This window comes from Alphaproteobacteria bacterium, assembly GCA_024244705.1.
Lineage (GTDB): Bacteria > Pseudomonadota > Alphaproteobacteria > JAAEOK01 > JAAEOK01 > JAAEOK01.
Genome location: JAAEOK010000085.1, coordinates 1 through 57,671, shown reverse-complemented (window position 1 = coordinate 57,671; position 57,671 = coordinate 1). Strand labels below are relative to the sequence as shown.

52 protein-coding genes (1 of these 52 running past the window's edge) are annotated in these 57,671 nt (G+C 61.7%); 22 read left to right on the top strand and 30 right to left on the bottom strand.

Annotated elements, in window-relative coordinates; translation table 11 throughout:
* The 9 genes from GY791_16145 to GY791_16105 form a co-directional block, all read right to left on the bottom strand.
* A protein-coding gene (locus GY791_16145; GenBank protein ID MCP4329959.1) for a c-type cytochrome crosses the window boundary here: on the bottom strand, positions 1-436 show its beginning. Its footprint begins 899 nt before the window's first position; the window shows 436 of its 1,335 coding nt (coding positions 1-436); the start codon lies at positions 434-436; its stop codon lies beyond the left edge, outside the window.
* Positions 437-478: 42 nt separating this feature from the next.
* Positions 479-1,567 (bottom strand): formate dehydrogenase subunit gamma, encoded by a 1,089-nt coding sequence (locus GY791_16140; protein ID MCP4329958.1) that lies wholly within the window; start codon positions 1,565-1,567, stop codon positions 479-481.
* Between the two features lie 67 nt (positions 1,568-1,634).
* On the bottom strand, positions 1,635-1,838 hold the full coding sequence (locus GY791_16135) for a hypothetical protein (protein ID MCP4329957.1): 204 nt from the start codon (positions 1,836-1,838) through the stop codon (positions 1,635-1,637).
* Between the two features lie 135 nt (positions 1,839-1,973).
* On the bottom strand, positions 1,974-2,570 hold the full coding sequence (locus GY791_16130; protein ID MCP4329956.1) for a 4Fe-4S dicluster domain-containing protein: 597 nt from the start codon (positions 2,568-2,570) through the stop codon (positions 1,974-1,976).
* An 11-nt stretch (positions 2,571-2,581) separates the two neighbouring features.
* Positions 2,582-5,455 (bottom strand): formate dehydrogenase subunit alpha, encoded by a 2,874-nt coding sequence (locus GY791_16125; protein ID MCP4329955.1) that lies wholly within the window; start codon positions 5,453-5,455, stop codon positions 2,582-2,584.
* 28 nt (positions 5,456-5,483) lie between these two features.
* Entirely contained in the window at positions 5,484-5,681 is a 198-nt protein-coding gene (locus GY791_16120; GenBank protein ID MCP4329954.1) for a twin-arginine translocation signal domain-containing protein, read from the bottom strand.
* A gap of 75 nt (positions 5,682-5,756) precedes the next feature.
* Positions 5,757-6,368 (bottom strand): molecular chaperone TorD family protein, encoded by a 612-nt coding sequence (locus GY791_16115; protein ID MCP4329953.1) that lies wholly within the window; start codon positions 6,366-6,368, stop codon positions 5,757-5,759.
* Between the two features lie 248 nt (positions 6,369-6,616).
* Positions 6,617-7,204: a DUF3306 domain-containing protein gene (locus tag GY791_16110; protein ID MCP4329952.1), complete on the bottom strand. Its 588-nt coding sequence runs from the start codon at positions 7,202-7,204 to the stop codon at positions 6,617-6,619.
* A complete protein-coding gene (locus GY791_16105) occupies positions 7,197-7,742 on the bottom strand; it encodes a DUF3305 domain-containing protein (GenBank protein MCP4329951.1) in 546 nt (181 codons plus the stop codon). Before GY791_16105 ends, GY791_16110 begins: the two co-directional genes overlap by 8 nt.
* Positions 7,743-7,910: 168 nt before the next feature.
* Here GY791_16105 and GY791_16100 point away from each other — a divergent pair, with 168 nt between their 5' ends.
* Both GY791_16100 and GY791_16095 read left to right on the top strand, forming a co-directional pair.
* A complete protein-coding gene (locus GY791_16100) occupies positions 7,911-9,983 on the top strand; it encodes a 4Fe-4S dicluster domain-containing protein (GenBank protein ID MCP4329950.1) in 2,073 nt (690 codons plus the stop codon).
* Positions 9,984-10,013: 30 nt separating this feature from the next.
* Positions 10,014-10,661 (top strand): alanyl-tRNA editing protein, encoded by a 648-nt coding sequence (locus GY791_16095; protein MCP4329949.1) that lies wholly within the window; start codon positions 10,014-10,016, stop codon positions 10,659-10,661.
* Between the two features lie 9 nt (positions 10,662-10,670).
* On the opposite strand, the gene GY791_16090 is transcribed toward GY791_16095, so the two are convergent.
* Positions 10,671-10,979, bottom strand: a complete 309-nt coding sequence (locus GY791_16090) for a hypothetical protein (GenBank protein ID MCP4329948.1) — start codon at positions 10,977-10,979, stop codon at positions 10,671-10,673.
* 119 nt (positions 10,980-11,098) lie between these two features.
* On the opposite strand from GY791_16090, the gene moaA reads away from it, so the two are divergent.
* A complete protein-coding gene (moaA, locus tag GY791_16085) occupies positions 11,099-12,109 on the top strand; it encodes a GTP 3',8-cyclase MoaA (protein MCP4329947.1) in 1,011 nt (336 codons plus the stop codon).
* Positions 12,110-12,129: 20 nt separating this feature from the next.
* On the opposite strand, the gene GY791_16080 is transcribed toward moaA, so the two are convergent.
* From GY791_16080 to GY791_16070, 3 genes are all read right to left on the bottom strand, one after another.
* Positions 12,130-12,555 (bottom strand): hypothetical protein, encoded by a 426-nt coding sequence (locus tag GY791_16080; GenBank protein ID MCP4329946.1) that lies wholly within the window; start codon positions 12,553-12,555, stop codon positions 12,130-12,132.
* 99 nt (positions 12,556-12,654) lie between these two features.
* Positions 12,655-13,629, bottom strand: coding sequence for an NAD(+) diphosphatase (gene nudC / locus GY791_16075; protein ID MCP4329945.1), 975 nt, complete (start codon positions 13,627-13,629; stop codon positions 12,655-12,657).
* Entirely contained in the window at positions 13,626-14,570 is a 945-nt protein-coding gene (locus GY791_16070) for a DMT family transporter (protein MCP4329944.1), read from the bottom strand. Before GY791_16070 ends, nudC begins: the two co-directional genes overlap by 4 nt.
* A gap of 170 nt (positions 14,571-14,740) precedes the next feature.
* Here GY791_16070 and GY791_16065 point away from each other — a divergent pair, with 170 nt between their 5' ends.
* On the top strand, positions 14,741-15,202 hold the full coding sequence (locus GY791_16065) for an Lrp/AsnC family transcriptional regulator (GenBank protein ID MCP4329943.1): 462 nt from the start codon (positions 14,741-14,743) through the stop codon (positions 15,200-15,202).
* Between the two features lie 26 nt (positions 15,203-15,228).
* Here GY791_16065 and GY791_16060 read toward each other — a convergent pair whose 3' ends face one another.
* Positions 15,229-15,720: a molybdopterin-guanine dinucleotide biosynthesis protein A gene (locus GY791_16060; protein MCP4329942.1), complete on the bottom strand. Its 492-nt coding sequence runs from the start codon at positions 15,718-15,720 to the stop codon at positions 15,229-15,231.
* 154 nt (positions 15,721-15,874) lie between these two features.
* Between GY791_16060 and GY791_16055 the strand changes: the two genes are divergently transcribed.
* From GY791_16055 to GY791_16040, 4 genes are all read left to right on the top strand, one after another.
* Positions 15,875-16,642 carry an NAD kinase gene (locus GY791_16055; GenBank protein ID MCP4329941.1) on the top strand — a complete coding sequence of 256 codons (768 nt, stop codon included), beginning with the start codon at positions 15,875-15,877 and terminating at the stop codon, positions 16,640-16,642.
* Positions 16,643-16,655: 13 nt separating this feature from the next.
* Positions 16,656-17,822 (top strand): acetylornithine deacetylase, encoded by a 1,167-nt coding sequence (gene argE / locus GY791_16050; GenBank protein MCP4329940.1) that lies wholly within the window; start codon positions 16,656-16,658, stop codon positions 17,820-17,822.
* Positions 17,823-17,960: 138 nt separating this feature from the next.
* A complete protein-coding gene (locus tag GY791_16045) occupies positions 17,961-18,893 on the top strand; it encodes an SPFH/Band 7/PHB domain protein (GenBank protein ID MCP4329939.1) in 933 nt (310 codons plus the stop codon).
* Complete coding sequence (locus GY791_16040) at positions 18,893-19,345, top strand: NfeD family protein (protein MCP4329938.1); 453 nt, start codon at positions 18,893-18,895, stop codon at positions 19,343-19,345. Before GY791_16045 ends, GY791_16040 begins: the two co-directional genes overlap by 1 nt.
* Positions 19,346-19,358: 13 nt before the next feature.
* Here GY791_16040 and GY791_16035 read toward each other — a convergent pair whose 3' ends face one another.
* From GY791_16035 to GY791_16010, 6 genes are all read right to left on the bottom strand, one after another.
* Complete coding sequence (locus GY791_16035) at positions 19,359-20,138, bottom strand: hypothetical protein (GenBank protein MCP4329937.1); 780 nt, start codon at positions 20,136-20,138, stop codon at positions 19,359-19,361.
* A gap of 46 nt (positions 20,139-20,184) precedes the next feature.
* Positions 20,185-20,982, bottom strand: coding sequence for an SDR family oxidoreductase (locus GY791_16030; protein MCP4329936.1), 798 nt, complete (start codon positions 20,980-20,982; stop codon positions 20,185-20,187).
* A 109-nt stretch (positions 20,983-21,091) separates the two neighbouring features.
* Positions 21,092-21,577 (bottom strand): hypothetical protein, encoded by a 486-nt coding sequence (locus GY791_16025; GenBank protein ID MCP4329935.1) that lies wholly within the window; start codon positions 21,575-21,577, stop codon positions 21,092-21,094.
* 130 nt (positions 21,578-21,707) lie between these two features.
* A complete protein-coding gene (locus tag GY791_16020; GenBank protein ID MCP4329934.1) occupies positions 21,708-22,814 on the bottom strand; it encodes a hypothetical protein in 1,107 nt (368 codons plus the stop codon).
* A 104-nt stretch (positions 22,815-22,918) separates the two neighbouring features.
* Complete coding sequence (locus tag GY791_16015) at positions 22,919-24,871, bottom strand: TRAP transporter fused permease subunit (GenBank protein ID MCP4329933.1); 1,953 nt, start codon at positions 24,869-24,871, stop codon at positions 22,919-22,921.
* A complete protein-coding gene (locus tag GY791_16010) occupies positions 24,853-25,812 on the bottom strand; it encodes a TAXI family TRAP transporter solute-binding subunit (GenBank protein MCP4329932.1) in 960 nt (319 codons plus the stop codon). Before GY791_16010 ends, GY791_16015 begins: the two co-directional genes overlap by 19 nt.
* A 184-nt stretch (positions 25,813-25,996) precedes the next feature.
* On the opposite strand from GY791_16010, the gene GY791_16005 reads away from it, so the two are divergent.
* The 3 genes from GY791_16005 to GY791_15995 all read left to right on the top strand — a co-directional run bounded on the left by GY791_16005 (position 25,997) and on the right by GY791_15995 (position 28,542).
* Positions 25,997-27,481 (top strand): acyl--CoA ligase, encoded by a 1,485-nt coding sequence (locus GY791_16005; protein ID MCP4329931.1) that lies wholly within the window; start codon positions 25,997-25,999, stop codon positions 27,479-27,481.
* A gap of 74 nt (positions 27,482-27,555) precedes the next feature.
* The gene (locus tag GY791_16000; protein ID MCP4329930.1) at positions 27,556-28,383 is read left to right on the top strand and encodes an LOG family protein; all 828 of its coding nucleotides are present in this window, start codon (positions 27,556-27,558) and stop codon (positions 28,381-28,383) included.
* A gap of 21 nt (positions 28,384-28,404) precedes the next feature.
* On the top strand, positions 28,405-28,542 hold the full coding sequence (locus tag GY791_15995; GenBank protein MCP4329929.1) for a hypothetical protein: 138 nt from the start codon (positions 28,405-28,407) through the stop codon (positions 28,540-28,542).
* Positions 28,543-28,608: 66 nt separating this feature from the next.
* Here the strand turns inward: GY791_15995 and GY791_15990 are convergent, their stop codons facing one another.
* The gene (locus GY791_15990; GenBank protein MCP4329928.1) at positions 28,609-29,187 is read right to left on the bottom strand and encodes a thioredoxin family protein; all 579 of its coding nucleotides are present in this window, start codon (positions 29,185-29,187) and stop codon (positions 28,609-28,611) included.
* A gap of 213 nt (positions 29,188-29,400) precedes the next feature.
* Between GY791_15990 and GY791_15985 the strand changes: the two genes are divergently transcribed.
* Positions 29,401-30,810, top strand: a complete 1,410-nt coding sequence (locus GY791_15985) for a cytochrome-c peroxidase (GenBank protein ID MCP4329927.1) — start codon at positions 29,401-29,403, stop codon at positions 30,808-30,810.
* 137 nt (positions 30,811-30,947) lie between these two features.
* Positions 30,948-31,205 (top strand): hypothetical protein, encoded by a 258-nt coding sequence (locus tag GY791_15980; protein ID MCP4329926.1) that lies wholly within the window; start codon positions 30,948-30,950, stop codon positions 31,203-31,205.
* A gap of 28 nt (positions 31,206-31,233) precedes the next feature.
* Here the strand turns inward: GY791_15980 and GY791_15975 are convergent, their stop codons facing one another.
* Both GY791_15975 and GY791_15970 read right to left on the bottom strand, forming a co-directional pair.
* Positions 31,234-32,799, bottom strand: coding sequence for a trimethylamine methyltransferase family protein (locus tag GY791_15975; GenBank protein ID MCP4329925.1), 1,566 nt, complete (start codon positions 32,797-32,799; stop codon positions 31,234-31,236).
* A 3-nt stretch (positions 32,800-32,802) separates the two neighbouring features.
* A complete protein-coding gene (locus GY791_15970; GenBank protein MCP4329924.1) occupies positions 32,803-33,510 on the bottom strand; it encodes a TetR/AcrR family transcriptional regulator in 708 nt (235 codons plus the stop codon).
* Positions 33,511-33,698: 188 nt separating this feature from the next.
* Between GY791_15970 and GY791_15965 the strand changes: the two genes are divergently transcribed.
* The 5 genes from GY791_15965 (at position 33,699) to GY791_15945 (ending at position 40,336) form a co-directional block, all read left to right on the top strand.
* Entirely contained in the window at positions 33,699-35,018 is a 1,320-nt protein-coding gene (locus GY791_15965; GenBank protein ID MCP4329923.1) for an FAD-binding oxidoreductase, read from the top strand.
* 124 nt (positions 35,019-35,142) lie between these two features.
* On the top strand, positions 35,143-35,544 hold the full coding sequence (locus tag GY791_15960; protein MCP4329922.1) for a VOC family protein: 402 nt from the start codon (positions 35,143-35,145) through the stop codon (positions 35,542-35,544).
* Between the two features lie 295 nt (positions 35,545-35,839).
* Positions 35,840-37,456, top strand: a complete 1,617-nt coding sequence (locus GY791_15955; protein ID MCP4329921.1) for a glycosyltransferase family 39 protein — start codon at positions 35,840-35,842, stop codon at positions 37,454-37,456.
* Complete coding sequence (locus GY791_15950) at positions 37,440-38,951, top strand: DUF2868 domain-containing protein (protein ID MCP4329920.1); 1,512 nt, start codon at positions 37,440-37,442, stop codon at positions 38,949-38,951. Before GY791_15955 ends, GY791_15950 begins: the two co-directional genes overlap by 17 nt.
* Complete coding sequence (locus tag GY791_15945; GenBank protein MCP4329919.1) at positions 38,948-40,336, top strand: GTPase/DUF3482 domain-containing protein; 1,389 nt, start codon at positions 38,948-38,950, stop codon at positions 40,334-40,336. The genes GY791_15950 and GY791_15945 overlap by 4 nt, the downstream gene beginning before the upstream one ends.
* Positions 40,337-40,568: 232 nt before the next feature.
* On the opposite strand, the gene GY791_15940 is transcribed toward GY791_15945, so the two are convergent.
* Entirely contained in the window at positions 40,569-41,729 is a 1,161-nt protein-coding gene (locus tag GY791_15940) for a PLP-dependent transferase (protein MCP4329918.1), read from the bottom strand.
* Between the two features lie 106 nt (positions 41,730-41,835).
* Here GY791_15940 and GY791_15935 point away from each other — a divergent pair, with 106 nt between their 5' ends.
* The gene (locus GY791_15935; GenBank protein MCP4329917.1) at positions 41,836-42,333 is read left to right on the top strand and encodes a GNAT family N-acetyltransferase; all 498 of its coding nucleotides are present in this window, start codon (positions 41,836-41,838) and stop codon (positions 42,331-42,333) included.
* 10 nt (positions 42,334-42,343) lie between these two features.
* Here GY791_15935 and GY791_15930 read toward each other — a convergent pair whose 3' ends face one another.
* On the bottom strand, positions 42,344-44,920 hold the full coding sequence (locus tag GY791_15930; GenBank protein MCP4329916.1) for a hypothetical protein: 2,577 nt from the start codon (positions 44,918-44,920) through the stop codon (positions 42,344-42,346).
* Positions 44,921-45,297: 377 nt separating this feature from the next.
* Between GY791_15930 and GY791_15925 the strand changes: the two genes are divergently transcribed.
* The gene (locus tag GY791_15925; protein ID MCP4329915.1) at positions 45,298-47,163 is read left to right on the top strand and encodes a hypothetical protein; all 1,866 of its coding nucleotides are present in this window, start codon (positions 45,298-45,300) and stop codon (positions 47,161-47,163) included.
* 41 nt (positions 47,164-47,204) lie between these two features.
* The gene (locus tag GY791_15920; protein ID MCP4329914.1) at positions 47,205-47,762 is read left to right on the top strand and encodes a peroxidase-related enzyme; all 558 of its coding nucleotides are present in this window, start codon (positions 47,205-47,207) and stop codon (positions 47,760-47,762) included.
* 6 nt (positions 47,763-47,768) lie between these two features.
* Here GY791_15920 and GY791_15915 read toward each other — a convergent pair whose 3' ends face one another.
* Positions 47,769-49,181 carry an amidase gene (locus GY791_15915; GenBank protein ID MCP4329913.1) on the bottom strand — a complete coding sequence of 471 codons (1,413 nt, stop codon included), beginning with the start codon at positions 49,179-49,181 and terminating at the stop codon, positions 47,769-47,771.
* Between the two features lie 186 nt (positions 49,182-49,367).
* Between GY791_15915 and GY791_15910 the strand changes: the two genes are divergently transcribed.
* Complete coding sequence (locus GY791_15910) at positions 49,368-50,570, top strand: DUF1343 domain-containing protein (protein MCP4329912.1); 1,203 nt, start codon at positions 49,368-49,370, stop codon at positions 50,568-50,570.
* A gap of 125 nt (positions 50,571-50,695) precedes the next feature.
* Here GY791_15910 and GY791_15905 read toward each other — a convergent pair whose 3' ends face one another.
* The 4 genes from GY791_15905 to GY791_15890 form a co-directional block, all read right to left on the bottom strand.
* Positions 50,696-51,814 carry a hypothetical protein gene (locus GY791_15905; protein ID MCP4329911.1) on the bottom strand — a complete coding sequence of 373 codons (1,119 nt, stop codon included), beginning with the start codon at positions 51,812-51,814 and terminating at the stop codon, positions 50,696-50,698.
* A 634-nt stretch (positions 51,815-52,448) separates the two neighbouring features.
* Positions 52,449-54,812: a formate dehydrogenase subunit alpha gene (gene fdhF, locus GY791_15900; protein ID MCP4329910.1), complete on the bottom strand. Its 2,364-nt coding sequence runs from the start codon at positions 54,810-54,812 to the stop codon at positions 52,449-52,451.
* Positions 54,809-56,749, bottom strand: coding sequence for an FAD-dependent oxidoreductase (locus GY791_15895; GenBank protein MCP4329909.1), 1,941 nt, complete (start codon positions 56,747-56,749; stop codon positions 54,809-54,811). The genes fdhF and GY791_15895 overlap by 4 nt, the downstream gene beginning before the upstream one ends.
* Positions 56,750-56,880: 131 nt before the next feature.
* Positions 56,881-57,123, bottom strand: a complete 243-nt coding sequence (locus GY791_15890; GenBank protein ID MCP4329908.1) for a hypothetical protein — start codon at positions 57,121-57,123, stop codon at positions 56,881-56,883.
* Positions 57,124-57,671 lie beyond the last annotated feature (548 nt).

Genomic DNA, 57,671 nt, shown 5'->3' with positions numbered 1-57,671 from the left:
GCCGGACCATCCGATCCCAGCCCCCCGACGCGGCGAGCGCGCCGTCGGGCGATACCGCGACCGAGGAAACTTTGCCGATGTGGCCTTCGAAGCGCCGCAGAACCGCCCCATCCGAAAGGCGCAGCAACATGAGCGTACCGTCGTCGCTGGCCGATAGGACGCGTGCGCCGTCAGGCGACAGGGCCACCGAATTGACCGCCCCGTCATGCTCGACGAAGGTTTCGATCGGTCGCTCGGAACCGAGGTCCCACAAAATTACAGAGTAATCGAAACTTCCCGAAACCACGCGCTGCCCGTCCGGCATAGCCTGCACGCTTTTGACCGGTCCGCCATGACCGATCATGTCGGCCCCGGTCTCCGCCGACCACGAGAACGCCAGCAGTACCGCCACCAAGAAGCAGCGGTCGACCGTGGCACGACGACGGGAGCCGGTCACGGCCCCAATCGGGCGCGTTCAGCCGGCGTCATGGCGCGGCGCTCAGGCGCTCTGCGGGGCCTTGCCAGGCGATGCCGGGGCATCACCGCGACGGGCTTCTTCGGCAGCGGCCTGCTCGCTTTTGACCTCGGCGACCCAGACGCTGTGATGCTCGCGGGCCCAATTCTCATCGACCTCGCCCGAACCCATGGCATCGAATGCGCCTTGCATGCCGATTGTGCCGATATAAATGTGCCCCAGAATGACTACGATCAGCCCTTGGCTGAACACGCCATGCCAGAGCATGGCCAATTGCTGCTCCTGGAGCAGAGTGAGATCGGTCTGCAACTGAGTTCCAAAGATACTGTTGACGATGGCGAAGGTGTCGGCGAACAGGTGAGTCTGGAATGGGAACATCAAAATGATCCCCGACAAGCTTATCGACAGCCCGCCTAGAACGACGATCCAGAATATCAGTTTCTGCCCGGCATTGAATTTCTTGGCCGGCGGATGGGAATGCTTGGAGAACAAACCGCCAAGCTTCGCCACCCAGATGAGGTCGTACCTGTTGGGGAAATTGTGGACCACCCACAGGACGAAGGCCATGGCGAGACCGGCCATGAATCCGAAGGCGAGATAATTGTGCGCGAGTTTGCCCCATAGCGTGATGGTGGCGAACGAGTCGGGGCCGATCAGCGGTTTCAGTGCATGGCGCCCATAGAGCATGTTGAGACCCGACAGCGCCAAAACGATGAAGGTCGATGCCATCAGCCAATGGGCGAAGCGGTCGAACGCATTGAAACGCAAGATCCGGTTGGGGCTGGCGCCGGCCTCGATCTTGATTCGGCCGCGAAGCGCGAAGAACAACGCCAACACAATCACCATCCCGAGGAGCGCCCAGGCACCATAGGTGGCGATCGGTCCGTTGCGTAGCGCGCGCCAGTTCTCGCCCTCGGACTGGATTAGCACGCCGGCTTTCTTGTCGGGGACGGACACGTTGCCGGCCTTGCCCTGACGCATTTCGCGCCAGAGTTCGGCGTCGCTGGTGATTCCGGAAGATCCACCGGGAACGGCGCCCTGTTGCGCTTGCGCCACCGGATCGAGAAGCAAGGAACCGCCGACACCGACCGCTACCGCATAGGCAACGACCATGATCAGTCCGACGATGCCGAGGGCCCTACGGAAATTATTGCTGCGCCGCATGGTTATGCTTTCCCGTCTAGTTCGCATTTTGGTTCTGCGCGCGATGGCGCAGTTCATTGACCTGCTCGGCGCTGAGCGCCGCCGGCTTGTCATCCGGGTAGGCGCCCTTCTCGAGCGAAATCGTTCGGTTCTGCTCGTCCTCCCGGCAACCGGCAAGCGCGAGCCCGGCCGTCACCAGACATGCAATTACAAAGAGAGTTGATCTTCCGGTCGCCGTCATTTTCCACGCCTCATCTCTCGGACGGCCCTACGTCATGGAGCCCCACCCACGAAACATATCGCCACCCAACGAGCAATGTCACAAGAAAACGGGGAGGCCCTTTCGGGCCTCCCCTTTCTAGCTAAGACGTAGCGATCAACCGCCGGCCTTGAGCTGATAGGCGGTGCCCCAACCCCATGCACCGGACCCGAAGCCGCGGGCCACGACACGTTCGCGATAGATATTGGAAACGATGTCGCCGTCGCCGGCCAAGAGCGCCTTTGTCGAGCACATCTCGGCGCAAAGCGGCAGCTTGCCCTCGGCGAGTCGGTTGCGACCGTATTTCTGGAACTCGGCCGCGCTGTTGTCGGGCTCCGGTCCGCCACCGCAGAAGGTGCATTTGTCCATCTTGCCGCGGCTGCCGTAATTGCCTGCCTGCGGATATTGCGGCGCGCCGAACGGGCACGCGTAGAAGCAATAACCGCAACCGATGCAAAGGTCCTTCGAATGCAGGACCACGCCTTCCTCGGTCTGATAGATGCAATCGACGGGACAGACCGCGATGCACGGCGCGTCGGAGCAGTGCATGCAAGCGACCGAAATCGACCGCTCGCCCGGCTGGCCGTCATTGAGCGTGACGACGCGACGCCGGTTAATGCCCCAAGGCACCTCGTTCTCGTTCTTACAGGCCGTGACACAAGCGTTGCATTCGATGCAGCGCTCGGCATCACAAAGGAATCTCATTCGTGCCATGGTTCAGCTCCCTACGCTTTTTCGATGCGGCACAAGGTCGCCTTGGTTTCTTGCATGTTGGTGACCGAGTCATAGCCGTATGTCTGTACCGTGTTGCTGGCTTCGCCAAGGACATAGGGGTCCGCTCCCGCCGGGTACTTGTCGCGGAGATCGACCCCTTCCATGTGACCGTCCCAGTGGAACGGCATGAAAGCCACGTCACGGGCGACCCGTTCGGTGACCATCGCCATGACCTTGCCCTTTGCACCTTCCGGCCCATGCACCCAGACCATGTCACCGTCCTTGATGCCAAGGCTATTGGCGTTGAACGGATTGATCTCGACATACATGTGCTGCTGCAATTCGGCGAGCCACCGATTGGACCGGGTCTCGTCGCCACCGCCTTCGTATTCGACGATTCGACCCGATGTCAGAATCATCGGGAAGTCGGCGGTGAAGTCCTGCTCCTGGATCGACATATAGCGGGTCGGCAGACGGTACATCTGCCGGTCGGTATAGGTCGGGTAATCGGCAACAAGATCGCGCCGCGGGGTATAGAGCGGCTCGCGATGGGTCGGCACCGGGTCGGGGAAGGTCCAGACCACGCAACGGGCCTTGGCGTTGCCGAACGGGGCACAGCCATGCTTGATCGCAACCCGCTGGATACCTCCCGAGAGGTCGACTTTCCAGTTGGTCTTGTCGCCGGCAATGCCTTCGATCGTGGCCCGCTCGTCATCGGTCAGGTCACCGTCCCAGCCGAGCTGCTTGAGCATCGCCATGGTGAACTCGGGATAACCGTCCTTGATCTCCGAGTCCGCCGAATAGGCGCCCTCGGCGAGCAGGTTCTCGCCGTCCCGTTCGACCCCGAAACGGGCGCGGAAGGTCAGACCACCTTCGGCCACCGGCTTCGACATGTCGTAGAGGTTCGGCGTCCCGGGATGGTTCATCTCCGGTGGTCCCCAAGACGGCCACGGCAGCCCGTAATAGTCGCCGTCGCATGGCCCACCATTCGCCTGCAAGGTCGTGCGGTCGAAGGTATGCTGGTTGGCCATATGCTTCTTGAGGCGCTCCGGCGACTGGCCGGTATAACCGATCGTCCACATGCCGCGGTTGATCTCGCGCAGCACGTCTTCGACCAGCGGCTCGGTGCCGCTGACTTCGATGTTCTTGAACATGTCGTCGGCAAAACCGAGCTTTTGCGCCAGGAGATAGGCGATCTCATGGTCCGGCTTGCACTCGAACATCGGCTCGATGACCTTGTCGCGCCACTGGAACGATCTGTTCGACGCGGTCACCGAGCCATAGGTCTCGAACTGCGTCGCCGCCGGCAGAAGGTAGGTGCCGTCGGTGCGGTTGTGCATGACCGCGGTTGCCGTCGGATAGGGATCGATGACGACCAGGATGTCGAGTTTGTTCATCGCCTCGACCATGTCGAGACCGCGGGTCTGCGAATTCGGCGCATGGCCCCAGAAGACCATGGCCCGGACATTGTCGGGCTGGTCCATGTTCTCCTTGGCCTCGAGAACGCCGTCGACCCAGCGCGACACCGGGATACCCTTGGCGTTCATCAGCTCCTGAGAGGCGAAGCGATTGAACATGTCGTCGTAGTTGACATCCCAGACACGCGACCAGTGCTTCCAGGCCCCTTCGGAAAGACCGTAGTAGCCCGGCAAGGTGTTGCACAGCACGCCGAGGTCGGTCGCGCCCTGAACGTTGTCATGGCCGCGGAAGATGTTACAGCCACCGCCCGAGACGCCCATGTTGCCGAGGGCCAACTGCAGCACACAGTAGGCACGCGTATTGTTGTTGCCGTTGGTGTGCTGGGTCCCACCCATGCACCAGATCACGGTGCCGGGACGGTTGTTGGCCATCGTCCGGGCAACACGTCTGAGCTGCGAGCCCGGCACGCCGGTGACGCGCTCGGTCTCTTCCGGGTTCCAATTGTTCACTTCGTCGCGAATCTGTTCCATGCCCCAGACGCGCGCCTTGATGAACTGCTTGTCCTCCCAACCGTTGTCGAAGACATGCCAGAGGATGCCCCAGATCAACGCCACGTCGGTGCCGGAACGGAAGCGGACGTATTCATCCGAATGTGCCGCCGTCCTGGTGAACCGCGGATCACAGACGATCAGCGGCGCGTTGTTACGCTCCTTGGCTTTCATCAGATGGAGCAGCGACACCGGATGGGCTTCGGCCGGGTTGCCGCCGATGACAAAAATCGCGCGGCTGTTGTGGATATCGTTGTAGCTGTTGGTCATCGCGCCGTAGCCCCAGGTGTTGGCGACACCCGCGACCGTGGTCGAATGACAGATCCGCGCCTGATGGTCGACATTGTTCGAGCCCCAGAAGGCGGCGAACTTGCGGACCAGATAGGCCTGCTCGTTGCTGTGCTTGGCCGAGCCCAGCCAGTAGACCGAATCGGGGCCCGATTCCTCCTTGATCGACAGCATCTTGTCGCCGATCTCGTTGATCGCCTCTTCCCAGGTGATCTTGGTCCATTTGCCGTCGACCTGCTTCATCGGGTATTTCAGGCGACGTTCGCCATGGGCGTGTTCGCGCACCGCGGCGCCCTTACAGCAATGGGCGCCGAGATTGAACGGGCTGTCGAAGCCGGGCTCCTGACCGGTCCAGACGCCATTCTCGACCTCGGCAATGACCGTGCAGCCGACCGAGCAATGCGTGCAAACGCTCTTGATCAGTTCCTTGGGCCGCGCACCGGGACCCGGAATGTCCTGCGCCTTGGCAACCATGCCGCCGGAAAGCGTCGAAGCGGCGGCAATGCCACCGGCCGCCAGGCCGGAGCGCTTGAGGAACGTGCGGCGATCGATGGCACCGCCGGTCAGGCCCGCGAGCGACTTCGTCAACCGCGCGCCGCCTGTTGTTCCGTTGACCTTTTTTGTAAGCATTGGTCTCTCCTAACCGTTCGCGCGGGCGTTAAAATTTCGCCAGTTCATAGTATTTCTTGACGTGCGCGGTCTCTCGATAACCGCCGCCGCCGCTGAGTTCGTCGGGCGTCGCCGCCTCGGCCGAACCAATCCCCGTTGCCACCGCCGCGGCGCCGGCAACGCCGCCGAGTCCGGCGGCTCTCAAGAAGTCGCGTCGCTTGATCGATGTGATCTCTTTCTTGCTCATTTGTTCCACCTTGCTCTCACCTTCGTCTAAACGCGGCTACAGTGAATAAGCCGATGCGATCGCCACGATCTCGCGTCAGCTCACCATCTCAAATGCAGTTGCCTCGATATTCATAAAGACCCGGCCTATGGTTCCAACCGGCATATAGAATCTTGCCATTTCCGCCGCCTCGAGGTCCTCGAAAAAGCGCCCCGCCCATGGCGACAAGTGGGTCACGAAGAAATCTCGCTGCCCATAGAGATCGACCGGCGCACCGAAATCGCCGCCAATCAATCCCGCCATCATTTCGCAGACCGCGGCGATATGGTCCTCCGGCTCTTTAACATTGTTGGCGCGCGCGATCCCGCGCAGGTCCATATCGGCACGCAATTTCGCCAGCGGCTTTTCGTGAAGGAACCCGGTCAGATAGTACGACGCGAAGGGAATCAACTCGCCGCGGCCGAGGCCGATAAACAATGCGTTGTATTCGTCCTTGACGTCGGACGGTGTTACCCCGCGCGCGATCGCCGCCAACGCGCCGAGGGCCTGACCCATATCGGTATCGTCGCCCTCGAGACCGGCGGCCACGGCGAGCACGTCACGATCAGCTGGCATCGCCAAAAGGCGCCCCAGGAACCGATAATAATGAACACGTAGCGCGTCTTCTTCTGTTATGACGTGAGCGACCGAGCTGCCCGATTTGGTCATCGGGGTACCTACCTCCCAGAAATTCATCTTCTCGCCGACGTTTTGTCTTTTTTTCACCGGCGATTCACAAGGTACAGTACGGCTTGGGGCGGGGTCTAGAATTAATTCAAACTTAGGCTATTGCAACGCAACATTATTGCGCAACTGCGAACAACTGAGCGTTATCGGCAGCTCGGAAAAACATCAAACTTACGTATGGTCACATGAAAGATTGAGTGCATTTTGCCCATATTGCATCGCAATATCGTTCACGATTTTTCTATCGCGTCCGAGTCGTCGTTTTCTCCCGTATCGGCATTCTCCGCTACTGTCGCGTTTTCGACTTCGGTCGGTGCTTCCTCATCGGCCTCCGCGGCCTCGGTTGCACCGACATCGGCTTGCTCTATCGTCGGTTCCCGGGGCTCCTCCAGTTCGGCATCCGCAACCGCCGGCGCTTTGTCCTTCGCGTAGCCCTGCCCGACCTTATAGATCGATTTCAGCGACCCCTTGACGGCGAGGGCGGCGTCGGTGAAGTCCTCGCAATATTCATCGAGGCCATCCATTTCGCCGAATATCGGATTGCTCCGCCACAGCTTGCGCAGGGCTCGGGTGCGCAATTCCTCGGGCACCCCCTCTTTCATGAACACCCGGTAGTCGGATTGTTCGTCGAGCGAATCGATGTCGGGCAAGTCTTCGGGCGCGACGTCCGATTGCGAATTCGCGGTGTTCTCATCGATCTCGCCGGCGGCCGGCGCGGTGCCTTCCGGTGACTCGAGCGTTGCCGGGTCGCTTTCCTCGCGCCGGACAGCGTCCTTGCGTCGCGTCCAACGGCGGACAAAGGCATCGTCCTCAACCATCGTCACTCCCGTCGCCGCCCCTCGTCACCGGTGTTGTCGGCGGGCGATCGAAACCCGTCTTACGCGGATCGTAAGGTTTGCGTTTGCGCTTATGAAAGGGTTGGTCGACGTGATGCCGATCGACGAAGGCTTGCACCCAGGCGACCAAGCCACGATCCATCGGCACACCTTCGACGATGTCCTCACCGCTGTCGAGATAATCCTGCGCCTCATAGGGAGACGCCGTGACCAGAAACGGGAAGAAATCGTGCTCGGCCTCTTCCAGCGCCTCGCGCATGACAACATAAACCGACGGCGGGTTGGCAGACAGAGCAACCTTGTAGGCTTCGGTTTCACGGCGATGCAGTTCCAGCGGCAAAGTCGCGGCATGATAATGGGCCCAACCGTCGCCTTTGCGCAGCCTCTTCCAATATTCGGATTCGGGCGCGCCGGGGATGATCGCAACCGGACGCCACGCATATTTTTGCCACCGGTTATTGAGCTCGCGGCGCTCGACGACGATGCCGATTGGCATGCTGATCATGCGTTCAACGGTCATGCAATTCTCCGGCCGCTTCGCTTCGCCATTTCGCCTGGTCGCGGTCGCCGCCGCTGGTGCCGACAATTCTGCTTCGCGGCGATGGACTCCCGGTGCGACCCGCTTTAATTAAGGCGGCGCGTCGCATGACGCAACGGCCAAAGAAAGAAATCGGCCGAAGGGAGGATTATGGAGATCGGCGGCAAGAAGGTTCTCGTCTGCGACTGCGAAGCGACGATGACCCTCGACGGAAACAAGCTGGCCAAGGCCTGTGGTGCCCAATCGGCGGCCACGATCCATACCCAATTGTGCCGCGCACAGATCGAAAATTTCGAGTACGCGCTGGGCGACGGCGGCGGCGTGGTCGTCGCTTGCACCCAGGAATCGCCCCTCTTTCGCGAGACGGCGATGGAGGGCAAAAGCGAAACGCCGATAACCTTCACCAATATCCGCGAAAACGCCGGGTGGTCGGCGGAAGCAAGCGCGGCGACGCCGAAAATCGCGGCGCTGCTGGCCGAGGCGACCATTTCGGTACCGGGCGCGCCGTCGGTATCGATGTCATCCGAGGGTGTTTGCCTGGTCTATGGCCGTGACGAGGTCGCTTTGGCGGCGGCGCGCCAGCTGTCTTCCCGGCTCGACGTCACCCTGCTGCTGTCGAAACCGGGCGCGGTGATTCCACCGGCAATCATGGACATTCCCATCTTTGCCGGCACCATCGCATCCGCCCGCGGCCATCTCGGCGCCTTCGAAATCGTCGTCAATTCGTACGCGCCAATGATCGTTTCTTCGCGTCAGGAATTGGCGTTTCATGATTCGCGCGACGGCGCGGCCTCGAATTGTGATCTGATCCTCGACTTGAGTGGCGGCGATTCACTGTTCCCGGCGCCGGAAAAGCGAGACGGCTATTTCCGGCCGGACCCGAATGACCCGGTCGCTGTGCAACGGGTGCTGTTCGAACTCACCGACATGGTCGGCGAATTCGAGAAGCCGCGTTACGTCACCTACACACCCGAAATCTGCGCCCATTCACGCAGCGAGAAGACCGGCTGTACGCGCTGCCTCGACGTTTGTCCGGCGAGCGCCATTGCGCCAAACGGCGATCATGTCGAAATCGATCCCTATATCTGCGGCGGCTGCGGTGGGTGCCACAGCGTTTGCCCGACGGGAGCCGCTTCCTATGCGTTGCCGCCGCTCGAGATCGTGCTCGAGCGGCTGCGGACTATGCTCTCCGCCTATCATAAGGCAGGCGGCGAGCGCCCGGCTCTTTTGGTCCATGACGGTGAATACGGCAGCGAACTGATTTCGATGATGTCGCGGTTCGGACGCGGTCTGCCCGCGCGCGTTATTCCCTTCGCGGTCAACGAAGTGACTCAGATCGGCTTTGAGTTTCTTTCGGCAGCACTCGCCTATGGTGCCGAGCGGGTGTTCATCCTGGTGCCGCCGCGACGGCGGGACGAACTCAGCGGGCTGGCGGGCCAGATCGGCCTTGCCGAAGCGGCGGCCAGTGGTCTCGGTTACGGCGGCGGGCGGGTCGCCGTTCTCGATGAAACCGACCCCGATGCGGTTGAGGCGGCGCTCTATGCGCAGCCGCAAATGGCGCCCATGACACCGGGCACGTTCCTTGCCATGGGCAACAAGCGCAACGTCATCACGCTGTCGTTGGACCATCTTCACAAGCATGCGCCGGAACCGATCGATCTGCTGCCACTACCCCACGGCGCTCCGTTCGGCCACGTTTCGGTCGACACCCAAGGCTGCACCTTGTGCCTCGCCTGTGTCGGCGCCTGCCCCACCGGGGCGCTTATCGACAACCCGGATAGGCCGCAGCTGAGTTTTCAGGAGGCGGCCTGCATCCAGTGTGGTTTGTGTCAATCGACATGCCCCGAATCGGTAATTTCGCTGCAACCGCGGTTCAACTTCACCGAGGAGGCCCGGCGTGCCCTCGTCGTCAAGGAAGAGGAGCCCTTTAACTGTGTCCGTTGCGGCAAACCCTTCGGCACCAAGAGTTCGATCGAACGCATCGTCGAAGAGCTCGGCGGCCGCCACGCCATGTTCAAGGACGCGCAGGCGACCGAACGGCTTAAAATGTGCGACGATTGCCGGGTCATCGTGCAGTTCGAGGCCGGCGACGACCCGTTCGGCGGGGCGCCGCGGCCGCGCGTGCGTACCACCGAGGATTATCTCCGCGAACCCGAAATCGAGAAGGCGCGTCAAGACCTGCTCTCGCAGCGCAAGGACGAAGCGGGGGAGGACGGGGACTAGGGATCGCGTTTCCGATCGTGCGATCAATCGATGACCGAGGAAATTTTCTGGCAGAACCCCTATCTGACGCGGCTCGAGACGCGGGTCACCGGCGTCGAGGACCTCGACGTGACGGTCGCCGCGACCAATTTCTACGCCGAGTCCGGCGGTCAGGAGAGCGATGCCGGTACCATCGCCGGCCACCGCGTTACCCGCGCCCGCAGGCGTGACCGGGACATCGTCTACACGCTCGACAGCGATCACGGCCTCCGCGTCGGCGACCCGGTCACGATCGAGATCGAGTGGGCGCGGCGCTACCGGCTGATGCGGTTGCACTTCGCGGCTGAAATTGTATTGGAGCTCGCTTACCGGCGATTCGAGGCAATCGAAAAAATTGGCGCCCACATCGCGCCCGATAAGGCACGCATCGATTTCGCTTGGGACGATAACCTGTCCATGGACCTTGCGACGCTCGCCGAACAGGCAGCGGCAATCGTGATGTCCGATCAAGCAATCGTCAGCGCGTTCAGCGATGCGGCGACCGAACGGCGCTATTGGCAGATCCGCGAGTTCCCGCCGGTCGCCTGCGGCGGCACACACCTCAGGCGAACAAGCGAAGTCGGTGAAATATCGCTCAAACGCAAGAACATTGGCCGGGGCAAGGAGCGCATCGAGATCTACGTCAAGGACCCGATCTGAGAGTCTCGATTATTGCCCGGGAGGTGTCTGGTTGTTGCCGCCGGCGAGGTCGCGGCACATCGCTACGGCGCGGGCCTTGAACTGAAGCGCTTGGCGGCCGCTGATCGTCCCTTCGGCGGCCATGGAATCGATGTCCACCGCCCGTTCGGTGAAACATTGGCGATAGGCGACGTCTTCAAGGGCGCCGACGTCTTCCGCCGGCCACAGATCCGCGCGGTGGATATAGGCCAGCGCGCCCGCCGCCGCCACGGCGCACAGCACGGCGGTTCCACGTGCCCATCCGGTATCGAGAAAACCGACCTTATCCGCTTGCCCCATGATGCTGCGCACTATATCTAATCGGAAACCGGGGTGACAGCGCGACCCGCCGGGCACAAGTCAGGTATGGCCGGCCCTTCGAACCGGTAAGAATTGTTGAAGCGCGCCGCGGAGAGGGTATGGCCGACGACGTATCACTTATCGACCCTTGCGAACGCCCAATCACGTATTTGCGTGTATCGGTGACGGACCGGTGCGATTTTCGATGCGTCTACTGCATGGCCGAGGACATGACGTTCTTGCCCAAGGCGGACCTGCTGACATTGGAAGAACTGGACCGGATGTGCACCGCTTTCGTCCATTTGGGCGTTCGCAAGCTGCGCATTACCGGCGGCGAGCCGTTGGTTCGACGCAACGTCACATCCCTATTCCGCAATCTCGGACGCCACCTCGACACGGGTAAACTCGAAGAACTGACGCTGACGACGAACGGCAGCCAATTGTCGAAGTATGCCGGCGATCTTTACGACGCTGGCGTAAGGCGGATCAATGTCTCGCTCGATACATTGGACGACGCCAAGTTTGCCGAAATCACCCGTTGGGGCAAACTCGACAAGGTGCGCGAGGGTCTCGCCGCGGCCCAGGAGGCCGGGCTCGGCGTCAAGATCAATACCGTGGCGCTCAAGGGCGTCAACGACATGGAATTCGACCAACTCATCGAGTGGTGCGGTGCCGAGGGTTTTGACCTCACCTTCATCGAGGTCATGCCGATGGGCGATATCGGCGGCGAATCGCGGCTCGATCAGTACCTGCCGCTGTCGATGGTACGCGCCGAGATCGAGAAGTCGTGGACTCTCACCGACATCGACTACCGCAGCGGCGGGCCGGCGCGTTACGTCACCGTCGGCGAGACCGGCCGCAAGATCGGCTTCATTACGCCGCTTACCCACAACTTCTGCGAATCGTGCAACCGCGTGCGATTGACTTGTACCGGCACTCTATATATGTGCCTCGGACAAGAGGACGCGGCGGATTTGCGGACCCCGCTGCGCGCCAGCGAGGGCGACGATATTCTGGTGTCGGCGATTCACGAGGCAATCGGCCGCAAGCCCAAGGGCCATGATTTCGTCATCGACCGGCGCCACACCGGCCCCGCGGTCGGTCGCCACATGAGCGTGACCGGCGGCTAACCCGTTTTCCGCCTTGACGACTATTCGCCACCTTTGACCTCGATCGCGCAGCGGTCGATATCGAGGCAGCGGAAATAGTCTTGGTTGGTCAGAGCACCCACGCTTTTCGAAAACCCGGTCAGCTTGAGACCATCGATACCGATTTTGAGGTCGTAGGACAGACCGGGGCTGTCATACCGCCCTTCCTCAAGCCGGGCGCACAGCAGGCGGGTTATCGGCGTCTCCAGGTTGAGGTCGGGTACCTCGACCTGATAGACCGAAGCGACGCCACGGCCATATTCGCCGCCCCATTTCAGCCATGCCACCGCCGGCACTTCGAGATGATGATTGACGCTGGCGACGTAAGAGCCGGGAATCGACGAAAAGAACGCCTCGCAAGATTTTTCGGCGGCGGCTGGCGAGGCGGCAATACACAACACGGCTACGGTCAACGCGAAGATACGCATTCTTGCACCTTCAAATCGGTTCCTTGGCGGGTCCCGCCATGATCCCCGACAGTATGCCTGCTTGACGCGGTCGCGAACAGGGCGCGGACACCGTTTCGTCTAGGTATCCGTGGCATCGAGCCAGGATTCGACAAGAAACCGCGCGATCGAATCACGACGCGGCAGCTTCGGACCGTCGCCGTCGTCACCCCACTCGCCAAAATTCCGCACCTCTTTCGGCGTGAACCAGCGCGCCTCGTCGAGCTCGTCGTCATCGAGGCGAATCGCCGTCGATGCGGCCTGCGCGCGGAAGCCCAACATGATCGAAGCCGGGAACGGCCACGGCTGCGAGCCCTGATAGGCGACATCGCCGATGACCACCCCGGTCTCCTCGAAGACCTCTCGGACCACCGTTTCCTCGAGGCTCTCTCCGGGTTCGACGAAGCCGGCCAGGGTCGAGTAAAGACCAGCGGGCAGACGCACATGATGCCCCAAGAGGCAGCGCGGTGTGCCACCATCGAGGGGGCAGTGCTCGACCAGCATGATGACCGCCGGGTCGGTGCGCGGGAAGGTCTGGCGGCCACAATCCCCGTTGGTGCACGCTCTGATGTGGCCACCGTCCCGGCTTTTCATCACCGCCCCGCACGACGCACAGAACCGTTGCCGCCGGTGCCAATACGCCATCGCCCGCGCGTAGGCCATGATCCCGGCATCATACCCGCTCAGATGCGGCCCGACCTGGCGCAAATCGACAAACGCCCCGGTGCCCACCAGGTCGACCGCCTGGTGCTCGTGCGGAACGTCGATGTCGACGGCAAAGACCGCGGTATCGCCGTCGAGGCCGAGGAACACAGTCACGGATGATGCTTTCAAGATCGCCGCCGCAAGGGGTCCCGAGCGGAAGTCCGCGGAAGGGGTCGCGTCGTTATCCATCCCGGCGACCAGGTTTCGATCACGCCAAACCGGTACGAAGACCGTATCCGGCCGGGACAGCCGGTCCGAGACCCAGGTCGGGTCCTTGCGTGAGATGGCGGCGCGGTCGAGCCGCGCACCGGCATAACTCAATCGCTCGCGTGTCGCTTTCGTCACTGTCATCGGCGGCCGCGCCGGAATAGACCGAGTGCGCACACCATGCCACCGGTCACGGTCGACAGTCCGGCGATCTCGAGCCATGTCGGCACTTCGCCGAGAATTGGAAACGCGAACAAGACAGCGAGCGCCGGCACCAGCGCCGCGAAGACCGCGCCGCGCCCGGCGCCAAACACGGCCACCGCCCGCGTATAGAATAGCAGCGCCAGAATGCCGACAGCGACGCCCTGGAATACGCCTTGGAAAAGTATTTCGGACAGCGGCGCTTGAAAGAGATTGGTGGCGCCGAAGATCAGATAGGGCGGCAGATAGACCACCATCGACAAAACCGACACCAGCGCTGTCGCGTGCAGCGGGTCAACGGACCAAAGGCGTGTGCCGACGGTGTAGATGGCCCACAGCAGCCCCGCAATCCCGAACATCAGGTGTCCGATCCATTCTTCGCTGCCGCCTCCGGCGCCCCACCGGTCCCATCCGATTAAAACGACACCGGCCATAATCCCCGCCAATCCGATCAGCCGTACGGCATCGGGCCGATCGCGCAGCACCAGCCAGCCACCAATAGTGGCGGCGCTTAACATGAAACTGGGAATGATGACACCGCCGTGACCGGCGGGGGCGAACGAGAAACCGCCGACGCCGATCAACACGTAAGGGGCGCCGGCGCCAAAAGTGAGCAAACATGCGCCGGTCCAGCCAACACCGGCGATGCCGCGGCGCCAGAACAAAGGCAGCAAGAGGATGCCCGCAACGACGAACCGAAGGGCGGTGATGTCGTAGGCATTCAGGCTCTGTTCGACACCGAGCCGAGACAGCACGGGCCACGCACCCCAAATGATCGCGGCAATAATGCCATAAACGACCGCGGTTACGACCGCGCGTCGATCGGGCTCGAATATCGGCTCGTGCTTGTCGCCATCCCGTCTCGATCCTGTTGCCACTGTCATGGCATGTCCTTGTTAGCTGAGCATGCGTGGGCGGCCAAAACGCCGTCCCGCAGCGGCCCGCGGCCGCATCGAAACATAGCTCTCCAATCGATCCGTTCGTAGTTACAAATCATCAGAAATTCGACTATTTTCAGCGCGATTTACCGCAATAACGCATATATACTGCGCAAATGGACGCATTAGACGAATATGACACCAAGATCCTCAATCTCCTGCAGGCCAACAATCGTCTGACATCGGAGGCCATTGCGAATGCCGTCGCGCTGTCGCCCACGGCCTGCCAACGGCGGATCAGGCGGCTCAGGGACTCCGGCGTCATCGCAGCCGAGTTTGCCGTCCTCGACCCCGAAAAGTTGGGCGGTATGTTGACGGTCATCGTCCAAGTCGTGCTCAAGCGCGGCGGCGCTCATACCGTCGACGCGTTCAAGCGCGACGTACGAGGGATCCCTGAAATCCAGCAATGCTATTACGTCACGGGAGAGTACGACTTCGTCCTCATCGTTACCGCAAAGGACATGGCCGATTACGACCGGTTGACCCGCGGTGTCTTTTTCGAAAATACCAACATTGAAAAATTCCACACCATCGTCGCCATTCAGAACGTCAAGGTCGGCCTCCGAATACCGCTGTAGAGATCGGCGCGGCAGGTTCGAGGCGGCTACTTGATCAACACGCGGTGGGAAAACGATCTTCCGTCCGAAATTGTCAGCTGGCTGTAGCCAAGCAATTTGAGGAGATCGAAGAAGGTGAAGATGTCCTCGACCTTGTGCTCGCGGAAAAACGGCGTCCGGCGAGCGACGGCCGACAACATGGCGAGCAATCCGCGAGCCCGATAGAGAGTGTCGAACGCACCCTCATAGAGGCTGACGATAATCATCTTTTCGCCCTCCTCGCCTTTCGCGAACATCGCATATTGCGGCGGGTAGGTTTGGCCATATTGCTCAGCGGTCACCGTATTGACGAACTCCAGACGCATATGCCGATCCGCATTGAGCAGAGTGCGCGAACGGGCGACGTATTCCTCCTCGGTCTGGGCCGGAGGGTAGTAGTAGCCGGCGTGGCGATCGGCGGCGACCGCGTCAGGTGCACTTGTCACAACAAGAAAAACGACCGCGAGCGCTATCGTCGAGAAAATCGGTTTCATTGCCATCACCAATATCCGAGTTCATCCTAAAGGGGTTATAGCGGGCCCGCCCACCGCTCGACGACAAAAAATCGAAAACCGTCGACGCTGGCGCTCGCCGGCATCGGCGCTATACTTCATCCTAACCACGGTCGCAGCGTCTCAAACGTCCGAAACGAACATGGCAGAAACGACTATCGCCTTCGTGGCGTCGGAGGCCGAGCCGGCCCAGCGCGCCCTAGAGGAATTGGTATCGCGGTACGGGCAGGCCGAGCCGACCGCGGCGGACGTCATTGTCGCGCTCGGCGGCGACGGCTTCATGCTCGAAACGCTGCACGCGAACCTCCATGCGGGCGTTCGGATCTACGGCATGCATCGTGGCAGCGTCGGCTTCCTGATGAACGAGTACGAATTCGAAGACCTGCCCGATCGCATCCAATCGGCGAAGCCGGTCGTGCTGCATCCGCTGCGCATGATCGCCACCACGATTGACGGCCAATCAGTCGATGCACTTGCCTTCAACGAGGTCTCGCTGATCCGCGAGAGCCGACAGGCGGCAAAGATCGAGATTCAGATCGATGGCGTGATACGGTTGCACGAGCTGGTCTGCGATGGCGTGATCGTCGCTACGCCAGCCGGCAGCACCGCCTACAATTTCTCCGCACAAGGACCGATCATCCCGATCGGTGCAGGGCTGCTGGCGGTCACGCCGATCAGCGCGTTCCGCCCCCGCCGTTGGCGCGGCGCCCTGATCCCGCACCTGGCACGGGTGACGTTTCGGATCCACGAAGGCAACAAGCGGCCGGTCAGCGCGACCGCCGATTATACCGAAGTCCGCGACGTCGCCGAGGTCGAGGTCCGCGAAGATCGCGAGGTAGCGATAACGCTCCTTTTCGACGCGGAGCACAATCTCGAGGAACGTATCCTCAACGAGCAATTTCTGGCCTAGGGTATCCAAAGACATGAACACCGCGAGTTCGACGTCGCTCGACATGATCAAGAAATTGATTGCCTTCGATACGACGAGCCACAAATCGAATCTGGAATTGATTCAATTCATTCGTGACTACCTTGCGGAAAGCGGCATCGACAGCACGCTCTATAAGGACGAGACGGGTGAGAAGGCCAACCTTTATGCCACTCTGGGGCCGGACGACCGCCCCGGCATCGCGTTGTCGGGCCATACCGACGTCGTTCCGGTTGCCGGGCAAGATTGGTCGAGTGATCCCTTCGTCGCCGTCGAACGGGACGGCCGCATCTATGGCCGCGGAACTTGCGACATGAAGAGCTTTATCGCCGTTGTCCTGGCCAAGGTTCCCGATTTTCTCGCCCGCGGACTCGAGACCCCCATCCATCTCGCTTTTTCCCATGACGAGGAAATCGGCTGCCTGGGTGTGCGGTCGCTGCTCGCCGGGTTGGAACGATTGCCGATTCGCCCGGCCGGTTGCATCGTCGGCGAACCCACCGACATGAAGGTCATCCGCGGTCACAAGGGCAAGCTCAGCATGCAGTGCCATGTGCGCGGACTGGCGGCGCACTCGTCTTTGGTCGAGCACGGCGTCAACGCCATCGAAAACGCCGCCGCCGTTGTCGGGTATCTCAGCGCGATGGCCGAGCGATTGCGGCGTGAGGGGCCGCATGACGAGGGCTACGATCCGCCCTATACCAGCGTTCACACCGGGATCATAAACGGCGGCACACAGCTCAATATCATCCCACAGGATTGCATGTTCGAATTCGAGTTCCGCAATCTGCCGGGCAACGACCCACAGGCCCTCATGGCCGAAATCCGCAAGTTCGTGGAGGAGGAAATCGAACCCGCGATGCGTGACGTCGACCCGGATACCGGATTCAGATGGCAGCCGCTCTCCGGATTTCCCGGGCTGGATACGCCGGAAAATGCGGAAATCACCCTCCTCGCAAAAGCGCTCGCCGGCGCCAACGATACCCGCAAAGTATCTTTCGGAACCGAGGCAGGCTTGTTCAGCGACAGTGGAATCCCAGCGGTCGTCTGCGGCCCCGGCAGCATCGAGCAAGCCCACAAGCCGGACGAGTTCGTGAGCCTCGAACAGGTCGCCCGCTGTGACCAATTTCTCGACCGGTTGATGGATCGCGTGGGTTCCGTGTAGGCAAAAAACACTCTTCTGATTCAATGCTGCGATCAAAATATAGTAGATTTTCGGCACCATTTTTCCCATATGTAGTCAAATTGCGCCGCAACCCGAATTTGGATCACGGCGTCAAATCATAACATCGGAGGGTTCGACATGTTCCTAGACGGTGCCACAATTTTCGTTCTCGTTCTTGTTGTCTTCGCCATCGTTTTGATCGCGATGGCGGTAAAGATTGTGCCCCAGGGTCACGAATTTACCGCCGAGCGATTCGGCCGCTTTACGCGAACATTGCGGCCCGGGTTCCATCTTATCGTGCCGTTCATGGACCGCATCGGCGCCAAGATGAACATGATGGAGAACGTCCTCGACGTGCCGACGCAAGAGATCATCACCAAGGACAACGCGATGGTCGCCGCCAACGGAGTCGTCTTCTTCCAAGTCTTGGACGCGGCAAAAGCGGCTTACGAAGTGCGCCGCCTGGAGTTCGCGATCCTCAATCTGACCATGACCAATCTGCGCACCGTCATGGGGTCTATGGATCTCGACGAACTGTTGTCCAAGCGCGACGAAATCAATGCCCGCCTGCTTGCCGTGGTCGACGACGCGACCACGCCGTGGGGGGTCAAGGTGACGCGCATCGAGATCAAGGACATCGCGCCGCCGACCGACCTGGTCGATGCGATGGCGCGGCAAATGAAGGCCGAGCGCGAAAAGCGTGCCCAGATTCTCGATGCCGAGGGCGATCGCCAGGCCGCGATCCTGCGCGCCGAGGGCGAGAAGCAGTCCGCGATCCTGCAGGCCGAAGGGCGCCGCGAGGCGGCGTTCCGCGACGCCGAAGCGCGCGAACGTGAGGCTCAGGCCGAGGCCATGGCGACGTCGGTCGTATCGTCGGCGATCGCCGAAGGTGACATCCAGGCGGTCAATTACTTCGTGGCGCAGAAATACGTCGAGGCGTTGGGAAGTTTTGCCGCTTCGCCCAATGAGAAGCTGCTGATACTCCCGGTCGAATCGTCGAGCATCATTGGTTCGCTCGCCGGCATCGCCGAGATCGCCAAGGAGACCTTCACCAAGCGCGAGGTGGCGTAATGGAGCTCGTGGCCTGGTTTGAACAGACAAGATTTTGGCACTGGTTCATACTCGCCTTCCTTCTTGTCGGGTTCGAAATGCTGGTGCCCGGCACCTACCTGCTCTGGCTCGGCATCTCGGCAGGCGTAGTAGGCGTTGTCGTGCTGGTTCTCCCCGATCTCGCCTGGCAGGTGCAACTCGCTCTGTTCGCCATCGTGTCCGTCGCCGCCGTTGTCGCCTCCCGAATATGGATCCGGCGCCATCCCATCGAAACCGAGCAGCCGGCGCTCAATCGCCGTGGCGAACAATATGTCGGCCGCACCTTCACCCTGACCGAACCGGTCAGCAACGGCGAGGGACGACTCCGGGTGGACGATACGACGTGGAAAGTGCGCGGCGAGGACGTGGAGGCCGGCGCGCGCGTCCGCGTCACCGGGGCCGACGGTACCGTGCTGAAAATCGAGCCGGTTTAAAGCGCCAAGTGTTCTAGGTGCGGTGCACGGTATCCGGCGAAGACGCTTCGCTAGCGCGTCGACGCAGCGACCGGTCACGATAGCGAAAGAACGCCCAGCCGATCAACAGGACAAATATCGCCCCGCAGAGCTTCAGGATGCCGGTTAGCAAAGGCGGATTTTCAATGACCATGGTGATCGGCATTGGAAACGGCACCCGCTGATTGACTTCGGCCCAATCGATAACACGGCCCCAGTTGAAGAAGCTGTATCGCGTGAAATAAGGGTTATCGATCCGGATCGGGGTCCCACCGCCAAAGTGGAAGGACATCGAAACCAGCTCGGACACCGGCTTCGCGTTTTGCCGGCTCCATTCACGGAAATCGCCGGGCGCCCCGATGCTGTCCACGAGGTACCACTTCTCGCCGTCCCGATAGGCGACGGCGGTATGCACGAATTTCGGCCCGATCATATTGATCCGTGTCGCCGGCACACCCTGGCTGATCAGCATATTGACGATGACACGCGACGCCTCGCCGCAAAATCCGCGTGCCTTCGACCACGTCTCCCACGCCGTCTCGCGCAGAAACGGGCGGTCCCGCGCGCCGTAGGATTCGGCGCTGCGGTCGATGGTCAAACGGCGGTGGACGGCATCGCTGTAGGCGCGCGCGAGCTCCGACGCCGTCGCCGATCCCTTGGCGAGGTCCACGGCCAAGACATCGATACGCGATTTCTCCTCGGCAAAGCGATAGAAGTCCGGCGCAACCAAGGCGGCCGTCGCAACCAGCCACAGAACGAGGGCCCATATCCTCATCGCCGATGCATCGTCAAAACGTCACACCAAATTCGCTTCGCCCTGGTCATACACATTTTACCGATAATCCGCCATCGACGACGAGCTCGGTCCCGGTCACGTATTTGGCTTCGTCCGACGCGAGGAACAAAGCCGCGTAGGCGACATCCCATGCGTCACCCATGCGGCCCATCGGACATTGTTCGTTCCTGACCCGCAACATTTCGTCGATATCGCCGCCAGCGTAGATGTCCTTGAGCGGCTCACGGATCATCGGCGTGTCCAATAGGCCCGGCAGGATCGCATTGGCGCGAATGTTTCGGTCGGCGTACTCGAGCGCGATGCTGCGGGTGAATGGGACGATCGCACCCTTGCTCGTCGCATAGGTCAGATAGGGGATCCCGGCCCATCGTATCCCGGCCACCGACGATATGTTGACGATGGCGCCGCCGCCTTGCGCCACCATATGCGGCACCACCGCCTTGCAGGTCATGAACATGCCGCGCAAATTGACCGCCATCACGCGGTCCCAGTCATTGCTCTCTACTTCTTCAAGGCCGCCGACCTCGACGATTCCGACATTGTTATGCAGGATATCGATCCTACCGTAGCGTTCGATGCAGCCGTCGACCATGGCGCGGATCTGTTCGTCGTCAGCGATGTCGGCGCAATGCGCCGCGCATTCCCCGCCCTCATCGGCAATGATGGAGCAGGTCTCCTCGGCCGCTTGCAGGTTACGATCGACCGCGAAAACCCTGGCGCCCTCCCGCGCATAGAGTACGGCGGCGGCCTTTCCATTGCCCCAGCCGGCACCCACCGACCCGGCGCCGACAACGCACGCCACTTTGTCCTGAACCCGTCCCATGTGTCCTCTGCGGCCTTTCCGTTCTCAATATCGACGAGAGGATACAATGCGACGCGGCCCGCCAGAAGTCTTTCGGCGGGCCGCGATTCTTGCGATCGGATTTGGGAGCTTAACTTCGAACCATGAGTCGATAGTCGGGGGTCGGGTTGAGCGGGCAGGAATAGACGTAGTCGCCTTCTTCGAGTTCGACCACGTAGTCCTTCGTCGTCCCCACCGCCAATCCGCCGCCGGAAACGCTAACTTTGGTCAGCTTGTGCAAGGGGTTGGCCCAGTTGTAGTCGTGCTCGCGCAGCCAGAACCCCAACTCGTAGGGCACGTCCTTGTTGGTCACGCGGAAGACATACTTGCCGGGCTTGAGCTCGAGCACCTTGGCCTTTTCCAGGCGCTCGTCGCCGGTGCGGGCGTTGATCTTATTACAATCGTCCGCCGACTGGGGCATGAAGCCGTGATTGACGCCGTTTTCCGATTCGACGAATTGGCAGCCGATCTGGGTGAGCTCGATGACGACCGGATCATTTGCTGCGTATGCAAAACTCGTAGCCGAAACCGCCAGAGCGCCGGCGGCGAGTATCATCGGGACGGGATTCGTGCGCATTTCTACCTCTTTCGAACAGGTTGGCGAGCGATGGATTTCTCTCCTAGCCGCTGATATGGCGCGGTCGCGGCCGAATGAAAATCACGTTCCCGTATGCGCCTTGTGATAGCCGGTGCGCGGCGGCGGACGGTTAACCTCGATCCATGGCCCGCGTCGCGTCGGCGACGTGCTGCGCGAGTTCACCGACCAATGGCGGAGCGATGATCGAATGGTGAGTGCCATCCATTTCAATGGTACGCACGGTTCCTGACACGAAGGCGCCCCAGCCAAGGCCGGCATCACCATAGATGCGGCGCGTTTCCTCGCTGGTAATCACGACCGCATCACCGTGAAAAACTTGCGGCCGGTAAAGCCGAGATGCCTGGGCAAACTCAATCCTCAGCTGATCCCACATCGGATCTCGTTCCGGCCGTGGGCCAGCGAGCCTATGGCCGATGCTCCTCAACAGACCTCGCTCCAAGCTCCTCCGCATCAATCCTGTGAGTCGGGTCTGGATCAGCTTGGCCGCGTCACCGGGCGGTCGGCTGAAAACATCGCGCATATGCGATCTGAGGACCGCGGGCCTCGACAAGGCTCGTTGGGCGGGATCGACGAGGATGAGGCCATCGATTTCACAACCGGCACGGCTCAGACACTGCGCGATTTCGAAGGCAATGACCGCGCCTATGCTGTATCCGCAAATGCGAAACGGACCACGGCCATGTCGTTGTTGCATCATCGTCGCATATGTCGCGGCAATGTCTTCGACGATCAGCGGTCGCGGCCAAGAATCCCGCCCCGGCGCGTATCTGATTCCGAAGAACGGTTGATCGCGATCGAGCAGGCCGGCGATCGGCATTGCGAAGATGATCTCGCCGCCCCGGCCGTGAACGAAATACAAGGGCGGCTTGGAACCGCTGTCATTGAAAAAGACGAGACCGGGATGCGCCGATTCCGCATCGGGCCGCTCCAGGCGCCGGGCAAGTTCTCGCGGCGTCGGCGCCTCGACAATCAACGACGGCGGCAATGCGATTCCCCAGGTATTCTCGATCTCGGCAAATACCGTGACCACCATGAACGAATCGCCGCCGAGGTCGAAAAAATTATCGGCGACTCCGATCGGCGCGAGATTCAGCAGGCGCTCCCACACCATCACCAACCATCGCTCGATATCGGTACGCGGAAGTTCGTGGGGCGGCAAGAAATCCGGCCGCGGGAGGACCGCCGGATCTGATGATTCGATCGCTTCGATCACCATAGCTCAGAAACCTCGGCAGATGCGCTGGCCGACGGAAAGGATCGGCTGTACGCGACAGCCAGCCACAGCCGGCGGCAAGCTTCCTTGTGGAGTTTCGCAATGCCTCACGCCGAGGATCCCCTTAACGTCCCGAGATATTCATAGGCGAATGTCGCCGCACCGAGCAAGACCCCGGCAACGCTTGCCACGATGCCGGGTAGCGACGAGAAATCCGGATAAAGGGCAAGAATTCCGGCAACGAGCAAGAAAATGCGGCTTGTGTAGCCAAGCCGCCCGCCGAGATAGCCCGCCATCGCGGCCGAGATCAACCATATGCCGGCGGTCGCGCAAACAACCACAAAGATAATTTCACCTGGGCTCCCATAGCCAATGAGCGCCGGCGTCAAGACAAAGACGAACGGCAGAATGAAAGCCGACCAGCCAAACCTGATCGCCGTCAAGGCCGTGCGAACGAAATTCGTGCCCGCGAGGCTAGCGGCGGCGAAAGCGCCGAACGCGATGGGTGGCGTGATCATCGACATCATGCCGAAATAGAGCACGAAAAGATGCGCCGCGATCGGTTCGACACCGAGTGCCACGAGGTCGGGTGCGATCAACGTTGCAAGCAGGATGTATATTGCCGAGGTCGGCAACCCCATGCCGAGAAAGATGCAAGCCGACGCCGTGAGAATTAGGAGTAGCGGTAAATTGTCGGGCCCCGAATTATACAGGTACATGCCGAACGAAAAGGAAAGCCCCGAGGCATCCAGGGTTCCCAGGACGGCACCGGCGCCGCAGCCGACGATGATGATCGGCAAGGATTGGTAGACGGCCGAAGTCAATGACTTCAGGATTTCTATGACGGTCGCTCGCCGGCCCCGATACGCAAAGATGCGGGCAAGAACAATCAGAACGACGGTTCCGGTCAATGCGGCCCATTGTGGGCTGCGGTTGAATAGGACGAGTGCGGTAATGATTGTCGCCAGCGGAACAAGGAAATGCCAGCCATCGAGAAGAATGGCACCGACATTGCGGCTTCCGCTTTCGGGCGGTCGCCCAATGCCGAGGCGCGCAGCGATGAGATCGGCCTGAATGAACAGGGCTACGAAATAGAGGACCGCGGGAATTGCCGCGGCCGCGACAACCTCGGTGTAGGATACACCGAGGAATTCGATCATGAAGAAAGCGGCCGTTCCCATCACCGGCGGCATCAATTGGCCGCCGGTCGACGCCACCGCTTCGATGGCGGCAGCCGTGCGCGCCGGAAACCCCGCGTGGCGCATCATAGGGATCGTGAAGGCCCCGGTCGTCATCACGTTCGAGACGACACTCCCCGAAACCGAGCCGAACAGGCCTGAGGACAGGACCGCGACCTTCGCCGCCCCGCCCCGGCGCCGTCCGGTAATGGCACCGGCAAGATCGGTCATGAATGCGCCGCCGCCGCCGGTCGTGAATACATGGCCAAAGAATACGAACGGCACGACGATACTGGAGACAATAACCAGGGGGCGGCCAACCAACGAATTCGGGCTGAGCAAAAGGTAGCCGGCTAAGATGTCCGCGGATGTTGACAGCGCCTGAATCGCGCCCGGGAGATAGTGCCCAAAGAGCGCGTAGATGATCATGACGGCGAGGAGTATCGCCAAGCCGGTCCCGACGGTTCGACGCATCGCTTCGAGGACGACCACCAGCATAAGGCCGCCAACGATTGCGGCCTCAACGCGCCGATTGTAGAGGTTCTCGACCAAATTCGAATAGTCGGCCGCAACATACAGCGCCGCGGCGGCGCCCACGGCACCCAAAACGGCGTCCGGCCAGATGATGCGCCGGCCTCTAAAGCGGAACGGCCGCACGAATAGGAAGATTAGGATGAATGCGATCGCAAGACAGGTTGCCGCCAGTTGCTCAGGCAGTAAGGGCACGCCAATTCGGCGCGGCAATTCCAGCGCCCACACAACCAACAAGACCAGAAAGCACGCCGCCAGCAGGGCAGCCCAAGGACCGTGTGACTTCGCGACCTCTGTGGCAGGGAGAGCGGGCTCGGCAGGTTCCGTATCGTCTAGTTCCGGTCCTGCCACAAACCAACTTCCTTATAGAACTTGATCGCCCCCGGGTGGTACGGCACGCCGATATCCGGCGCCATTTGCTCCGGGTCGAATCCGTTGAAAGCCGGCACCGCCGCCGCAAGATCCGCCTTGTTTCCATAGGTCGCCTTGGCGATCTTGTAGGCAACGTCATCGGGCATCGATTCGCTCGCAAAGAAGAAGAACTTGTAACCCAGCACATTGATCGGCTCGAGAACTCCGGCCATCCGCGGACCCGGCTCGGCGGTCGCTATCTCCGCGACCGGAATGAACCGGCGCAAGGCCTCCATGGCCGCCGGCGCGTCGCTAATCGGCAGGACGCGCAAGTCGCCGTAGCGACGCTCGAATTCGATCAACGCCGAGGAACCGATCACGGCGATGATCGCGTCGATAATACCGCGCCCGAAAAGATCACGGCCCTCGCTGAAATGGGTGATCGGCACGGCGGTAACATCGGCCATCGTCAGTCCGGCGTTGGCCAGCAGGCCGTCCTGCAAGACCGGACCGATTTTCGCCGCCCCATACCCGCTGGGAAGTCTCTTTCCCTTGAGATCCGCGACCGAACCGATACCGCTATCGGCCATGACCGCGAACGCGACACGAAACGGATAGGTCGCCGTGATCAAGCGAATATTGGGATTGGGGTGACCGTCAAACGTGCCCGTCCCATGATAGGCAAAACCGAGTTCGAGCGCGTTTGCGACGCCGCCCAAGAGCTCCCCCGCGTTGACCAGCGGCACGTATTGCGATGAGCCGCGAAACGGCTGGACGCGAATATCGAGGCCCTCGTGCCGATTGGCCACCTTGGCGATCGCCGTCGCCATGGCGTTCAAGGGCTGCCCGGTGGGAGATCCCCCAACCGTGATCGGTTCCGCACGCGCCACCGACGACACGACGACGGCAAAAACCAGACTGACCGCAAGACGCTGCCACATCACAGATATCTTTCCTGCAAATTAAACCACTTTTGGACCCGCGGACCAGGCGCCCGGCCGGCTCTTCCCTTAAACGCTGCCGATTCGCCTTTCCGACAAGTTGCCCGAACACTGCAATTGCGTTGCCGCCGTCGTCAAGTAATCTCTAGCTGCGCTCCCCCCGACTGCCGAGGCCTCATCTCAAATGCCCGCCGTAAATCTTTCCGACCTGCTCCGCACCATCGCGCGGATACATTCCGAAAAGCCCGCCTTGATCGACCAGGACCGCGCGCTGACCTATGGCGAGCTCGACGACCTCATCGACCGCACCGCATCGCATCTGCTCACGCTGGGCGTGGCGCCTGGCGACCGGGTCGGGCTCTGCCTCCATGACAATGCGGATTTTCTAATCGCAATGTTCGCCGTCTGGCGCATCGACGCTACCGCCGTAGCCATGGACTGGCGCGGCAAGGGTGCCGAGCGGGCGGCATTCGCGGCGCGATTCGACGTTTCCCTCGTGCTCGAACATCGGCTGGCGCCCGACGGTAGCGGGTATCCGGCGTCGGTTGTCGACGGGGTGTGGCATGAATCCGTTGCCCGATCGGCGCCCTTGGGGCCATACCAGCGAACGGCAAATCGGATCGCTTACTTCAACATGTCGTCTGGAACGACGGGCGAGCCGACAGCTATCCCGATGACGCATAGCCGCCTGCTCGCCCGCGCTGTGATAAATTATATCGAAGGGAATTGGGGGGCATTGTCAGTCTATGTTTCGGTGCTGCCGTTTCAGTTTTCCGTCGCCCGTTCCTATTGTACAAATGTCCTGATCGCCGGCGGCGCCGTCTATGTCCTCGGATCGATGTTCAATCCCCAACAGTTTCTCGAGGTGGCTGAACGCTACTCGGCCAACCAATTCGCCCTGGTCCCGCCGATGGTTCGGAATCTGATTGCACTGCCGGCGTCCGACGGCTTGCTGCTGCCGAATGCGCGCTCCACCATATGTCTGGGTGCTGTTCTTCACAGCGAGGAAAAGCGGCAGGCGCTCGCCCATATCAGCTCGGCATTCTGCGATCTCTATGGCACCAGTTCGGGTGGTTTGATCAGTGTTCTGCCGCCCGACGCGATAGCGACCCATGCCGAGACCGTGGGCCGCCCCGCGGCTCATGTGGTCGTTGAAATTATTGACGAAAGCGATCGTCCGGTAGCGACGGGTGAAACAGGCTCACTACGGTTTCTCCCCTCGGAAACGATCTTCCTTCAAGACAAAACTCCCGATGACGCGTTGCCGCCGGAAATGGTCCGCGACGGCTGGCATTATTCGGGCGATATCGCTCGGCTCGACGAAGACGGGTTCATCCACCTTCTCGGACGGTCCTCCGACATCATCATCCGCGGCGGCGCCAACCTCTACCCGGGCGAGATCGAGGCCGTCCTAACCGCTCATCCGGCGGTCAAGGACGCCGCCGTCGTGCCATGGCCTTCTCGGTTGTTGGGCGAGGAAATCGCCGCTTTCGTCGTCCTCTCGGCAGACGTGTCGAAGCAGGACCTGATGCTGCTCTGCCGCACCAAGCTGAGCGCTGCCAAACTGCCCCGAGACATATTTCTCGTCGACGACCTGCCGCGGAACACCAATGGCAAAGTGTTAAAACGCGAGCTGTCGGCGCGGTTGACGATGATCGACGACGGCTGAAGGCGGCACGACTCGCCTGCCCCTCATCAATGACGTACGATTGCCTTCGATTTCACTGAAGCGCAGGGCAATTCATGGCACCTTCAAAGGCTGCATCTCCCCAGGGCCCGGTTAAAGCCTACCACAATCGCGACTTCGTCGACGGCGTGAGCGCTCGTCCCTTGCGCATGCTGGCCGAATATCTCGAGCCATTCGAACGCTTCGAAGCGCGGTCGATCTCCGATACCATTCTGTTCTTCGGTTCGGCGCGGATCGTCTCGGCCGAGGCTGCTCACGCCGAATTGGAAGCGGTGCAGGCGGCCGGCGGCGACACGACCGTCGCCGAGCGGCGGGTCGCCATGGCCCAGTACTACGAAGCGACCCGCGAACTCGCCCATCGCCTGACCCTGTGGTCCAAAGGGCTCAAAGACAGTCAGCGCCGGTTCGTCATCTGCTCGGGTGGTGGCCCCGGCATCATGGAAGCCGCCAATCGTGGCGCCAGCGAGGCCAAGGGTATCAATATCGGCCTCGGCATCTCGCTGCCCTTCGAGGAAAGCATCAACTCCTATATCACCCACGACCTGTCGTTCGAATTCCACTACTTCTACATGCGCAAGTTCTGGTTCCTCTACCTGGCCAAGGCGATGGTCATCATGCCCGGCGGATTCGGCACATTGGACGAATTGTTCGAGTGTCTGACCTTGCTTCAGACCAAGAAGATTCGAAAGCACTTGCCGATCGTATTGTTCGGCAGCGCGTTTTGGAACGAAGTCGTCAATCTGGAGGCGATGGCGAAATTCGGCACGATAAGCGAAGACGACCTGAGCCTCATTCACCGCACCGACTCGATCGATGACGCCTACCACTACATCACCGAGCAGTTGGCCGATTACGCCCTGCGCCATCCCGGCGCCTATCTCTGACCCCGGGTCACGATCGGCGTCATGAACAAGCGCGGCTGGTTTCTGCTGGTTTTTGCCGCCCTGTTCGCGACGCTCGCAGTGTTGGGCTACCTCTACCCGGTGTCGTCACCCGACGGATGGTTCGAACGGCGCACCGAAGAACGCATTCAGAACCGGTGATCGCATCACGCCGGAAAGGCCGGCGACGTGTTCGGGATGGGAAAAAATGAAGCCCGCGGGTTTTTCTCAGCCCAAATAGTCGGGCGTATTGCCGGGCTTCCACTTGATGCTGCAACCGACGCTGGCCGATTGCGTTGCATCATGTTCACTGGCGGCCAACACCGCGTCGGAGGCCGCCCGCAAATCGGCCCCTGTCACCGGCAGATCGGCCCCCGGCCGGCTGTCGTCGAACTGGCCGTGATAGACCAGCTTGCGGTCACCATCGAACAAATAGAAGTCCGGCGTGCAGGCGGCGCGATATGCCTTGGCGACATCCTGCGATTCATCGAACAGGTAGGGAAAGGAATAGCCGTAGGCGGCGACGTCCTCGGCCATCTTATCCGGCGCGTCGGCGGGATAGTGCTCGGGATCGTTGGCGTTGATGGCCACGACCGCAAGTCCACGCTCTTTGTATTCCGCGGCGAACCGGGCCAGGGCCTCCTTCAGATGGATGACATAGGGGCAGTGATTGCACATGAAGACGACCAACAGCGCCGGCGCGGCGCCAAAATCGGAAAGCGTGCGATCGCTCCCGTCGGTGTCGGGCAAGCAGAAATCGGGCGCCGCGGTGCCGAGCGGCAGTTTCGTCGATTCGGTTACGGCCATGGCCGGCAACTCCGTCCTGTCTTGCGGTAAGCTTGTTCCGCTCGATCCCGGCGCCGGCGGAACCGGGTGATCGGCCCGGCGGTGCCTCCGGCTTCAAAAATGCGCGGCTAAGGGAATAGCGGTGTGCCGCCACCCGCGATAACGCTGTCTTCAACCGAAGTGTACTTTACTATCGCGCCGTCAACCTGCCACAATGTGATTCTTCAATCGCCCATGGTTCGGCAAGACGTGACCCGGGATCTTCCTGTGCTGAGAGTATTTCTCCTCGGTATCGCATTCGCGCTCGCGGCGGCTGCGGCGTGGGCCGAGTCGCGGGTCGCGCAACCGACCGACGAAATCCGTCCCGCCGGGTTGCCACCGCCCTTGACGGCGGAAGATTTTCCGATTCTGGGGCCCGACGACCACGCCCGGATCGAGCTTGGCCGCCTCTTGTTCTTCGACAAGGTGCTGAGCGGCAATCTCAATATCGCCTGCGCCACCTGCCATCACCCCCTCGCTCATACCACGGACGGACTGTCGTTGCCGCTCGGCGAAGGGGCTGCCGGCCTCGGCGTGACCCGCCATCCGGGCAACGCGTTTACCGGCGTGCAGAACCGGGTGGCACGGAACAGCCCCGGATTGTTCAACCTGGGCGCCAAGTCGGTAACGGTCTTGTTCCATGATGGCCGTGTCGAACGGGATCCGTCGCATCCGGCCGGCTTCAGGAGCCCGGCCGGGGACAAACTTCCTCCCGGACTCGATTCGGTGCTCGCGGTCCAGGCGATGTTCCCGGTTGCGACGGCCGACGAAATGGCCGGTCATCCGGGGGAGAACTCGATCGCAAGCGCCGTCGCGACTGGCGACCTTGCCGGCGAGAATGGCGCCTGGACGCTGCTCGCCGACCGGCTGCGGACGATCCCGGCCTATGTCGATCTGTTCATGAAGGTCTATCCCGCGTTGGCCGGTCCGAACGACATTACGTTCGTCCACGCCGCCAACGCGATCGCCGGCTTCGAGACCGCGGCCTTCCGCGCCGACAATTCGCCCTTCGACCGCTGGCTCAGGGGCGACGCCTTCGCCATGGATGCCGAATCACGGCGCGGCGCTCGCCTGTTTTACGGCAAGGCGGGCTGTTCGACCTGCCATGCGGGACCATTCCTTTCCGACCAGGGCTTTCACGCTATCGCCATGCCGCAGATCGGACCCGGCAAAGGTGACGGCACAGGCGGAAAGGGCGATTTCGGCCGTCGCCGGGTCACCGATCTCGATGCCGATCGCTACCGATTTCGCACGCCTCCCCTGCGCAACGCGGCACTGACCGGTCCGTGGGGCCACAGCGGCGCTTATGGGAGCCTGGAGGCGGTGGTCCGTCACCACTTGGACCCCGTTGCCGCCGCGGCAAACTACGATATCGGCCAGGCGCGGTTGCCCGATCGCGCCGATCTCGCCGCCAAGGATGCCGATGCAGACAGCAGCGATTGGGCGGGCGTCGCGAAAGCCAATGAATTGTCGCCGATAGGATTGACGGATTTCGAGGTCGCCGATCTCGTCGCCTTTCTCGCTGCGTTGACCGATCCGTCCAGCGTGGATCTGAGCCATCTCGTGCCGTCGGAAGTGCCGAGCGGTCTTCCAATTTACGACTGAGGCGAATTTCGCCCCCTTGTCCGCCGCCGCTCCTGTGGATACGGTTGGCGCCCGGAGTGGACTGAATGTTGGTAGTTTGAGATTTCCCCTAGCGGACCGGGCATGGGCGTCCCTTGAAGTCGATGTGGAGAATTCGAATGAACCATTACCGAGCCTTGGCACTGGCCGCCCTTGGGGCGATTCTTCTGGGTTGCTCGCAGAACCCGATGACCGAGACGGCGTCGGCTTGGCAGTGCACCGCCTTCGCCGAGAACAATTTGGGCGCCAATCGACTGTACTCTTGGCACGACACCAACCGCACCGTCGCCGTCAACAATGCGCTCGAGAGCTGCAGGAGGCACGACAGCAATGCGGAAATGTGCCGCGTGGTCGTCGGCGATTGCGAGCCCTACTAGAAACGATTGGAACTAGGCCGCAAGTTCGTCAATCGTCCAGATTTGCACCGCCCTCGGCTTGGCGGCGCTCGACGAAGGCATCGAGTTCTTCTCGAATTGCCGAATCCATCGGCGGCCGCTCGAAATTCTTGAGCGCGTCCTTGTAGATCGCGTGGGCGCGATGGGTGGCGTCGACCGAGCCGGCCTCATTCCAAGTCTCGAAGTTGCGCCAATCGGACAGCAACGGCGAATAGAACGCATTCTCGTAGCGTTCCAACGTGTGCGCTGCGCCGAAATAGTGGCCTCCCGGCCCGACCTCGCGCATGGCATCGAGGGCGAGTGCCCCGGCATCGCAGGGCTCGGGCCGGAACATCTCGGCGAACATTTGCAGCATTTCGACGTCGATGATGAATTTCTCGAAGGATGCGGTAAGCCCGCCCTCAAGCCACCCGGCACCATGCATCACGATGTTGCAGCCGCCCATCAGGGCACCCCATAGGGCCATCTGCGATTCATAGGCCGCCTGGGCATCGGGTGCGTTCGAAGCGTTGGCGTTCGAGGATCGCCACGGCAGGTTATAGCGCCGAGCCAGCTGGCCACTGGCGAAGGCGGCCTTGACGTATTCGGGCGTGCCGAAGGCCGGCGCACCGCTTTTCATATTGACGTTCGAAGTGAAGCCGCCATAGGCAACGGGCGCGCCGGGGCGTACCAATTGTGAGAGCGCGAGCCCTGCTAGCGCCTCGGCATTTTGCTGTACCAGGGCGCCGGCGATCGACACCGGCGCCATTGCGCCGGCCAGGGTAAACGGTGTCAGGATCATCAACTGCCCGCGCCGCGCGAAGTCGATAATGCCCTTGGACATCGGGATATCGAGTTGCAGCGGCGAGTTCATGTTGACCACGGTGTAGCAACTCGGTTCGGCATCGAACCGGTCGGTTGGGATCCCACGAGCGATCCGCACCATCTCCATCACGTCGGCAACCGTCTCACGACCGCGGCAATAGACGAATGGAACCTTCTCGGTTTCGACGAGGAGAGCACGGGTGATCTCTAGGTGGCGGAAACGAGTCTCGATATCCATCGCTTCGACGCTCGCACCGTGGCAATGGATGACGTCGAAACATTGGGCGAGCCGAGCCAAATCGGTGAAGTCGGCAAGCGTGCCGGACCGCCGTCCATTTTCCAGATCGGAAATGTTGGGCGGCCCGCCGACAGTGCAGAAAACGACATTGTCACCGCCGACCTCCATGTCGCGCAGCGCGTTGCGGGCACGAACCTTGACCGTCGGCGATGCCTTGGCCACCGCTTCGAGAACCATCTCATCATCGAAACGCACGCGCTGACTCGACGGATCCACGGCGGCCCCGGCGCCCTTGAATATGGCCAAAGCTTCGTCGCTAAGAACCCGAATTCCGATCTCGCGGAGAACCGTCAATGAAGCCTCGTGGATGGCTTCGATCTGATCGGCCGAGAACTGCTCGATCGGCCGGTAGGGATTTCTGACGCGAACATAATTCAGGTTCACGAGGTCGGCGCTGCGGGACATTTTCCCGCCGGCCTCCGTGCGATTTCGCCTTCGTCGGCCACGACGGGCCGGCGCGGGTTCAGCGACCATGGGCTATCCTCTCCTCCGCCGCGGCGCCGTCTTTCTCGTTTGCGATCCGCGCTGCTCCCGTCCCGGGCCAATGCCGTGCCGGCGGCGATAAGCCTGGGCTAGGTCCCGGTCCATTTGGCGCCCGGTGAATGTCAGGTAAAAGGTTTCGATGTGGGCGACACGTTGGCCCAGGGTCTCTTCGATCCCGAGGGCGTAGTACCCGACCTGGGAGAAATAGATGACACGGGCGCGGATTATCGACTCGGCCGGGTCGTAATCGGCGCGCTCGAACAACGCTGCGATGACGTCCACGCGACGCTTGTCGGCATCGTCGACGGTCGCCCTGACCCGTGACGAACGTCGCGCCCAATCGCGCATCGCCGAATCGAGGCCCGGGTCGAACCGTCCGACATCCATCCAGGCGTCGAACAGGGCGAGAATGCCTTCGGTCAGATCCGCCGCGGTCTCGACCGCGGCCACCACGGCCGACGTGTTCTTCGCTTCCCAGCGTCCAATCAGCGCGTCGAGCAGGTCGGCGCGGTTCTCGAAATGCCAATAAAAGCTGCCGCGCGTGACGCCCATGGTATCGGCGAGCCGCGTGATCTTGACCGCATCGATGCCGTCGCTGACCAGGATCGCCAGGGCCGTGTCGATCCAGTCCCCGCGACCAAGGGGGCGTTCGCTGCCCTGGTCGTCGAGACGGTTATCGGTAGTTCCCGGCCGGTCTATCACTATTCGACCCATCCTTTCGGCGATGTCTCCATACACCCTTGTATGGCTCCATACAGTATTGTATGGAGAAGCTCAAGCGGCAATAAAGCGAGCTCCAGGCGACTGTGGAATCCGTTCGCCGTGCAAACGGTCCGACTGCCGCGGTGAGCGGATGCCGCCAGGGGCAATTTGAAGGAAGAATTTCAACCATGACCAAGATCGCTGTCCTGCCGGCGGACGACGCGACCAACGGGTGGAGTCGCATTCTGGCGCGTCGCGTTCCGCGTCCGCCGTTGGAGCGTGAAATTCACGCGGATTACGTCGTCGTTGGCGCCGGGTTCGCGGGACTCGCCGCTGCGCGCCGCTTGGCCGAGAACCGTCCGCAAGACAAGATCGTTCTTATCGAAGCCCAGGAAGTTGGCGAAGGTGCCTCGGGGCGCAATTCCGGATTCGCCATCGACGTCCCCCACAATGTCGGCAGTTCGTTGGCCGAGCTCGAGGCCTCGGAGCGATTCATCCGCTTGGCGCGCGCCGCGGTAAGTCAACTGGGGGCGCTGGTGGAAGCGCACGCCATCGACTGCCAATGGACACAAACCGGGAAATTTCACGCGGCGGTCACCGAACGGGGCGCAAGTGAGGTACTTCACCCGTTCGTCAAGGAGCTGGAGGCTCTGGGCGAGCCTTATCGCTGGGTCGATAGGAAAGCGCTGGTGGGCGCGGTTGGCACGCCGCATTTCCAAACCGCCGTTTATACGCCGGGCACCATTCTGATGAACCCGGCCGCGCTGACCCGGGGCCTGGCAGACTCGTTGCCCGCGAACGTCACCCTTTACGAGCATTGTCCCGTGACCGAGGCCGATTACCGAAATACGGTCCGCCTGTCGGTCCCGAACGGCGCCGTAACGGCGCCCAAGATGATCGTGACGACCAACGGTTTCGCCCAGCATTTTGGCTTTTTCAAAGGACGCCTGCTGGTCTTCGCATCCCATGCCAGCCTCACCCGACCCCTCGACGATGACGAGCGCCAAGCGCTCGGCGGCGTCGACAATTGGGGGCTGACACCGGCCAATGCGTTCGCCGGGATTACCATGCGGCTGACCGCGGACCGGCGCATCCTGATTCGCCAGAATGTCCACTTTCAACCCAATTTCCGCGTCTCCGATGCCCAGCGCACGGACGCTTCCCGCACCCACCAGCGCCTATTTGCTGAACGCTTCCCGATGCTGCCCAAGGTCACGATCGAACATACCTGGACCGGATTCCTGTGCCTGTCGCGCAATCACGCGCCGGGCTTTGGGCGCGTGGCGCCGAACATCTATACCGCGGTGTGCCAGAATGCGGTTGGCGTCACCAAGGGAACCATAGGCGGGACTCTGGCCGCCGACATGGCGACCGGGCGCGACAATCCCCTAATCGCCGATATGGAGAGTTTGGGCGCGCCCACCAAACTGCCGCCGCGGCCGTTTCTCGATTTGGGTGTCCGCGCCCGTTTCGCCTGGGAAATCTGGCGCAACCGTGCCGAAGCCTAGCCGATGGGACATTGCTTCGCACGGACCCCGGAACGACGAGTTGCGACCATGGCACGCAATGCCCATCATCTGATACATATCTCGCTTGACCCATGTCGCCGTGACTTATGAGCGAGCTTTGCCGATGACAGCCGAACTGACTGGCGTTGCCCATATTGGTATCCGCGTAGGAGACCTCGATCGATCGCGGGAGTTTTACGCACTGTTGGGGTTCGAGTTCGTCGTCGGGCCGGTCGGGCCCGAGCCGGTGGCCATTCTAAGGCATCCCGCCGGAGTCGAGATAAACCTGATTCTCAACGCGGCCGCCGGTTCGAACGACAATATTCTCATGGACCGCGACATCAAATATCCCGGCTACACGCACGTTGCCCTATCCGTCCGCGACGTGGAAAATGCCATGGCAGCGCTCGAGACAGCCGGCGTGACGATCACCGAGGGGCCGGTCACCTTCCCCGGCGGAGCGCGCGCCATCTTCGTGCGCGACCCGGACGGCAATGTCGTCGAACTGAACCAACCAGCCAAGTAGGCGACTGAAAGAGCAAGAGCAGCGGCCGGCGGCGCACCCCAACCATCACGGTCCGAACCGCCCCGGCCGGCGTCCGAATTTCGGCGATCGTTTTTGAAAATCTCGCGCACGGCCCGGTCGATCGGGACCGCCCATACCAGGTCGAAAGCGAGCCGGCGACCGCTGTTGGGGAACGGCTCAGGCTATCCGCTATCGAGCCGTTGTCCCTCGCCGCTCCATTGGCTACGGTGGCGCCGCCGGTGCATCAATTGATTTGCTCACCACACCCAATTTGCCGCCACACCACGGATTCAGGATGAACGCGGAAAGACGTCACCCGACCCTTCGGAGCCATGGCCTCGTCCAGAGCGCGGCCTATCCGGTCTGCGTGTTCCTAGCCGTTTTCCTCGTCTACATCGTGAATTACGATGTCCTTATCGGCAACGACGCCAAGTCCAACACCTTCCTCCCGGTGAGCATCCTCAGCGAAGGCAACTTGTCGTTCACCGCCGACGAAGCACCGTTCATGTTCGTCTGGAGAGCGCGCGGCCCGGCCGGCAACGAACGCAATGTGCGGATTGCGAATTTTGCCCACAAGTTTCGCGGCGGCACCGCACGCGAGATGCGCGACCGCGGCGATTTGTGGCCTGTCGCGCCGAGCTATTTTATAACGCCGACCCGCCACGAAGGCGTCTATGTCAGCACGTTCGGGCCGGGTGTCGGATTGTTCGCGCTGCCCCTGGTCACCGCCGGCTATGTCCTCAACGGTGGGCTGGCCGGACAAAACATGGCGTTGCTGTGGTACCTGTCGAAAGTCGTCGCCGCCCTGGCGGTGGCCGGGTCGGCGTTGATCCTTTTCTTCATCGCGCAGCGCCATGTCAGCCGAAAGGGCGCGCTGATCGTCACCGGCGCCTATGCCTTCGGGACCTGTGTCTGGAGTATCAGCAGCCAGGCGCTGTGGCAGCATGGACCGACCGAGCTGTTCGTCATGCTTGGGATCTATTTTCTAAGCCGCATCGGCGCACGGCGAAACTTCGGCTACTATTGCGGCCTCGCGCTCGCCGCCGCCGTGCTATGTCGGCCGACCAGCGCACCGTTGGCGGTGACTGTCGGCCTCTATCTTCTTATGATCGATCGCGCCGCGCTGTGGCGCTTCATCGTCGGCGGCCTGCCGATCGCAATTCTTCTATTCGCCTACAACTACCATTATTTCGGGTCGCCGTTGGATTTCGGCCAGCTCGTTCAGGGCGCCGGCATCGCGGCGTCCAAGACCGGGTCGGCCGACGTCTGGCAGACCCCGCTCTGGCTCGGCGCGGCCGGCCTGTTGTTCAGTCCCTCGCGCGGCCTGCTGATCTTTTCACCGGTCATGGGGTTCGCGGCCTGGGGCGTCGTCCGCATGTGGCACGCACCATCGATGGGCTGGCTAAAGCCGGTTCTGGCGGCGCTCATGCTGATGTGGATCATCGCCTTCAAATGGTTCGATTGGTGGGGCGGGTGGAGCTTCGGCTATCGCCCCATAGTCGATACCATGCCGCTCCTCGCCGTGCTCCTGCTGCCGGCCATCGATACCATCCTGACCAGCCGCATCTGGATCCGGATGGCCTTTGCCGCGACTCTCCTGTGGTCGGTCAGCGTCCAGTATATCGGCGCCTTCGCATACGATATCGTTGGCTGGAACGACCGGGTGGCGGTGTTCCTGCCCGGGGACACCGAGCCGACGCCGGTTGTCGATAGCGAAGAAATCGCACGGCTGCGGCTGGTGCACGGTTCCGAGCTCAAGGCGGTTCGCCTCGATATCGACCGGCCCGAAAACCGTCATCGCCTGTGGTCGCTGGGCGACAGCCAAATTGCCTATTACCTGGCGAACTTCGGCCGCGCCCGACAACGCAAGAAAACCATGATGGACTTATGGATTCGTGACCCCACCCGGTGAAAACAGCAGCGCGGACCGGGAGAGATTCGAAGGGCGGATCATTGCCGAAGCCGTGCGGGTCCTCGAAGGAAGCCAGGGGCACGCCTTCGACGACGCCGCGGCCGAAGCCGAGGCCAAGGCACTTGCCGGAGATCTCGAAGACAAGATTATCCTGCGCGCACGCCGGCTGGGCCCGGCATCACAGCTCGTCGATACGCTGAACCGCATTCGGATAGCGACCAAAATCGCGACTGTGATTGGCGCCCTGATCGCGCTCGCCGCCGGCGCGGCAACCGCACGCGCCGCTCTATCGGCCGAATCCGGTGCGCCGGTTAATTTCCATTGGGCGGTCCTGGCGCTACTCGGCGTCGAGACCGTGACGCTGGTCTTGTGGCTGATCATGGCGAGCCTCAGCTCCCGAGCGACGGCATCGTTCTCGCTCGGCGGCGCGATCAGCGCTGTCGGGCGGCGCATGGCCGGTTGGTTGCACCGCGATGCCGCGAGTGTCGCCATGATTCGCGCGGTCGCTGCGATCATGAGCCAAGGGGCGATAGCACGATGGACATTGGGCATCGTCACCCACGCTTTGTGGCTGTCGTTTGTCGCTGGCGCCTTGGCCATGACGCTGCTGATCTTGAGCGCCAAGCAGGTCACCTTCGCGTGGCAGACCACCATCCTTTCCGAAGCCACCTACATCCCGGTGACCGAGGCATTGGCGGTCCTGCCGCGCGCGGCCGGGTTCGTGACGCCGACCGCGGAACAGATCCACGACAGCCGTTGGACCGGAGCCGAAAGCCCGGCAACGAATGCCTCCGGCGCATGGGCAGGCCTTCTGGTGGGCGCATTGGTTGTCTACGGACTGGCGCCACGCGTGCTTCTGCTGCTGGTGTGCCTTTTCGCCCGCGTTCGCGCGGCAACCCGATTCCGTCTCGATCTCCGCCACCCTGAATACGCCCGCCTTGAGGAGCGGCTGATGCCGTCGGTGCGGCACGGCGGCATCGTCGATCAAGACCAAGCGCTCTTCGACCACACGGCCGTCTCGCCAGCCGAAATACAGACGATCGAATTCAGCGGTGCGATCGCCGTCGTCGGGCTCGAGCTCGAACGGTCCGGCACGGATGAGGCGCGGGCAGTCCCCGGCGACGCATGGCATGATCTCGGCAATGTCGACAACCGGGAAGACGCGGAAAAGGCACTTTCGGCAGTGACGGAACTGGCGCCGGGCCTGGTGCTCGTTGCCGCGTCGTCGCTGACGACACCGGATCGGGGTGTCGCCGCGTTCTTGGCCAACGTCGGGAGAGCGGTAACCGGGCCGCTTGCGATATTGTTGTCGGACGGCGGTCGTTTGCGCAGCCGATATGGGTCATCGGATGCCGATGAAAGGCTCGAGGATTGGCGCCGGCTTGCCCAACGAACCGGTATTCCGGGCGCTTGGGTGATCGAATATGAGCTTTCGGCGCCGAGCAAAGATGATCGGGCCCGGCTCGCGCGTCTCCTCGGGACCGACACGCCTTGACCGCGCCGGTGCTCAAGGCGGCGGTGGTGGGCCACACCAATGCCGGCAAGACGTCACTGATGCGGACGCTGACCCGGGACGTCGATTTCGGCATTGTCTCCAGCCGCCCAGCGACGACACGTCACGTCGAGGCCTCGTCGTTGCTCATCGACGGCGTCCCCGTCATCGAATTCTTCGATACCCCGGGGCTGGAGGATTCCAGCGGCCTCCTCGCTCACCTAAATACGCTGTCGAAAACACGCGGCGGCGATGCCACCGATGCCGTTCATGCATTTCTCGACGGGGATCCCGCCGGCTTCAACCAGGAAGCGAAGGCGCTCGGCCAAGTCGCGCAGTGCGACATCGCGCTTTACGTGATCGACGCGCGCGAGCGCGTTCTCGGCAAGCATCGCGACGAGCTCGAAATACTCGGGAGCTGTGCCCGGCCGATACTTCCGGTGCTGAACTTCGTCGCCGACCCCGAGGCGCGGTCCGACCTGTGGCGCGAGCAGTTGGCCCGCGCCAACATGCATGCGATCGTCGCTTTTGACACGGTTGTCTTCGACGAAGCCGGCGAGCGGCAGTTGTTCGAGAAGATGCGGAGCCTGATGGACCGCTTCGCACCCAGCCTCGACGCATTGATCGCCGACGCGGAACGGCGGCGAGATCAGCTTCGACATGCGGCCGCGAGGATAGTCGCCGGTCTGCTGATCGATACCGCGGCCTACTCGGTCACCGTGGCGGGTCAAGATCAAGGTTCCGATTCCGCGCTCGAGGCACTAAGGCGAATAGTGCGCGACGGTGAACAACGCTGTGTCGACGACTTGCTTGAGCTGTTTCGCTTTCGTCACGACGATTACGCGGCGAGCGCCCTGCCGATCGCGAACGGTCGGTGGGGCACCGACTTGTTCAGCCCCGAGGCATTGATGGAATTCGGCGTCACCACGGGCAGCAGCGCAGCCACCGGCGCGCTTGCCGGCCTTGCCGTCGATGCCATGACCGGGGGTCTTACCCTGGGTGCTGCCGCGGCGACGGGGGCCGTGGTCGGGGCCATCGTCGGCGCCGTCTACGACAAGGGCCAGGCGGTTCTCGGCGCCATCCGCGGGCACACCGAACTGAGAGTGGATGACGCGACCGTGGCATTGCTGGCGGTCCGTCAAGCAGCCCTGGTCAATGCGCTGCTGCGCCGCGGCCATGCCAGCGAGCGTAAGATTCGGTCGCCGGAAGGCGATGGTGCCACCGACCCCAAGCTACTCGCCGCGGATTTGCTGGAGATCTTGCAAAAAGCGCGTCTCCACCGCGCATGGTCGCGGTTCGCGAACCCGGACGGCGCGCTCGCCGAAAGCGGTCGCATCGCCGCGGAAGAAAGGCTGGCGACTCGCCTCGGGATTAATCTGGGAGCTTGAGTTGAAAGAGAGAATGCCGGGGCCGAAGCCCCGGCAAGTTTACAAGAACAGGGAGGTGTCTTGTCTCGGATATGTTGCGGCAACCATCGGGTGTGTGAGGTAGAGCCGACGCCATCGTGACGAAAGCTCCGCTACCGCAACATCTCTTGAAAACGGTAACACCGAAAAGTTTAGAAAATATCAAGAAATCGCCGCTTTGGGCGGGGCACGCGACACAAACCCCGTCTCCGGGTCAGCCCACGGGCCCGTCGAGCGCCTGCCGCAGATCGTCGATCAGGTCGTCGACATGCTCAATGCCGACCGACAGCCGAAGCAGGTTTTCGGGCATGTCGCTGACGTCGCCTTCGATGGTGTGACGATGCTCGATCATCGTTTCGACTCCGCCGAGCGAGGTCGCTCGAACGATTGTGCGCAGATTATTGGCAACCGCCACCGTCGCCGGGCCATCGCCATCGATTTGGAACGACAACAGATAGCCGAAACCGCCGGTCATTTGGCGTTTCGCGACATCGTGGTTGGGGTGACCCGGCAGGCCCGGATAATGGACCGCCCCGACCCTGCGATGACTGGCAAGGAAGTCGGCGATGGCCTGCGCATTCGCGCTTGCCCGCTCGACGCGCACGGCCAGAGTGCGCAGACCGCGCACCAGCAGCCAGGCCTCGAACGGTCCGAGAAGCGCACCGGTCTCTCGCCGGTCCGCCTTGATCGCCGCCCAGCGGTCGTCTTCCGCGGCCGCGGCGATTGCGCCGGCGAAAACATCGCTGTGTCCGTTGAGGGCTTTGGTCGCGGAATGGACGATATAATCGGCGCCCCATTCGAGCGGCCGCGACAGCACCGGGGTCGCCGCCGTCGAGTCGACGACGAGCTGCGCTCCAATCCGATGGGCCGCCTCCGCGGCGCGGGCAACGTCGACGATTTCGAGCCAGGGATTGGATGGCGTTTCGATCAGCACCAGATCGGGGCGGGCCTGATCTACGACCGTGGCGACATGCCCCGCATCCGTGCCGTCAAATTCGGCGAACGTGATGCCATGGCGGCCACAATGCGCGCGCACCCATTGCGTTGTGCCGAAGTAGATATTTCGCTGCACCGCCACCGCGCCGCCGTCCGGGACGGTTCGAAACAAGGCGGCAATCGCGGCCATGCCGGAGGGCAGCACAAGCGCGGCGGCGGCGCCATCGAGCGCGGCGATCACATTCTCGACGATACGATAGATCGGAAGATCGTCGCGACCATAAATGTGGTCCGGGTTCAACAGCCGGTAAGCATCGTCGCGGGCATAGGTTGTCGATGGTTGAATCGGCGGCACCAGGCCGCCGGTCGCGGCATCGATGTGGCTGGCCGCTTTGGCGGCGATGGTTTCCGGCCGCAGCCGTTCGTTGCACTGAGGCATGACAAACGCGATCCTCTTGTCGCCGATCGGTAAGCCGTTTCACCCTATTGCCTGGCAACCCGCTGTGCCAGTCTCCCGCGACCGGAACACTGCGAAAGGAACGCCGATGTATGCTCTGCCCCTGGTTCCCGAGGGATTCGACGTGCCGGAACGACTCGAGACCGACCGCCTTTGCCTACGCCCCTTGACAATCCACGACGCGGTCAAGGATTTCGACGCGGTCATGACCAGCGCCGACCGGCTGCGCGGAATCGTCTTCGGGCCGGAGGACACTTGGCCCGACGGCCTGACCCTGGAGCAGAATTTGACCGAACTGGCTTGGCATCAGACCGAGTTCCGCAACCGCACTTCCTTCGCCTATACGGTGGTCAGCTTGGACGAGAGCTGGGTTCTTGGTAGCGTCTACCTATATCCCTCGCGTAAGGCCGCGCACGACGTCGACGTCATGTTGTGGGTGCGTCAGTCGGAGGCCGATACCGGCCTCGACGATCATCTCTACGTGACGGTGCGGGATTGGCTCGCCACGGCGTGGCCGTTCGCCCGCCCCGCCTTTCCGGGCCGCGCGATCGACTGGGAGACATGGGCGGATCTGGCGGCAAAGTAGAATGCGTTGTTCACGACCGTTTCGCGGGCTCGTCTTGTACCGGGCCGCCCGGCGACGGGCTGTTGGCCGGCAATCCGGCTTTCTCCAACCCTTCGATCACCGTGGCCACGTACTCCTTGTCCAAGCTCTCCACACTCGCAGTCAGATGGGCGATGCTCCATTCGGGCCGCATTTCTCGCGCCTTGTCTATGGCGGCATGGGCCTCGGCAAGCCGGTCCTGTCCGACAAGGGCGAGCGCCAGACCGAGGTAATCGACCGGCAATACATTCCGTTCCTTGATCGCAAGGCGCGCCGCTTCCTCGGCCTCCTCATATTTGCCGAGCATGAACAGACACATCGTCTTGATGAAAAGCTTGACCGGCTGTAGTGGACTCTTGGGGCTCAGGCGGATCGACATATTGAGCGTTGGCAGCGCCTCGGCCGCCCTTCCACCAACGAGCAACACGGCCGCCAAGCTGAGATAGGCGCTCGAAGAGTTGGGATCGAGCGCGACGGCCGATTCCGCCTCGGTGACCGCCAAATCGTGCCGCCCCTCCATCATATAGACGCGGGACAGGGCGTTGTGAGCAACGCTGCTGTCGTGATCCAGCCCGACTGCTTTCAAGGCATATTCGTTCGCCCGCATCATGTTTTTCACAGGATGTTCCGCCTTGCCTCTCAGCACCGCTCGCGTAGCGAGAAAGGCGAGCAGCGCATATGGCGGAGCGTATTGCGGCCAACGCGCGACGGCGTCGTTGGCGAATTTCGTGGCCTCCGCATCGCCGTCGTCGGTAAATTGATAGAAATGCCATGCGGCGCGCATGTAAAGTTCCCAGGCGTCTAGGTTCTCTGGCGCCTTGCGCCGGGCGCGGTCGCTTTCTTTATCCCAAATCCTGTTGTCGATGGTGTAGGCGACCGCTCGTGCGATTTCATCCTGCAGGATGAAGATGTCGTCGACATCGAGGTCCAGGTCGTAGCGATCCGACCAGATCTGCCGCGAATCATGAGCCCCACTAAGCTGTGCCGTCACCCGAAGATGGCGTCCGGTTTCGCGAACCGTTCCTTCGACAATGTAGTCTACGCCGAGCTCCTGCCCGATCTTCTTCACGCCAAGATCCCGCCCCTTGTAGGCGAAGCTGGAGGTACGCGCGATGACCATCAACCAATCGATACGGGAAAGCTCGGCAATCAACTCGTCGCCTATGCCATCGGCGATGTACTCGTGGTCGGTCTCGGCACCGAGAAATTCAAAGGGTAGCACCGCGACCGCCGGCTTAAGAGGCAATGGTTCCGCCGTCGCAATGGCGGCGGAACCGGAACCGGGCCGACCGGCGGCTGTCGCACCCGCGCGCGAACCTTCGGTATCCATGCCGCTGTCCGGCGGTCGAAACGAGAGTTCCGGCCCATGTTTTGGCCAATCGAGGCGATGAAGCCGCAAATAGTCGGCGACGTTCGCCGCCGCATAGGTCAATGCCATGCAACGGCTGGCGTGGGGCCGCTTCTGGTGCACCAAAGCCAAGCCCGCGGCGATTCGCGCGAGCAAATATTGGCTCTCTAGATAGGAGAGCCGATTGGGTTCATGACGGTCGATCCAGCCGCCGACCTCCCGGCGGATCGTGTGGACCAGTTGAACGAGACCCATATCGTCGCCGGTGAGACCGGCCCTTTGGGCGGCCGCCCGCTGCCGGCTCAGATTGCCGAGGATCGACGCCCAGTGATCCGGCGTAGCCTGCGCCCGTCCCTGGATCAAATAGGTCAGCTCGAGATAGGCATGATCGAAAAAGAGGAACCCATCGTCACGATAGAAGTCGAGATCGATGAGGTAGTACTTGGGCTTGGCGGCGGATGGCTTGGAAATCAAGATATTGTAGCCATGCAAGTCGCCATGAAAGTTGCCGCGAATGCCGCGAATGCAAATAGTTTCGCGCTTCAACGGGACGACGTTTTTCGCGAAGGCCAATGGGTTGGGATAGGACTGGCCCTCGAAAATGTAAGTCGGCTCCTCCGGCGGCAGGCCGCAATCCTCGCCGAGAAACTCGTGGATCTTACCGCCCTCGTCCGAATCGAGGCGATAGTCGAGCCAACTCTCCAAGAGATTGACCGGCTCCAGCATCTCCGGATCGAGCCGGTAGTTCGGGTTCCAGCACTCCAGCAGGTCCGCGGATAGGCGTCGGGCGATGTTTACTTGCGGTTTGTGGGCGCAGTCGGCCCACGGCGTAGCGTATTCGAGCCCGCGCGCCGCGATGGTCGATAGGATGGCCGTATCCTCGCCATGGTGCAGGGCATGCACGACTCGCGGCAAATGCTCTTGGGCGTAGTCCGGATCGACCTCGAAAGCCCGCCGATGGCGCTCGAATTCCCTCTCTTCCGACCAATCCGCGGAAGATACGCGGTCGAACTTGAGAATGGCCTGGCCGGCGAAATCCTTGGCCGTAATATCAACCGAATAGACCGCGGCACCGGATTTCCCGCTCAACAATCGATTCAGATAGATCTCGCCCTGAACGCCCCATTGGTCGCGGATGACGGGCTCGAAAGCCCGGTATTCCTCGGGCCAGGGAAGAGTCGACCGGTCGCCGGATTGGCTTGATGTTTTCTGTCTCTTCAACTCGACCCGCCTGCGTTCTCGATTGCACGCGGCGGCGACCCGCCGCGGATTCGGTTCGAAAAGCCTTGTTACGGACGCCCGGCCCGCCGAGTGGGGGTTATACCGAAAAGCCCGCTCATATGGCAAAAGAGATTACACATGGGTGGACATCGGGATCGGCCAAATCGGCCAACGGCCGGCCCCGACCGCGGGTCGGCACGGGCCGCGCGCGGCCTGTTCAGTAGCCTGGCCACCATCCGGCGCGGATAGATTATTTCGCCGCGCTTCGATAATCTCCGGCGCAAGGGAGGTCCGATTTGCAATCTCGGCACGCCACGATTCTTGCCGCCAATATTTTGGGCTATTCGCGTCTCGTGCGAGTGGAGCCCCGTCGTACGATGAAATCTCTGAAGGCGTGCAAATTGGAGGTCATCGAACCCCGCGCCGCGAAATTTCATGGTCGGATTGCTCGGATGCTCGACGGTCGCGTGTTGATCGAATTCAAGTCGGCCGAAGATGCTGTCGCTTTCTCCATCGACATGCAATCGACGATGCGGGTTCGCAACCGGCCCTTGCGCGAGGACCGGCAGCTCCAATACCGAATCGGTATCGATCACGGCGACATTTCGGACGCGGGCGGCACCGTTCAGGGGGAGCCGGTGACTACGGCCGAGAACCTGACCGAACTGGCGGATCTCGGAGGAATCGCCATATCCGGGCGGGTTCGTGACGACATCGCCGAAAACTCCGACCTCAATCTGTCGTCCCTGACCGGCCCGAGGACCAATGCCGAGCCGGCGCCAACGGACGGCTATGGTATCGCACTCGATGACAAGGCCGCCGCGTTTGCTACGGCAAGCCAGCGGGTCTCCACGCCCGCCTCCGAGGTCACGCCGAAAACGGGGATTTCGACCGCTCGGCGGTCCCTTTCAACATGGGTTGCGGCAGCAGGCATTGTCATCGTCTTGTTGCTGGCCGGAGGCCTCGTTTGGTGGGCACCGTGGACACCCACAGAAGGGCGCGGCCCCGGAGCCACCGCTGAACTTCCACTCCCCGATCAGCCTTCGATCGCAGTGATGCCGTTCGAGAGCCTCACGCCGGGCGAACATACCGCCATGCTCGCCCACAGCATGACGGCGGCCCTTATCACCGCCCTCGGTCAGGTGCCGACCCTGTTCGTCATCAATCGCAGTGCGACCCACGCTTATCAGGGCGAAAGGACCGACCCCCGGGAGACCAGCAAGGCGTTGGGCGTTCGCTATATCCTCGACGGCACGCTGCAGGAATCGAACGGGCGTGTGCGCGCTACCGTCGAGTTGATCGATGGGACGACCGGGAATTATGTGTGGACCCAGCGCTATGACCGCGCTCTGGACGACATATTCGCGATCCAAGATGAGATCGCCCTCAAGGTGCTGGTGTCGCTCCAGGTTCAATTGACCGAAGGCGATCAGGCAGTGGTGAGGGGAACCGGCACCACCAACGTCGATGCCTATCTTCTGCTGTTGCAGGCCGAGGGCACATATCGCCGATTCACCAGGGGGGCGATGGTCGAGACCCGGCGTCTGGTCCGACAGATCCTCAAACTCGATCCGGGTTATCGGCAGGCACTGCTGCTCGAGGCCCAGACCCATATCATCGACGCTCAGTGGGGGTTATCGGGATCGAAGGAAGCCTCGCTCGAAATGGCGGCCGATATCCTTCGCCAAGCCGCCGCGATGGATGGCGTCATGACCGATGCCGAAAAGGCCGAATTGCTGATGGTCGAAGCCTACATCTATCAGATTCGGGGCGATTTCGATGTCGCTGAAAGGACCGGCAACCGGGCCGCGGCGCTCGGCCCCAACAATGCGAACCTGCTGGCGATCAATGCCTTGATCCAATTTTACGATCGCAATTACGACGAATCGATCGGGCTTCTGCAAAAGGCAATGCACCTGAGTCCGGTCTATCCAAGCTGGTATTCGCTTTACATGGCGCGGAACTATGCCTTCAAAGGGGAAGCCAAGCTCGCCGTGGAGTGGTCTCAGGACGGCATCGAGCGGGCCGAAAACGATACCCTGCGGTCGTCGAACACAGTCACCATCGCATTCGCCTATCAGGACGCCGGTCGGACGGCGGACGCCCAGCGCGCAGCACAGCAAATTCTCGACATACGACCTGATTTCGCAATCCGATCCTATACCCGGGGCATGCCCTTCCGTTCCAAGGAGGATCTGGATCGCTACACTGACGCTTTGCGTGCCGCCGGACTGCCGGAATAAGCGGCGATCGCGTCACAATACGAAATCCGAGGAGAACCACGATGCCGCGCTTCCGGACCTTGGGCGAAGACGCCACCGTTCCCGATATCCTGAAAATGAGCCCGCGCACCGGAAAGGCGTTGATGGAGGTCCATGAATCGATCATGCGCGCGCCGTCGCCGCTCTCCCCCGGCGAGCGCGAGCTAATCGCCGCCTACGTCTCCGGTCTCAACGATTGCAGCTATTGCCACGGCGTCCATGCGGAGACGGCCAAGGCTCTCGGCATCGCCGCGGCGGCGGTCGACACGATCATCGACGACATCGACGCATCCGGGGTCGACGACAAGCTCAAACCATTGCTGCGACTCGCGCGCAAGCTCACCGAAGACCCCGCCGGCGTGACCGACGGCGACGCCCAATCGGTCTTCGACGCGGGTTGGGACGAGCAGTCCCTGCATGACACGATCATGGTCGTCTGCTGCTTCAATTTCATGAACCGCATGCTCGAAGGCCATGGTGTCCACGGCCACGAAGCCATGTATAAGCAGCGTGGGCCAATGCTGGCCGAACACGGCTACCTGCCGCTGATCCGCCTACTCGAGCGGACCGATCCCGATTGAGCGCCACTAGCGGGGATCGATCGGTAGGCGCGGCGCGATCTGGAGGACTTCCTCCATGCGATGGGCGGCACGCAGCAAGGCCGCCTCGCCGCGCGGCCTGCCCACGATTTGGATGCCGACCGGCAGCCCCGCCGAAGTCATGCCAGACGGAATGACGACAATGGGACAAGCGGTTAGGGTCAAGGCGAAGGTGATAGCGAACCAGTCGATGTAGGTCTTGCAGGCGATGCCATCGATTTCTTCGACGTAGCGCTGTTCGACGGGAAACGGCGGAATAGAAGCCGCGGGACAAACCAGCACGTCGCAGTGCGCGAAGAAGTCGGTCATTCGGCCGAACAGGTCCTGGCGCACGCGTTCGGCGTCGTGAAGCGCCTGTGGCGTCACCGCAAAGCCGCGCTCGATGTTGCCCACGATCTCGGGCGCGATCTCCGCGCGGTGGCGCTCCAGCAGCGGCCCCATCATCGTCGCCAGGAGAACACCGCGGAGGGTCTGAAAGGCATCGAGCGCGCCCCTGAAGTCGGGGACCGCGTCGGTGACTTCGGCGCCGATTTCGGCGAATCCCTCTGTCCCGCGCCGACAGATTTCTGCGACCTCCCGGTCCACCGGAACAATGCCCAGATCGGCGCTGAAAGCGACCCGGCGCGGCAACTCGGTCCCTTCCAGGGCGTCGACGAAGGTCCGACCAGCCGAATCGAAGGACAGCGGGTCGCCGGGCACGCTGCCGGCCCCGGCGTCGAGCATCAGCGCGACGTCGGCGACACTCCGCGCCATCGGCCCCTCGACCCAAAGTGTGTCGAATGGTAACAGGCGCGCGCCCCGCGGCACCCGACCCGGCCCGGGGCGCAGGCCAACGACTCCGTTGAAGCCGGCCGGCGTGCGCAGGCTGCCGCCGAGATCGTTGCCGGTTGCCAACCAGACCAGACCCGCGGCCAGGGCGGCGGCGGAACCACCCGAGGATCCGCCCGCGCTGAGCGCCGTATCCCAGGGATTGCGGGTTACGCCGAAGACTGGGTTGAAGGTATGGCCGCCCGCCCATTCCGGGACGTTGGACTTGGCGATCGGGATGGCGCCGTTCGCTTCCAGCCGCGCCACCGTCGCATCCGAGACCGCAGCAACGTGATCGGCTTTCAGCGGCGACCCATAGGTGGTCCGAACTCCGGCCACATCATTGTAGTCCTTGACCGCGATCGGCAGACCGCAAAGGTAGCGTGGATCGTCGACCCGGGACGCAAGCGGTAACCCCTTCGCCTGCGCCCGGGCGCGATCGAAACACCGGATCGGCAAGGCGTTGACGACTGGGTCGACGTCCTCGATTCGCTCAATTGCTGCGTCGATCAGATCGAGTGGTTCAATCTCGCGGCGCCGCAACAGAGCCACCGCCTCGACGGCGCCGAGGCGCCACAGCTCGCTGCTGGTCATGAAACGCTTCTTGTCATGGTCGGTCCCGTCATTCGAGCGGCGGGAAATGCACGCCGGTCCGCGCGAAGGGTAGGCCCGAAGATGGGCCGCCGACAAGGTTACCGCCCCGGCCGCCGTCAAACCGGCCCTGGACATCGGCCGCCGTTATCCCGATTGTGCCGGTGCCCTAGCGACCACGAGGAAAATATGAACCTCGGCATCGACAACTTGCTTGAGGACCGCGATCTGCGGCGGGAATTGACCGGTCGGCGCGTCGCGATCCTCGGCCACCCGGCCTCGGTGACCGGTGATGGCCACCACACTCTCGACGCCCTGGCGGAATGCCCCGAAATCGCCTTGTCGGCGGCGTTCGGACCGCAGCACGGGATGCGCGGCGACAAGCAGGACAATATGATCGAGTCGCCCGACTACAAGGACCCGCGGCACGGCATCCCGGTGTTCAGCCTCTATGGCGAGGTCCGGCGCCCGAGCGACGAGATGATGCGATCCTTCGATGTCCTCCTCGTCGACCTGCAGGACATCGGCACCCGCATCTATACCTATGTCACGACATTGCTCTATGTCCTCGAAGCGTGCGTGGCGCACGCCAAGGCGGTTTGGGTGCTCGACCGGCCCAACCCGGCGGGACGGAAAGTCGAAGGCACCATCCTCGAGGAGGAGTGGCGGAGCTTTGTCGGCGCGGCGCCCTTGATCATGCGTCATGGGCTGACCTTCGGCGAGCTCGCCAAATGGTTCGTCGCGCGGGAAGAGTTGGACCTCGACCTGCGGGTCGTCGCGATGAGCGGCTATGATCCAACCGCCGCGCCCGGCTTCGGCTGGCCCCTCGCCGAGCTGCCCTGGGTCAACCCGAGCCCCAATGCGTCGAGCCTCAACATGGCGCGCTGTTTCCCCGGAACCGTGCTGTTCGAAGGCACCACGCTGTCCGAAGGCCGCGGCACGACGACCGCCCTCGAAGTCGTCGGCGCGCCGGACCTCGACTTCGAGCGCATCCTCGAACGCATGCGTGCGCTGGCCCCGGAATGGCTCGGCGGGTGCCGTCTGCGGCCCTGCTCCTTCGAGCCCACCTTTCACAAACATGCCGGCGAAATGTGTGCCGGGATGCAGATCCACACCGATTACGCCGGTTACGATCCCGCGGCGTTTCGCCCCTATCGGGTGGCGGCGCTGATTCTGAAGGCGATCCGGGCGGAATACCCCGATTACGAGATCTGGCGCGAGTTTCCCTACGAGTACGAGACCGAGCGGCTGGCCATCGATCTGTTGAGCGGCGGAACCTTCCTCCGCCAGTGGGTCGACGACCCGGCGGCGGGCGCGGCCGAATTCGACGACCGCCTCGCGCCCGACGAGGCCGCGTGGGCCGGCGACCGGGCGCCCTTTTTGCTGTATTAGCCGACGCCGCTCGTGGAGGCACCGGGCTCGCGGGTACCTCGCTCCTCTCTTCCCGCCTACCAGCCAATAGGCCTCGTGACGCATTTTGGCGCCATTTGATCACGCTTGCCTGAACGCCCTTCCGTCTACGTCCACATCGATGTCAAAGTTTTGACAGCGGCGCGCTGCGTCAGCTTGTCCGGCTTGTCGGGCACCGGCTGCTTGGCCGACCGCCCATCGACGGCCACCGAGTGCACCCCGTACCACTCTTCATCCCCCCAACCACCGGGAAACGAGCCGACCCGCGCCGTCGTCCCTCTATGCTCGAATACCGGCGGCCCCTGTTTCCACCATTCATCGCACCATTCGAACACGTAGCCGCCAACGCAAACGTTGCCCGTAGCAGCGCCGTGATTGGCGTCGTGCTTCAGCATATCCGCATGATGGACCTCGATGTATTTCGCTTGATCGGCCGCCCTACCCGGTAGCTCAACGGGTTGCCCCGCGGGGTAAGCTTCGTTCGGTTGGTGGCTTGACGCCGGACATCCGTATTCGGTAATGAGCAGCGGCTTGTCGCTTGCGTCACCGTAGGAGTCGAAAAGGATGTCAAACCCGGCGCTGATGGTCCCGCGATAGGAATTGATTCCGAAAACGTCAATCGCGGGAACACCATTGCCTACCGACCGAGCCTTTTGCGGCGCCTCCAATCTGTCATCGATAAAGCACTGCATGGTCAGTTTTTCCGGCGCCGCCGTCTTCGCGATCGACCCCAACTCGTTCATCCACGCCCACCACGCAGAATTGGCGATGTTGGTCTTCGAGTTGAGCTCATTGCCGATGATGAACCCCATAACGGCGGGGTGATTCGCCATGTCTTGGCACATCAGCTTGGTTCCGATTTCGGTGACCCGCATGAGATCGGGGTTATCGAAAGCCGTGTTGTTGATCGGGTAGGCCGCCCACACGCTGATCCCGTGCGTTTCGCAGGCATCGAGAAAATCGCTGTGATCGACCGTACCCGAATTGGGATCGTCGGGTATGCGGTAGGGTTTGGTCGTATAGAGTCGGAGCGAATTCGCGCCCGCGGCTTGAATCAGGGGCAGGTCGCGCCGGTAGATGGATTGCCAGTATGGAATGAAAAAGTCGCCGAAAGGCTCCCAGTCAAAACTGGCGCCGATGGGAACGGGTGAATAGCAGAATCCTTTCACCCATACATTCGAGCCATCGCGGAGTATTCTGTAGCCGTCGGTCGTGTATTTTGTCATGGATATGGCCCTCGTTGTGGCCGACCTAACCAACCCTGGTAGACTTAAGATCGACGATAGCCGATCAAGTACCTCAGGGCAAAATGAACGAGTTGGTCTTTGGACCTTCCGGTTCGATACCGTTTGTCTCGACGCAAGGGTTCGGGCGGAGCACCCCGACTACGGGATCTGGCGCAAATTTCCCTAAGAGTACGAGACCGAGCGGCTCGCCATCGACCTGCTGAGCGGCGGCACCTTCCTCCGCCGGTGGGTCGACGACGCGGCGGCGGGCGTGGCCGAATTCGACGACCGCCTCACGCCCGACGAGGCCGAGTGGGCGCGCGATCGGGCGCCCTATTTGCTGTACGAACCGCCGCCGCTTGAGTCGGTGTCCGCGGCCCTCGCGCGCCCAATTGCTTTGGTCGTGGGTGCCAAATCTATGGTGCCCGCTCCGGGACTCGAACCCGGACGGCCCGAAGGCCAAGGGATTCAGCAGCTTTTTCCAGATGGGCCGGAATCCGACGAATACCAGCTCATGTTTGTGGCTCCTGAGCGCCTGGAGCTGAGCAGCTTCGAGTTGAAGGTTGCCGAAGAGCCGACCGGAGGCAAGGCGGGTGAGTGGCGGCAAACCAATCGAGGACGCGAGCGCATCTTGCTACGCTTCGATGCGCTCGACCCTTGCTGCGGTTCGCTTGTAGGCCGGGGTTTGCGAGGCCTTGTCGAACGTGCCGCTGATCAACCGGTTTGCGGGTGCTTCGGCGAAGTGGAACGGGTAGAAGATTGCTCCCTCCGGTGTCCGATCGGTCACAAAGACCTTGACCTCGATCGAACCACGTTTGGTGACGATGCGTCCCATGCAGCCGTCCTCTAGATCGTAGCGTCGCGCGTCCTCAGGGTGCACCTCGACCTCACCCTCGGGCCGCATATGATCTAGTCCGCGCGAACGTCGCGACATGGTGCCCGTGTGATAGTGCTCCAGCAACCTACCCGAGTTGAGGTTCAACGGATAGTGATCATCGGCCACGTCCTCGCCCGCGTAGTCCTGGTTGACGACATGGAACAGACCCTTGCCAGAGGGCGTCGGGAAGTTCTCCTCATAAAGGAAGCGGGTGCCGGGGTGCTCGGTATCGAAGCAGGGCCACTGCAGGCCGCTACCGCCGAGTCGCTCGTGGCGCATGCCGGCGTAGGATGGCACCAGAGAAGCAATCTCCTCCATGATTCCTGCGGCGCCCGGATAGCTCATCGGGTAGCCCATGGCGGTCGACACGTCGCAAATGATTTCCCAGTCGGCACGCGCCTCACCGGGCGGTTCGACCGCCTTGCGGACGAGTTGCACGCGCCGCTCCGTGTTGGTGAATGTGCCATCCTTTTCAGCGAAGCTCGCTGCAGGGAATACGACGTCGGCCAGCGCCGCCGTCTCGGACAGGAACAGATCCTGCACGACGAAGAATTCGAGCTTCTTCAAGCCGTGCTCCACCTCTGTTATGTCAGGGCTTGAACCCATCGGATTCTCGCCCATGATGTACATGGCCTTGATGTTGCCTTCACCCGCACCCTCCTCCATCTCGACCACCGTCAGGAATTCGTCCTCAGGCATCGGCACACCCCAGGCCTTCTCGAACTTGGCGCGATCCTTGGGGTCTTTGATGTCGTGGTAGCCGGGGAGGTTGTTGTGCTGGCCCTGCATATCGGAACAGCCTTGCACATTGGATTGGCCGCGCAGCGGGATAAAGCCGGTGCCGGGACGGCCGACGTGACCCGAGATCAGTGAGAGATTGGCCATTGCCAGAGCGCCATCGACGCCGGTCAGGTGCTGGGTGATGCCCATGCCCCACAAAAGCATGCCGCGCGCTGCCTTGCCATATATCAGTGCTGCTTCGCGCAGCCGGCTCTGTGGCACGCCGGAAACCTCTTCAACATACTCAGGCGTATATCTTTCGAGGTTCTCGATATAGGCCTGCCAGTTTTCCGTTCGCGCCTCGATGAATTCGTCGTTGGCCAGTCCCTCCTTCCAGATGATATGCGCAACGCCATTCAGCACGGCGACATTGGTGCCGTTCTTCGGCCTCAGCCACACATCGGCATGGTCGACCATCTCGATGCGGCGCGGGTCGATGACGACAACCTTTGCCCCGCTCTCATACTTGGCCTTGAACACCTGGCTTGAAATAACAGGGTGCGTCACAGTCGTGTTTGATCCGCACACGATGAAAGCCGTTGCCATACGCACATCGGGACTTGAAGCGGAAGGGGCGCTGGAGCCGACTGCCTTTTTTAGGGCGACGGCAGAGGCCATATGACAAAGCCGTGCGCAGTGGTCGATGTTGTTGGTGCCGAAGGCGCACCGGATCATCTTCTGGAAAACAAAATTCTCCTCATTCGTGGCCCGCGCCGAAGTAAGGCCAGCAAGAGCATGGGCGCCGTGCTTGGCCTTAACCTCATTGAGGCGCTTTGCCGTAAAGGCGATTGCTTCGTCCCAACTTGCTGGTTCGAGAGGGCTATCCTTGCCGCCACGGCGCATCAGCGGCTGCGTCAAACGATCGGGATGATGAATGAAATCCATACCGAAACGGCCCTTGACGCACAGATTACCGATGTTGGCGTCCGAGACGGGCGAGGGATTAACGGCGACAACCTGCCCCATTTCGGTTTCCAACTCGATGGCACAGCCGACACCGCAATAACAACAAGTCGTCGTGGTTTTCCGGCGCAGGTTCTTGGGTAGAACGCCGGTGTCAGATAGATCCTTGAATGAGCCCGTCGGGCACACACCGACACACTGACCGCAGTTGTTGCATTGCGTGTCGCGGAAGTCGTTGGTGCCGCTGACGAGTACCGGGTAGCCCGACTGGTCGACCGTATAGACCTTACGATGCTGAACTTCGTTGCAGATGCGTACGCATTGCAGGCATTTGATACACTTTTCGAATTCGAGCTGAAAAAACGGCCAGGACACAAGCGGCGGTGCGATGCCTGGATCGACCGGTTCAATCTCATTGATCTTGGGAATTACATTCATTTCCATGCATCCTTACCCAGGTAAGTCTTGGTTCCAGCACCGTATTCGATGGACAGGCTCTGCAACGTACACACGCCGGCCGCCGGGCAACGGCACATGAGGCACCTACCGGCTTCTTGCAATGCCACTTCCTCTGAAAAACCGACTTCAACCTCTTTGAAGGCTTCGTCATTGTCCACGTCGCCGCCGTGTTGTGAATTTTCGAACGTCCTGGAGCGATCCTCGCTATCTAGGACCGGCATTTCGGCCATCGGTGCCGCTGATGCGGCTTTCGCGCCGATGTCGAAAAACTCGGGCTTGTACTGGAAGATCGCGGCGGCAATGCCAGCGTCGTCGGCACCGTTCAGGTAAGCATTGATAGCGAGGGCACTCAGACGCCCGGCCCCCACGCATTCAACGACAGTGGCTGCACCGGTAACGCAATCACCACCAGAGAAAACGCCGGGCAGGTTGGTCTTCAACGTTGTTTCGTCCACGACGATGGTGCCCCATCTTGTGTCGAGACCGAGGTCATCCTCTTTGAGCGAGGCGACGTCGACGTCCTGCCCGATCGCCATGATAATCGTTTCTGCAGGCGTAAAATACTCCGAACCCGGTATTGGGACCGGGCGGCGGCGGCCGCTTTCATCTGGTTCGCCGAGCTCCATGCGCTGTGACGTTAAGCCAACGGCGTGTCCATTCTCGACCTTCACGGAAACGGGGGCTGTGAGGAGCTCGAGCTTGATGCCCTCGACATCGCATTCGTGTATTTCGTGTGCGGCCGCTGACATCTCCTTGCGCGTACGTCGATACATCATGGTCACATCGGACGCACCGACACGGCGTGCCGTGCGCACCGCGTCTGCTGCGGTAAAGCCTCCGCCGATGACGATGACGCGATTACCGATATCGACGGTCTGGCTCCAGTTGACGTCGGCGAGAAACTTGATCGCCGGTATAACACCTTTGGCGTCCTCGCCAGGAATACCCGTCGGTTTGGCGATCGTAGCACCAATGGACAGGTAAACAGCGTCGTACCCCTGATCCTTGAGTGTTTCGATCTGATATTCACGGCCCATCGCCTGGCCCGTCTTTAGTTCGACGCCGAGCGACAGGATGTCGTTGATCTCCTGGTCAAGGACATGCGTGGGCAGGCGGTAGGGCGGAATGCCGAAGCGCAACTGGCCTCCCGCCTTCTTTTCCATTTCAAGCAGCGTAACCTTGTGTCCGGCAAGCGCCAGATAGTAAGCCGCAGAGAGTCCCGCCGGGCCGGCTCCAATGACGGCGACGCGTTTGCCGGTGGCAGGTTTTGGCTCGGGTTGCGTTGGCAATCCTGATTCCACAGCCTTGTCCGCCGCGAAGCGTTTCAAGGCGCAGATTGCGACCGGCTTGCCGTCAATCTGAACGCGCCTGCACGGATCTTCGCAAGGTCTTGGGCACACGCGCCCAAGCACGCCCGGCAACGGCAGCATCTCCTTTATGAGAGCCGTTGACCCTGCATAGTCTTTCTGGAGGATGAGGTCGATATAACCGGCAACGTCGATCCCGGCGGGGCAAGCCGCCGTGCAGGGCGGTTGGCAATAGGCGTTGTGATCGGCGAGATAGGTATTGAGCCTGTCCTTGCGTAGCGCCTTCAATTCCAAATTTTCGGTCTGGACCGTCATGCCCTCTTTGGCCACGGTCATGCAGGCCTTCACAAGGTCTGCCCGGCCGTCAAGGACGACATTGCACAATTCGCAATCGCCAGTGGGCTTTATTCGAGGATCGGCGCACATTGCAGGAATATCGATGCCCGCACGGCGGACCGCCGCCAGGATGGTCTCGCCCGCCATCGCTTCAACCGACTTACCGTCGATTTCCAGCCGACACGGCTCAGGGCTCACCTCGGGTTCGCCCGCATGGTCCTGGTCGATCCCAGCGTCGCGCGTGCGCTTCTCACCCACTCGGTCATCTTGCATTGCCTTCCTCTCTTTGTGGCAGTGACCATTTGGCCGTCGATGGTCAGCAGGATCTTCGCGGTTTCATAGTTCAATCTGCGAATTCTTAAAAGCTCGTTTGAAAAAGAGTTGAGTGGGGATATTCTTCGTTCTCATCCTTTCGGCACCCAGGGCTTAGCGGGATCGCCACCGAACCAGATCTTTTGGTTATGGATTTTGCCGAGGAGTTCCGTGATTTCCGAAATGTTTTGCTTGAAGCTCTCCATCTCCTCTGCGTTTTCCCGCTCTGCCGATTCCCGGTAACTATCCGAACGAATGGACAATTCCTTCCTTAAGCAGAGTTCGATGACGTCGATATCCGACGGATTCAGATTGAAAGTCTTTTTGAATGTCATTGCATGGCCCTTCCATCCTCAATCCGCGTGGAAGCGAGATACCAGTGTTCCCCGGGAAGAAACGACCATAGTCCGATATCTCCCGGATGACCGCCGGTTCTGGCCATTACGGTAGCTATTTGGGCTTTCAATGGCAATTTGGAATTCGATGTGCGTGGGCATTGCGCTTCGCGTAGCCCCAATACCGGCACCAACGGTGGCCTCCTAGTGCTGATGGCCGTATTCCCCATCAGTCAGGCACACGTCTCCGGTGGTTTTCCTCTCCACGCCGACCGCCGCTTGGGTCAAGCCGGCACCGGCGGCGTACGCAGCCGGGCGATGTGCGCTTAGATCCAAGATAGCTTTGATCGCTCTATCGGTCCCCATTGTGTGGGCCGAGTTGAATGTTAGTTGAGCGGCGGACGTTGCGCTAATACCAAGTCTCTGTGAGTGGGACTCATATAGGGGCTTTCCGGAACGGTGTTTTTCTGATTCAAGATGGCAAACGGATGGAGGTTTGCCATGGGTTCTCCGGTTTCACTTCGAGACGATTTTGGTGCGGCCGGACT

Excerpts from the sequence above, each read along its gene's own strand:
- GY791_16030 (MCP4329936.1), bottom strand. The coding sequence starts at position 20,982 with ATGGGACGGGTTCAGGACAAAGTGGCGTGCGTTGTCGGCGCCGGGTCG.
- GY791_15905 (MCP4329911.1), bottom strand. The coding sequence starts at position 51,814 with ATGACAAAATACACGACCGACGGCTACAGAATACTCCGCGATGGCTCG.
- GY791_16035 (MCP4329937.1), bottom strand. The coding sequence starts at position 20,138 with ATGAGGATATGGGCCCTCGTTCTGTGGCTGGTTGCGACGGCCGCCTTG.
- GY791_16000 (MCP4329930.1), top strand. The coding sequence starts at position 27,556 with ATGGCACCTTCAAAGGCTGCATCTCCCCAGGGCCCGGTTAAAGCCTAC.
- nudC (MCP4329945.1), bottom strand. The coding sequence starts at position 13,629 with ATGACAGTGACGAAAGCGACACGCGAGCGATTGAGTTATGCCGGTGCG.
- GY791_16040 (MCP4329938.1), top strand. The coding sequence starts at position 18,893 with ATGGAGCTCGTGGCCTGGTTTGAACAGACAAGATTTTGGCACTGGTTC.
- GY791_16130 (MCP4329956.1), bottom strand. The coding sequence starts at position 2,570 with ATGGCACGAATGAGATTCCTTTGTGATGCCGAGCGCTGCATCGAATGC.
- GY791_15940 (MCP4329918.1), bottom strand. The coding sequence starts at position 41,729 with ATGCCTCAGTGCAACGAACGGCTGCGGCCGGAAACCATCGCCGCCAAA.
- GY791_16100 (MCP4329950.1), top strand. The coding sequence starts at position 7,911 with ATGGAGATCGGCGGCAAGAAGGTTCTCGTCTGCGACTGCGAAGCGACG.
- GY791_15980 (MCP4329926.1), top strand. The coding sequence starts at position 30,948 with ATGAACCATTACCGAGCCTTGGCACTGGCCGCCCTTGGGGCGATTCTT.
- GY791_16055 (MCP4329941.1), top strand. The coding sequence starts at position 15,875 with ATGGCAGAAACGACTATCGCCTTCGTGGCGTCGGAGGCCGAGCCGGCC.
- GY791_16070 (MCP4329944.1), bottom strand. The coding sequence starts at position 14,570 with ATGACAGTGGCAACAGGATCGAGACGGGATGGCGACAAGCACGAGCCG.
- GY791_16065 (MCP4329943.1), top strand. The coding sequence starts at position 14,741 with ATGGACGCATTAGACGAATATGACACCAAGATCCTCAATCTCCTGCAG.
- GY791_16020 (MCP4329934.1), bottom strand. The coding sequence starts at position 22,814 with ATGGTGATCGAAGCGATCGAATCATCAGATCCGGCGGTCCTCCCGCGG.
- moaA (MCP4329947.1), top strand. The coding sequence starts at position 11,099 with ATGGCCGACGACGTATCACTTATCGACCCTTGCGAACGCCCAATCACG.
- GY791_15990 (MCP4329928.1), bottom strand. The coding sequence starts at position 29,187 with ATGGCCGTAACCGAATCGACGAAACTGCCGCTCGGCACCGCGGCGCCC.
- fdhF (MCP4329910.1), bottom strand. The coding sequence starts at position 54,812 with ATGAATGTAATTCCCAAGATCAATGAGATTGAACCGGTCGATCCAGGC.
- GY791_15965 (MCP4329923.1), top strand. The coding sequence starts at position 33,699 with ATGACCAAGATCGCTGTCCTGCCGGCGGACGACGCGACCAACGGGTGG.
- GY791_16010 (MCP4329932.1), bottom strand. The coding sequence starts at position 25,812 with ATGTGGCAGCGTCTTGCGGTCAGTCTGGTTTTTGCCGTCGTCGTGTCG.
- GY791_15960 (MCP4329922.1), top strand. The coding sequence starts at position 35,143 with ATGACAGCCGAACTGACTGGCGTTGCCCATATTGGTATCCGCGTAGGA.
- GY791_16025 (MCP4329935.1), bottom strand. The coding sequence starts at position 21,577 with ATGCGCACGAATCCCGTCCCGATGATACTCGCCGCCGGCGCTCTGGCG.
- GY791_15995 (MCP4329929.1), top strand. The coding sequence starts at position 28,405 with ATGAACAAGCGCGGCTGGTTTCTGCTGGTTTTTGCCGCCCTGTTCGCG.
- GY791_15920 (MCP4329914.1), top strand. The coding sequence starts at position 47,205 with ATGCCGCGCTTCCGGACCTTGGGCGAAGACGCCACCGTTCCCGATATC.
- GY791_16120 (MCP4329954.1), bottom strand. The coding sequence starts at position 5,681 with ATGAGCAAGAAAGAGATCACATCGATCAAGCGACGCGACTTCTTGAGA.
- GY791_15895 (MCP4329909.1), bottom strand. The coding sequence starts at position 56,749 with ATGCAAGATGACCGAGTGGGTGAGAAGCGCACGCGCGACGCTGGGATC.
- argE (MCP4329940.1), top strand. The coding sequence starts at position 16,656 with ATGAACACCGCGAGTTCGACGTCGCTCGACATGATCAAGAAATTGATT.
- GY791_15890 (MCP4329908.1), bottom strand. The coding sequence starts at position 57,123 with ATGACATTCAAAAAGACTTTCAATCTGAATCCGTCGGATATCGACGTC.
- GY791_16095 (MCP4329949.1), top strand. The coding sequence starts at position 10,014 with ATGACCGAGGAAATTTTCTGGCAGAACCCCTATCTGACGCGGCTCGAG.
- GY791_16110 (MCP4329952.1), bottom strand. The coding sequence starts at position 7,204 with ATGGTTGAGGACGATGCCTTTGTCCGCCGTTGGACGCGACGCAAGGAC.
- GY791_15925 (MCP4329915.1), top strand. The coding sequence starts at position 45,298 with ATGAAATCTCTGAAGGCGTGCAAATTGGAGGTCATCGAACCCCGCGCC.
- GY791_16115 (MCP4329953.1), bottom strand. The coding sequence starts at position 6,368 with ATGACCAAATCGGGCAGCTCGGTCGCTCACGTCATAACAGAAGAAGAC.
- GY791_16060 (MCP4329942.1), bottom strand. The coding sequence starts at position 15,720 with ATGGCAATGAAACCGATTTTCTCGACGATAGCGCTCGCGGTCGTTTTT.
- GY791_16090 (MCP4329948.1), bottom strand. The coding sequence starts at position 10,979 with ATGGGGCAAGCGGATAAGGTCGGTTTTCTCGATACCGGATGGGCACGT.
- GY791_15910 (MCP4329912.1), top strand. The coding sequence starts at position 49,368 with ATGAACCTCGGCATCGACAACTTGCTTGAGGACCGCGATCTGCGGCGG.
- GY791_16005 (MCP4329931.1), top strand. The coding sequence starts at position 25,997 with ATGCCCGCCGTAAATCTTTCCGACCTGCTCCGCACCATCGCGCGGATA.
- GY791_15975 (MCP4329925.1), bottom strand. The coding sequence starts at position 32,799 with ATGGTCGCTGAACCCGCGCCGGCCCGTCGTGGCCGACGAAGGCGAAAT.
- GY791_16135 (MCP4329957.1), bottom strand. The coding sequence starts at position 1,838 with ATGACGGCGACCGGAAGATCAACTCTCTTTGTAATTGCATGTCTGGTG.
- GY791_15985 (MCP4329927.1), top strand. The coding sequence starts at position 29,401 with ATGGTTCGGCAAGACGTGACCCGGGATCTTCCTGTGCTGAGAGTATTT.
- GY791_16045 (MCP4329939.1), top strand. The coding sequence starts at position 17,961 with ATGTTCCTAGACGGTGCCACAATTTTCGTTCTCGTTCTTGTTGTCTTC.
- GY791_15935 (MCP4329917.1), top strand. The coding sequence starts at position 41,836 with ATGTATGCTCTGCCCCTGGTTCCCGAGGGATTCGACGTGCCGGAACGA.
- GY791_16140 (MCP4329958.1), bottom strand. The coding sequence starts at position 1,567 with ATGGTCGTTGCCTATGCGGTAGCGGTCGGTGTCGGCGGTTCCTTGCTT.
- GY791_15955 (MCP4329921.1), top strand. The coding sequence starts at position 35,840 with ATGAACGCGGAAAGACGTCACCCGACCCTTCGGAGCCATGGCCTCGTC.
- GY791_15915 (MCP4329913.1), bottom strand. The coding sequence starts at position 49,181 with ATGACCAGCAGCGAGCTGTGGCGCCTCGGCGCCGTCGAGGCGGTGGCT.
- GY791_16105 (MCP4329951.1), bottom strand. The coding sequence starts at position 7,742 with ATGACCGTTGAACGCATGATCAGCATGCCAATCGGCATCGTCGTCGAG.
- GY791_16080 (MCP4329946.1), bottom strand. The coding sequence starts at position 12,555 with ATGCGTATCTTCGCGTTGACCGTAGCCGTGTTGTGTATTGCCGCCTCG.
- GY791_16125 (MCP4329955.1), bottom strand. The coding sequence starts at position 5,455 with ATGCTTACAAAAAAGGTCAACGGAACAACAGGCGGCGCGCGGTTGACG.